The following is a 55,328-nucleotide window of genomic DNA, read 5'->3' as shown; positions in this document are numbered from 1 at the left end:
CAGCACGGGCGGTCGCGGGCCAGGTGGCGGAGCGTCGCAGCCCGATCCCATGAAGACCTCGTTCGGCTACATCGGGCAAGACGCCCTTCAACGCCGACGCGAGCAGGAAGCCGGCCGCGGCAGCGCACCCGGTGGCGCACGCCGCCGCGGTGGAGGCAACGGCAACGGCGGCGGTGGCCGCACCGGCAGCCGTTGAGCCCGCTCGGGTCGTGCCCGGGCGTCACCGTGGCGTGACACGGGCAATGTAGAATCATGGGCTTTTCGAGGTGCCCCAAACCTCGGCAAATTGACCCACAAAACTTCAGGATTTCCATGGCCATCGAACGCACCCTCTCCATCATCAAGCCCGACGCCGTTGCCAAAAACGTGATCGGCCAGATCTACGCCCGCTTTGAAGCTGCCGGCCTGAAGGTCGTGGCGGCCCGCATGGCCCACCTGTCGCGCGGCGAAGCTGAAGCGTTTTACGCTGTGCACAAGGCCCGTCCTTTCTTCAAGGACCTGGTCGACTTCATGATCTCCGGCCCCGTGATGATCCAGGCCCTTGAGGGTGAAGGCGCGATTGCCAAGAACCGCGACCTGATGGGCGCCACCGACCCGAAGAAGGCCGACGCCGGCACGATCCGCGCCGACTTCGCCGACAGCATCGACGCCAACGCCGTGCACGGCTCCGACGCGCCCGAGACCGCTGCCGCTGAAATCGCGTTCTTCTTCGCCGGCCTCAACGTCTACTCGCGCTGAGCCAGCGCGCTGACCATGCCATGACGGTCAACCTGCTCGACTTCGATCTTGAGGGTTTGGCCGCCTGGTGCGAGCAGCTGGGCGAAAAGCGCTTTCGCGCCGTTCAGCTGTTTCGCTGGATCCATCAAAAAGGGGCGTCGGACTTCACCGAGATGACCGACCTCGCGCGCAGCCTGCGCGAGAAGCTGCCGGGTGCCTGCTCCATCACCGGCCTGCCGGTGCTGTCGCGCCAGGACTCGGCCGACGGCACCATCAAGTGGCTGTTCGACGTGGGTGGCGGCAACGCGGTCGAGACCGTGTTCATCCCCGAAGAAGACCGAGGCACCTTGTGCATCTCGTCGCAGGCGGGTTGTGCCGTGGGTTGCCGCTTCTGTTCCACCGGCCACCAGGGTTTCTCGCGCAACCTCACCACCGGTGAGATCCTCGCCCAGCTGTGGCAGGCCGAGTTCTTTCTGCGCAAGCACCTCAAGCGCGACGAGCGCGTGATCACCAACGTGGTGATGATGGGCATGGGCGAACCTTTGCAGAACTACAACGCGCTGGTGCCGGCACTGCGCGTGATGCTCGACGACCACGGCTACGGCCTGTCGCGCCGCCGCGTCACCGTGTCCACCTCGGGCGTGGTGCCCATGATGGACCGCCTCGCTCAAGACTGTCCCGTGGCGCTGGCCGTGTCGCTGCACGCACCCGTTGATGCCTTGCGCAGCGACCTCGTGCCGCTCAACCTCAAGTACCCGATTGCCGAACTGCTCGACGCCTGCCTGCGCTACTTGCCCGCCGCGCCGCGCGACTTCATCACCTTCGAGTACTGCATGCTCGACGGTGTGAACGACCAGCCGCACCACGCGCAAGAGCTGCTGGCTCTGGTGCGGGGCCACGCGGGGCGTGGTGTGCCGTGCAAGATCAACCTGATTCCTTTCAACCCGTTTCCCGGCTCCGGGCTGCTCTGTTCGCCACGGCCGGTGGTGCAGCAGTTCGCCCGCATCCTCAGCGAGGGTGGTTTGGTGACAACGGTGCGCAAGACGCGGGGCGACGACATCGACGCGGCCTGTGGTCAACTGGCCGGCGACGTGCTCGACCGCACCAACGCCGCCAGCCGCCTGGCCAAGCGCCGCAGCGCCACCGAGCATCCCATCCGCATCGTCCACAAGGAAAGGCAGGCATGACTTCAGCCACTCGATTCCCAGCCCGGTTTTCAGGCGCCATGTGGGGGTTGCTGGCATTGCTGACGTGCTTGCTGTTGTTGTCGGCGGGATGTGCGCAACGCGGTGCTGCAGCCAGCACGCCCACCGCTGAGCCGATCACCGATTCCGACGAACCCGAGGCGCGCAAGCGCGCGCGCATCCGCATCGAGCTGGCCGCCGGCTACTTTGGTGAAGGTCAGAACACGGTGGCGCTGGACGAGATCAAGCTGGCGCTTCAGGCCGACCCGACCTACGCGCCGGCCTATGTGCTGCGCGGCCTGGTCTACATGGGCATGAACAACGACCCGCTGGCCGAAGAGAGCTTCCAGCGCGCCATGCAGCTCAATCCGCGCGACCCCGACGCCCTGCACAACTACGGCTGGTACGCCTGCCAGCGCGGTCGCTACGCCCAGTCCACCGAACTGTTCCAGCGCGCGTTGGTCAGCCCTGTTTACGGCGGTCAGGCCAGAACCTTGCTGGCCATGGGCATCTGTCAGATCCGGGCCGGGCAGTTCGTGGAGGCCGAAGCCAGCCTTGCGCGCTCTTACGAACTCGATCCGGCCAACCCCATCGTGGCCTACAACCTCGCCTCGCTGCAGTTCCGGCGGGGTGATGACGCCAAGGCCCAGTTCACCATTCGACGCCTCAACAACACCGACCTGGCCAATGCCGAGACGCTGTGGCTGGGCATCAAGGTGGAGCGGCGGCTTCGCAACCGCGAAGCCATGGCACAACTGGCCCAGCAACTGGGTCGCCGTTACCCGGATTCCGCCCAGTGGGCGCGTTTTCAGCGCGGAGAGTTTGATGAGTGAAGCGGTGGTGGATGGCAATGGCCTGTCGGGTGAGCCCGTTTCGCGGCCGATCCGGCTGAAGGAGGCCCGCGAAGCCGCGGGTCTGCACATCGCGGCCCTGGCCGCCGCCTTGAAGGTGCCGGTCAAGAAGCTGGAGGCGTTGGAGGCCGGGCGATACAGCGAACTGCCCGACCTCACCTTTGCGCGCGCGCTGGCGTCCAGCGCCTGCCGACAGCTCAAGGTCGATCCGGCTCCCATCCTCCAGCAGATTCCGCTCGGCAGCTCACCCAAGCTGGGTGACCACGGGCAGGCGCTCAACGCGCCTTTCAATTCGGGCCGCGACGAAGAGCCGATCAACCCGCTGAACTGGCTCTCCCGGCCTGCCTTGCTGGCGGCCATTGCCCTCTTGCTGGGTGCGCTGGTCATTGTGTTTCTGCCCCGGGCCGAAAGCCCTCCGGCCGTGGCAAGCGTGGCGGAGCCGGTCATGGCCGAACCTGTGGTGGTGGTCGAACCCGTGGCCGCTCAGGAGCCCGCTGGTGCTGCCTTGCAGGAAGGCGTTTTGCCCGTGAGCAACGACCAGGCATTGCCCGCCGTGGCGCCAGCGAACACGGACCCAGCGGCCGTGCCGACGGATACGGCGGCGCTGCCCGTTGCCACGCCGGTAGCTCCCGTCGCTGTCCCCGGTGCGGGCAGCTTGCTGAGCATTGCCGCCACGGGCGAGTCCTGGGTGGAAGTGGTCAACGGCAGCGGAACTGTGGTGGCCCAACGCCTGCTGCAGGCCGGCGACGTGATCGATTTTTCCGCAGCCCCACCCTACACCGTGGTTCTGGGCAAGGCCGATGCCGCGCAGGTGAGCGTTCGCGGCAAGCCCTTTGACACGACGCCCTTTGCGCGCAGCAACGTGGCTCGCTTCGAGGTGAAATGACCATGGACCTTGCATCTCAGCCCATCGCCTTGACCGCCGCACGAGCGCGCCGCACCCGCCAGGGCGTGGTGGCGTGGGGCAGCAACCGGGTGACGGTGGGTGGCGACGCGCCGGTGCGTGTGCAGTCCATGACCAACACCGACACAGCCGACGCGGTGGGCACGGCGATCCAGGTGAAAGAGCTGGCGCTGGCCGGCTCCGAGCTGGTGCGCATCACCGTGAACAACGACGAAGCCGCCAAGGCCGTTCCCTACATTCGTGAGCAGCTTGACCGCATGGGCGTTGATGTGCCCCTGGTCGGCGACTTCCACTACAACGGCCACCGCCTGCTCGCCGACCACCCGGCCTGCGCCGAAGCACTCTCCAAGTACCGCATCAACCCCGGCAACGTGGGCCGAGGTGACAAGGGTGACCGCCAGTTTGCCCAGATGGTGGAGATCGCCGCGCGCCACGACAAGGCCATCCGCATCGGCGTGAACTGGGGCAGCCTGGACCAGGACCTGCTGGCCCGTCTGATGGACGAGAACGCCGGCCGCCGCGAACCCTGGGAGGCCAAGCAGGTGATGTACGAGGCGCTGATCACCTCGGCGCTCGAGTCTGCCAAGAAGGCTGAAGAGATCGGCCTCAATGGCAACAACATCTTCCTGTCATGCAAGGTCAGCGCAGTGCAGGACCTGATCGCGGTGTATCAGGCGCTGGCGCAACGCTGCAACTACGCGCTGCACCTCGGCCTGACCGAAGCCGGCATGGGCACCAAAGGCGCGGTGGCATCGGCCGCGGCACTCTCGGTGCTGCTGCAACAAGGCATTGGTGACACCATCCGCGTCTCGCTCACGCCACAGCCGGGCGAAGCCCGCACGCAAGAGGTGGTGATCGCGCTGGAGATCCTGCAGGCGCTCGGCATGCGAGCGTTTGTGCCCTCGGTCACCGCCTGCCCGGGCTGCGGCCGCACCACCAGCACCACATTCCAGGAGCTGGCCAAGCAGATCGACGACTACCTGCGCGGCTCCATGCCGGTCTGGCGCGTGCGCTACCCCGGGGTGGAAAACCTCAAGGTGGCGGTGATGGGCTGCATCGTCAACGGCCCCGGCGAAAGCAAACATGCCGACATCGGCATCAGCCTGCCCGGCACCGGCGAAGCACCGGCCGCACCGGTCTTCATCGACGGACAGAAAGCACTGACCTTGCGCGGCGACGACATCGTGCGCGAGTTCCAGGTGATCGTGGACAACTACATCGAGAAAAAGTTTGGCGTCACCGCTTGAGGTTGGGCAATTGCCCGGCTTGCGCTGAACGCACCGACTTCCAGCACATGGCAGAAAAACTAACCGCCGTCAAAGGCATGAACGACATCGCCCCTCCCGCGTCCGCGCACTGGGAATGGCTCGAAGACACGCTGCGCACGCTGATGCGCCGCTACAGCTATCGCAACCTGCGCACGCCCATCGTGGAGCCGACCGCGTTGTTCGTGCGCGGCCTGGGCGAGGTGACCGACATCGTCGAGAAGGAGATGTACTCCTTTGAAGACCGGCTCAACGGCGAGCAGCTCACGCTGCGCCCCGAAAACACGGCGGGCGTGGTTCGCGCCGCGCTCGAACATTCGCTGCTGTACGACGGTGGCAAGCGCCTGTACTACATGGGGCCGATGTTCCGCCACGAGCGCCCGCAGCGCGGTCGCTACCGCCAGTTCCACCAGTTCGGTGCCGAGGCCCTGGGCTTTGCCGGGCCCGACGTGGACGCCGAGCTCATCGTGCTGGCTTGCGATCTCTGGGCCGAGCTCGGTCTCACCGGCATCGAACTCGAAATCAACAGCCTGGGCCAACCCACCGAGCGGCTGGCGCACCGCCAGGCCCTCATCGCCTACCTGGAAGCCCATGCGGACCAGCTCGACGAGGAGGCCAAACGCCGCTTGCACAGCAACCCGCTGCGGATCCTGGATACCAAGAATCCGGCCATGCAGGCCCTGGTGAACGCCGCGCCGCGCCTGATGGACCACCTGGGTGCCGAATCACTCGATCACTTCAACCGCCTGCGCGGCCTGCTCGATGCGCACGGCATTGCCTACCGCATCAACCCGCGCCTGGTGCGCGGCATGGACTACTACAACCTCTCGGTGTTCGAGTTCGTCACCACGCAACTGGGCTCACAAGGCACCGTGTGCGCCGGCGGCCGCTACGACGGTCTGTTCGAACAGATCGGCGGCAAAGCCGCGCCGGCCGTGGGCTGGGCGCTGGGCATGGAGCGCATTCTCGAGCTGCTGAAAGAGCAGGGCAAGTTGCCTGAACAACCTGTGCCCGACGCGTATGCCGTGGTGCCCGACGCGGCCCATGTGCCCCAGGTCATGCCGGTGTTGCGGGCTCTGCGACAGCACGGTGTGAACGTGCAGATGCACGCGGGCGGCGCCGATGGCATGGGCAGCATGAAGTCGCAGTTCAAGAAGGCCGACGCCAGCGGCGCCCGCTTTGCGCTGATCTTTGGCGAGCAAGAGCTGCAGCAAGGCAGTGTGGCTGTGAAGCCTTTGCGCGGCCCGCGGCCCGACACCGATGCACCCTCGCAGGAAACCGCGCAGCGCCTGCTGCCGATCGCGCAGGTGGCCGAATGGGCCGCCAGTCTGCGCAGCCACTGAACCCACCCGGCCTTCCCGGCTTGCAGAGGCGGGGAAGCCGCAGCCACCCGCCTACAATCGAGCGTTGCGCTCCCGGCGCCCGAACCCGAATCGAATTTGCAGCATGGCCAAACACCTCGACCTTGAAGAGCAGGAACAGCTCGATCAGATCAAACACTTCTGGAGCCAGTACGGCAACCTCATCAGCTGGGTGCTGATCGTGGTCTTCGGTTCGTTTGCCGCCTGGAACGGCTGGAACTACTGGCAGCGCAACCAGGCCGCGAAGGCTGCGGCCTTGTACGATGAAGTCGACCGCGCCGCACTCGCCAAAGACGCAGACCGCATGCAGCGTGCATTGGCCGACATGCAGGCCCAGTTCGCCAGCACTACCTTCGCCAGCCAAGCCGCTCTGCAGGCCGGCAAGACGCTGTTCGATGCGGGCAAGCTGCCCGAGGCACGCGCTGCGCTGGCCTGGGCTGCTGAAAAGTCGTCCGATGACGCTTACAAAGCCGTCGCCCGCTTGCGGCTCGCGGCGCTGGACATCGAGGCGCAAGCCTATGACCAGGCACTCAAGACCCTGGAAGCCCCGGTGCCCAAGTCGTTCGAGCCGCTGGTGGCCGATCGCCGCGGCGATGTGTTGATGGCGCAGGGCAAGGCCGATGAAGCCAAGGCCCAGTACCAGACCGCCTGGAAGGGCTTGACCAACCGCACCGAATACCGCCGCCTGGTCGAGGTGAAGCTGGCTTCGCTGGGCGTGGATGTTTCCACCCTGGCCCCCACAACCGAGGTCGCCCGTTGAACCCAGTTCTCAATTCCATCAAACCTTCTTCCACAGCTTGGATGGTGCGCGCCGCCTGCCTGGGTGTGCTGGCGCTGGCGGGTCTGTCGGCCTGCTCGTCGGGCGCCAAGAAGCCCCAGCCCACCGAGCTGCCCCCGGTTGCTGCCCTCATGGGCACGCGTGCAGCCTGGACCGCGCAGGTGGGCGCCACCACCGAGTCCCTGACTCCACTGGTCGCGGGCGGCCGCGTGTTCGCTGCCAGCACCGCCGGCACGGTGGTCGCGCTCAATGGTGCCACCGGTCAGGACGTGTGGCGCTTGAACCTGGGCACACCCATCGCCGCCGGCGTGGGCTCCGACGGGCAGACCGCTGCGGTGGTCACCCAGAGCAACCACCTCGTGGCGCTGGCCGATGGTCGCGAACTCTGGCGGGTGCGCCTGCCCGCGCGCGCCTTCACGGCGCCGCTGGTGGCCGGTGCCCGCGTGTTCGTGCTCACGGCCGACCGCACCGTCACCGCTTTTGACGCGCGCAACGGGGCCCGTTTGTGGGCCCAGTCGCGCACCGCCGAACCGCTGGTGCTCAGCCAGAGCGGCGCCTTGCTGGCGGTGGGCGACACCTTGGTGGCGGGCCTGTCGGGTCGATTGGTGGGTCTCAACCCGACCAACGGCTCGGTGCGCTGGGAAGCCCCGATCGCCACGCCGCGCGGCACCAACGAGGTGGAGCGTCTGGTGGACATCGTCGGCCCCGTGAGCCGGATTGGTGACAACGTCTGCGCGCGGGCCTACTCAGCCGCCGTGGGGTGCGTCGATGCTGCGCGTGGCAACGTGATCTGGTCCCGCGCCAACCAAGGCACCACTGGTGTGCACGGTGACGATCGCCTGGTGTTCGGCGCCGATGGCGAAGGCCGCTTCCAGGCCTGGCAACGCGCCTCCGGCGAGCCCGCCTGGAGCATTGACCGCTTGAAATACCGCGGCCTCAGCGCTCCGGTGGCATTGGGTCGCGTGGTCGCCGTGGGCGACAACACTGGCCTGGTGCACCTGGTCTCGCGCGAAGACGGCAGCGAAATGACACGACTGAGCACCGACGGTTCACCCATCCTGGTGGCACCTGTGCTCTCGGGCGACGCGCTCGTGGTACAGACGCGCAATGGCGGCCTGTACGCCTGGCGCCCCCAATAACGGCTGAGCCGAACCGCCTCTTGAACGAAAGCAGCTTTCCTTGAAACCCGTCATCGCCCTGGTGGGCCGCCCCAATGTGGGCAAGTCCACCCTGTTCAACCGCCTGACGAGTTCTCGCGACGCCATCGTGGCCGACTTTGCCGGCCTCACCCGTGATCGACACTACGGGAATGGCCGCCTCGGTGCACGTGAATACATCGTCATCGACACCGGCGGTTTCGAGCCCGATGCCACCGAGGGCATCTACAAGGAGATGGCCAAGCAGACGCGGCAGGCCGTGGCCGAGTCCGATGTGGTGCTGTTCGTGGTGGATGCACGCGCCGGCATCAGCGCGCAAGACCACGAGATCGCGGTTTACCTGCGCAGGCTGGGCAAACCTTGCGTGCTGGTGGCCAACAAGGCCGAGGGCATGACCCAGGGTTTGCAGCTGGTCGAGTTCTACGAGCTGGGACTGGGCGAAGTGCTGCCGGTCTCCGGCGCCCACGGGCAGGGCATTCGTTCCATGGTCGAGTTGGCCATGGAGCGCATTCCCGGCTTGCCGCCGGAAGATGAAGAGGAAGAACCCGCGCCGGCCGGCGTGATCCGCCTGGCGGTGGCAGGCCGGCCCAACGTGGGCAAGTCCACCCTGATCAACGCATGGCTGGGCGAAGAGCGCCTGGTCGCCTTCGATCTGCCCGGCACCACGCGCGACACCATCTCGGTGCCGTTCGAGCGCAACGGCCAGAAGTTCGAGTTGATCGACACGGCCGGCATTCGCCGCAAGGGACGGGTGTTCGAGGCAATCGAGAAGTTTTCGGTGGTCAAGACGCTGCAGGCCATTGAAAACGCGAATGTCGTGCTGCTGCTGCTGGACGCCACACAAGGCGTGACCGACCAGGACGCGCACATCGCAGGCTACATCCTGGAAAGCGGCCGCGCGGTGGTGGTGGCCATCAACAAATGGGACGCGGTGGATGCCTACCAGCGAGAACAGGTCGAGCGCCAGATCGAAACCCGGCTGGCCTTCCTGAAGTTTGCGTCCTTGCACCTGATCTCTGCGCAGAAGCGCCAGGGGTTGGCCCCGGTGTGGAAATCGATCATCCAGGCCCAGGCGTCGGCCACGCGCAAGATGTCGACCCCGGTGCTGACCCGGCTGCTGGCCGAGGCGGTGGCGTTCCAGGCGCCCACACGCGGTGGCATGTTCCGGCCCAAGATGCGCTACGCGCACCAAGGCGGCATGAATCCACCCGTGATCGTGATCCATGGCAATTCGCTGGAACACGTGCCCGATTCCTACAAGCGATTCCTCGAAGGGCGTTTCCGCAAGGCCTTCGATCTGGTCGGCACGCCGTTGCGGATCGAACTCAAAACCTCAACCAATCCCTTCAAGGAATAGGAATTGCCCGGCAGGCTTGAGCAGTACAAGCCCTGTGGTATGGTGCTTTCCTTATCCACTTTTTTCTGAACACGGAGCATATCGTGAGCAATAACAAAGGCCAACTCTTGCAAGACCCCTTTCTGAACCAGCTGCGCCGGGAGCACGTGCCCGTGTCGATTTACCTGGTCAATGGCATCAAGTTGCAGGGTCAGATCGAGTCGTTCGACCAGTACGTGGTTCTCTTGCGGAACACCGTCACGCAAATGGTCTACAAGCACGCCATTTCCACCATCGTTCCGGGCCGCCCCGTGCAGTTCTCCGCCGCACCTGCGGACGAGTCCGCCGCTCCTTGAACGTCTTTCCCCTTGAAACCGGCGCGGTGCCGATGCGCCGTCCGGTTCGCATCGCCCGGCGCATCACCGCTGAAGCGATTTGAAATCTCCCGAACACGCCGCCACGTCCACCCCATCGGTCATTCTGGTGGGGGTGGACTTTGGCACGCCCCATTTCGACGCTCCGTTGGAGGAACTCGGCTTGCTGGCCCAGACCGCGGGTTACAGCGTGGCCGACCGCGTCACCTGCAAACGCCGTGCGCCCGACCCGGCCCTGTTTGTCGGCTCCGGCAAGGCAGACGAGATCAAACTGCTGGCGCAGGCGACCGGTGCTGCGGAAGTCCTCTTCGATCAATCGCTCAGCCCTGCGCAGCAACGCAATCTTGAGCGGCATCTCGGGATGCCGGTCAACGACCGCACGCTGTTGATCCTGGAAATCTTTGCCCAGCGTGCGCGCAGCCACGAGGGCAAGCTCCAAGTCGAACTCGCGCGGCTCCAATACCTTTCCACCCGGCTTGTGCGGCGCTGGTCGCACCTGGAGCGGCAAAGTGGCGGCATCGGCATGCGCGGCGGTCCGGGTGAGACCCAGATCGAACTGGACCGCCGCATGATCGGCGAGTCGATCAAGCGGACCAAGGAGCGACTGGAAAAGGTGAAGAAGCAGCGCGCCACGCAGCGCCGCCAGCGGGAGCGCCGCGACACTTTTTCCATCTCGCTGGTCGGCTACACCAACGCGGGCAAATCGTCCCTGTTCAACGGCCTCGTCAAGGCGCGGGCCTACGCGGCCGATCAGCTGTTCGCCACGCTGGACACCACCACGCGGCAGCTCTACCTGGGCGAGGCGGGCCGCTCGGTGTCCTTGTCGGACACGGTGGGTTTCATTCGCGACCTCCCGCATGGCCTGGTCGACGCTTTTGCCGCCACCTTGCAGGAGGCGGCCGATGCCGACCTGCTGCTGCACATCGTGGACGCCTCGAACCCTTCGCATCCCGAACAGATGGCCTCGGTGATGGGCGTGCTCAAGGACATCGGGGCCGAGCATGTGCCTCAAATCCTGGTGTTCAACAAATTGGACGCGATCGACGAAGTCCACATTCCGCTCGTTCTCGCCGATCAAATGGAACTGGATGGGCAAACGGTGCCTCGAATTTACGTGAGTGCCCAAACGGGCGAGGGTTTGCCTGCCCTCAGGGCTCTGTTGGCGGCGCAGGTGTTGGCTGCCGGGGGCGGGCAAGGCCCCGAGAGCCCGGGGGCGTTCCCCGAAAATGAAAGTTCGCCCTGCTGATTGGGCACAATGTGATGGTTTTGAAATTGACAAAGAGTTGGCAACACATGGATGTGAATCTGCAAACCCCCGCCCGCCCTGCCGAGCATGGCTCACGCGCCGCCCCACGACGGGCCTGGCACAAGGTGTTGGGCATGTTCAATCTCAATGACCCGCGCTGGGGCCGGGGCGATGACGCTCCACGCAACGAAGGTTCCAAGGACGGCCAGGAACCCGAGCGCAACGACGACAACCGCACGCCGCAGCGTCCGCGGGGTCAAGGCCCCAACCAGGGTCCGCCGGATCTCGACGAACTGTGGCGCGACTTCAACCGCAAGCTCGGTGGTTTGCTGGGCAAGAAGGGTGGTGGCCAGGGTGGCGGCAACGGATCGGGCGGCGGCGGCATGCCGGGCTTCAACCCCAGCCCCAAGACCACCGGGATCGGTGCGGGCCTCATTGTCGGTGTAGCGGCGCTCATCTGGCTGGGCACCGGATTCTTCATCGTGCAAGAGGGCCAGCAGGCCGTCATCACGCAGTTCGGCAAGTACAACAGCACCGTGGGCGCTGGTTTCAACTGGCGCCTGCCGTACCCGATCCAGCGCCATGAAACCGTGTTCGTGACGCAGATCCGCTCGGTTGACGTGGGGCGCGACAACATCGTGCCCGCCACCGGCCTGCGCGAGTCGGCCATGCTCACCGAAGACGAGAACATCGTCGAGATCAAGTTTGCGGTGCAGTACCGTTTGAACGACGCGCGCGCCTTCCTGTTCGAGAGCCGCGACCCCGATGCGTCGGTGGTCAAGGTGGCCGAGACCGCAGTGCGTGAAGTGGTCGGCAAGATGAAGATGGACGCCGCCCTGGCCGAAGAGCGTGATCAGATTGCACCCCGCGTGCGCGCGCTCATGCAGACCATTCTGGACCGCTACAGCGTGGGCATCGAGGTGGTCGGCATCAACCTGCAACAAGGCGGCGTTCGTCCACCCGAGCAGGTGCAGGCCTCTTTTGACGACGTGCTCAAGGCTGGCCAGGAGCGCGAGCGCGCCAAGAACGAAGCCGAGGCCTACGCCAACGACGTGGTGCCGCGCGCCCGTGGTGCCGCCTCCCGCCTGACCGAAGAAGCCGAAGGCTACCGCGCCCGCATCGTGGCGCAGGCGCAAGGTGATTCGCAACGTTTCGCCTCGGTGCTGACCGAGTACCAGAAGGCGCCGCAGGTCACCCGCGAGCGCATGTACACGGACGCGATGCAGGAGATCTACAGCAACGTGACAAAGGTGCTGGTGGACTCCAAGGCCGGCAACAACCTGCTGTACCTGCCGCTGGACAAGATCATGCAGATGACGGCCCAGTCACCAACGACCAGCCCCTCGACCGTCACTCCACCGCCCAGCGCGGGCACGGCGTCCACGCCGGCCAGCCGCAGCCTCGACAACGCAGCCCGCTCGCGCGAACGCGAGAGCCGCTGAGCGCCGCAAACGAGACCAAAGAGCAACGCACATGAACAAATTGGGTTTCATCCTCACCAGCCTCGTCGTGGCGCTGGCCATCGCCAGTTCCATGCTGTTCGTGGTCGACCAGCGCCAGTTCGGCGTGGTCTTCCAGTTAGGCCAGATCAAGCAGGTCGTCACCGAGCCGGGCCTGAACTTCAAACTGCCCCCGCCGTTCCAGAACGTGTCCTACATCGACAAGCGCCTGCTCACGCTGGAGAGCACCGACACCGAACCGACGCTCACCGCCGAGAAGCAACGTGTTGTGATCGACTGGTACGTGCGCTGGCGCATCGCCGAGCCGCAGGAGTACATCCGCAACGTGGGTATCACCGAGCGCGCGGGCGCCTTGCAGCTCAACCGTGTGGTGCGCAACTCGTTTCAGCAGGAAGTGAACAAGCGCACCGTCAACGAGCTGCTGTCAACCCGTCGTGAAGAGCTGATGGCCGACGTCAAGCGCGAGGTGCTGGCCGCGGTGCGCAGCGCCGACAAGCCCTGGGGCATGGATGTGGTCGATGTCCGCATCACCCGCGTGGACTACGCCGAAAGCATCACCGCCTCGGTGTACCAGCGGATGGAAGCCGAGCGCAAACGCGTGGCCAACGAACTGCGCTCCACCGGTTTTGCCGAAGGCGAGAAGATCCGCGCCGATGCAGACCGCCAGCGCGAAGTGATCGTGTCCGAGGCCTACCGCGACGCTCAGCTCATCAAGGGTGAGGGCGATGCCAAAGCCGCTGCGTCGTTCTCCGAAGCGTTCGGTCGCGACCCGGCCTTTGCGCAGTTCTACCGCAGCCTGGAAGCCTACAAGTCGAGCTTCGCCAGCAAGTCCGACGTGCTGGTGGTCGATCCTTCGTCCGACTTCTTCAAGTCGCTGCGCAGCAGCAACCTGGCGCCGAGCAGGTGAGCCGTATGTCGCGCGGCGCTTGTTCCTTCCGCCAGCGCTGAGCGCGCGGCCCTTGTGGCGTGGAACCGATCTGGACCGCACTGGCCCTCGTGCTGGTGTTCGAAGGCATCCTTCCCTTGGTGGCACCGAAGTTGTGGCGCCGGGTGTTCTCTGAAATGCTCGGGCTGCGCGACGGACAGCTGCGTTTCTTCGGCCTGATCTGCGTGGCCATCGGCGTGCTGATGGTCTGGCTGCTCGGCTGAATTTCCCTCGCCAGGCGGGCGTTGGAATCGCCCGCTCCCGGCACCTTGCGCGATCACCCGGCGGATACCCTTCCGCACCCCGGTAAAATCGCGGTTTTAACAGCTCCTGAAAATGCCCATGTCTGCCTGGGTCCTCCCGGATCACATAGCCGATGTCTTGCCTTCCGAGGCCCGCCACATCGAAGAATTGCGCAGGAGCTTGCTCGATACCGCCCGTGGCTATGGCTACGAGCTGGTGATGCCGCCCTTGCTGGAGCATCTTGAATCGCTGCTCACCGGCACCGGTGAAGCGCTCGACCTGCAAACTTTCAAACTCGTCGACCAGTTGTCGGGCCGGACGCTGGGCCTGCGTGCCGACAGCACGCCGCAGGTGGCGCGCATCGACGCGCACCTGCTCAACCGCCAGGGCGTGGCGCGTCTGAGCTACTGCGGTCCGGTGGTGCACACGCGCATTGACCGCCCGCTGGCCAGTCGCGAACCGCTGCAGTTCGGCGCCGAGATCTACGGACATGCAGGGCTGGAGGCCGACCTCGAGGTGATCGAGCTGGCCCAGGCCTGCCTGCGCGTGGCCGGTGTGAAGGGTCTGCAGCTCGACATGGCCGACGTGCGCGTGATCGACGCCGTGCTCGCGCCGGTGACGTTGACCGCGCCGCAGGAGGCCCGTATCCATGCAGCCCTCAATGCGAAGGACGTGGCCGAACTCCAGGTGCTGGCGCGCGACCTGCCGGCCAACGTGCGCCGCGATCTGTGCGCGCTGCCGCGCCTCTTCGGCGATGTGGCGGTGCTCGATGAAGCGAAGCACACGCTGCAGGCGTCGCCCGCCTTGCACGCGGCCCTGGACAACCTGCGCTGGCTCGCTGCGCAAGCGCAAGACATGGCGGTGTCCATCGACCTCGCCGATCTGCGCGGCTACGCCTACTACACCGGCATGCGCTTCGCCTTGTTTGCCCAGGCGGGGCAGGGCAGTGCGGGGCAGTCGCTGGAGCTGGCCCGGGGTGGCCGCTACGACGAGGTGGGCGCCGTGTTCGGCCGCAACCGCCCGGCGGTGGGTTTCAGCCTGGACCTGAAAGAACTCGTGGCCGCCGTGGCGCCTCGGTCCCTGGTCGCCGCGATCCGTGCGCCCTGGGGCATGGACGCCAGCCTGCGCAGCGCCGTGGTCAACCTGCGGGCGCAGGGCCACACGGTGGTGTGCGTGCTGCCCGGCCATGAACACGAAGTCGACGAATTCCATTGCGACCGCGAACTGGTGCCCGACGCGGCCCAGGCAGGCGCATGGACAGTGAAGAACATTCAAACGGAAATCAGCCAATGACGAACAGCAGCAGCGCCGTGACACCCGGTCGCAACGTGGTGGTGGTGGGGACCCAGTGGGGCGACGAGGGCAAAGGCAAGCTGGTCGACTGGTTGACCGAGACCGCCACCGGTGTGGTGCGTTTCCAGGGGGGCCACAACGCGGGCCACACGCTGGTCATCAACGGCGTGAAGACCGCGCTGCATCTCATCCCCAGCGGCATCATGCGCGCGGGCGTCAAGTGCTACATCGGCAACGGCGTCGTGCTCTCGGTGGGCAAGTTGTTTGAAGAGATCACCGGGCTGGAAAAGGCCGGTGTCGAAGTGCGCTCGCGCCTGCGCGTGAGTGAAGGCTGCCCGCTGATCCTGCCGTTCCACGCTGCGATCGACATCGCGCGCGAAGCCGCCAAGGTCAAGGCCGGCACCGAGAAGATCGGTACCACCGGCCGCGGCATCGGCCCGGCCTACGAAGACAAGATCGCCCGCCGCGCGTTGCGCGTGCAGGACCTGCGATACCCCGAGCGCTTCGCCGCCAAGCTGCGCGAGCTGCTCGACCTGCACAACCACCTGCTCACCAGCTACCTGCATTCGGCCGACATGGTCTGGGACGAAAAGATCGCCGCCTACATGAAAGACGGCGCGATCCAGTTCGAGCCGGTGTATGCCGAAGCCATGCAACAGGCCGAGCTGCTCAAGCCCATGATCGCCGACGTGTCGCGCGAGCTCAACGAGGCCCACAAGGCCGGCGCCAACCTGCTGTTTGAAGGCGCGCAGGGCACGCTGCTCGACATCGACCACGGCACCTACCCCTTCGTCACGTCGAGCAACTGCGTGGCGGGCAACGCTGCTGCAGGCTCCGGCGTGGGCCCGGGCCTGCTGCATTACGTGCTGGGCATCACCAAGGCCTACTGCACCCGCGTGGGTGGTGGCCCGTTCCCGACCGAACTCGACTGGGAAAAAGAAGGCACACCGGGCTGGCACATGGCCACCGTGGGCGCCGAGAAGGGCGTGACCACCGGTCGCAGCCGCCGCTGTGGCTGGTTCGACGCGGCGCTGCTCAAGCGCTCGGCGCAGGTCAATGGCCTCACCGGTCTGTGCATCACCAAGCTCGACGTGCTCGACGGCTTGACCGAACTCAAGCTCTGCACCGGCTACGAGCTCGACGGCGAAACCATCGACATCCTGCCCCTGGGCGCCGAAGACATCGCGCGTTGCACGCCAATCTACGAAACCCTGCCGGGCTGGAGCGATTCGTCGGTGGGTGTGACGCAGTACGACAAGTTGCCCGAGAACGCGCGCCGTTATCTGCAGCGCATTCAGGAAACCACCGGCGTGCCGATCCACGTGGTGTCGACCAGCCCCGACCGCGACCACACCATCCTGCTGCACCACCCCTATCACGGCTAAGCACGGCTGAGCGGTGCATCTGCGGCCCACCCGGCCGCGCACCGTGCAAGAATCCCGACCGATACCCCCACCCGGAGTCCGCATGCTCACCGAAGACGGCAAACACCTCTACGTCTCCTACGACGAGTACCACAACCTGATCGAGAAGCTCGCGCTCAGGGTTCACCAGTCCGGCTGGGAATTCGACACCATCCTGTGCCTGGCGCGAGGCGGCATGCGCCCCGGCGACATCCTCTCGCGGATCTTCGACAAGCCGCTGGCCATCATGTCGACCAGCTCCTACCGCGCCGCCGCCGGTACCCAGCAGGGCAACCTGGACATCGCGCGCTACATCACCACGCCCAAAGGCGAGATCGCCGGCAAGGTGCTGCTGGTCGACGATCTGGCCGACTCCGGTCACACGCTCAAGGCGGTGATCGACATGCTCAAGAACAACTACGCGCCCATCACCGAGATGCGCAGCGCGGTGATCTGGACCAAACAGCTCTCGGCCTTCACGCCCGACTATTCGGTGGAGTTCCTGCCGACCAATCCGTGGATCCACCAGCCCTTTGAGGGCTACGACAGCATGCGGCCTGCACAACTGCTGGAGAAGTGGAAGCTGTGAAAGACCTGTCCACCCGCCTGATTCACCACCCCTACAAACCCCCCGAGGGTTTCGAGGCGGTGGCGCCGGGTGTGCACAAAGCGTCCACCGTCTTTTTCCCCAACGTCCAGGCGCTGCGCACCTACGACTGGAAAGACAAGAGCGGCTACACCTACGGCCTGCACGGCACGCCGACCACCTTCACGCTGGAAGAGCGCATCGCCACCATCGAAGGTGGCAAACATTGCGTGCTGGTGCCCAGCGGTCTGTCGGCCGTGACGCTGGTCGACATGGCCTTCTTGCGCAGTGGCGACGAGGTGCTGATCCCCGACAACGCCTACGGCCCCGGCAAGTCGTTTGCTGCGGTTGAACTCGCTGCCTGGGGCATCACCCACCGCTACTTCGACGCCATGGACCCCGACGATCTGGCGCGGCAGCTCTCGCCCGCCACACGACTGGTCTGGCTGGAAGCGCCGGGTTCCATCACGCTGGAGTTTCCCGACATTCCCGCACTGGTGGCCCGAGTGCAGCAGGCCAACCAAGCTCGCGCCGGACAACGGCCCATCGTCACCGTGCTCGACAACACCTGGGGCGCGGGTGTCGCCTTCAACGCATTTGATCTGGGCGTGGACATCTCCATGCAGGCGCTCACCAAGTACCCCAGCGGTGGTGCCGATGTGTTGATGGGCTCGGTGGTCACGCGCGACGAGTCCTTGCACCGCCAGGTGCTGCTCACCCACATGCGCCTGGGCCTGGCCGTGGCCGCCAACGACGCCGAACTGGTGCTGCGCAACCTGCCGACCATGGCCCTGCGCTATGAAGCGCAGGACACCGCCGCCCGCGAGCTGGCGCAGTGGATGCAGGCTCAGCCCGGCGTGGTCAAGGTGCTGCACCCGGCTTTGCCCGACTCTCCTGGTCACGCCACCTGGAAACGCGACGCCACAGCCGCGGCCTGCCTGTTCAGCGCCGTGTTCGACCCCTCGATTCCTCAGTCGCGCATCGACGCGTTTTGCGACAGCCTGAAGCTCTTCCGCCTGGGCTGGAGCTGGGCCGGGCCGATCAGCCTGTGTGCCCCGTACGACATGGCCTCCATTCGCACCCGGGCCTGGCCACACACCGGTGGTCTGGTACGCTTTGCGGTCGGTCTGGAATCCGTGCACGATCTGCGTGCCGACCTTGCACAGGCCCTGGGCGCCTTGCAAGCCTGACCCCTTCGTTTCAACAGACCTGAAAGACTGATTTGGCTACTCCCAACTACGGATACGAAAAACGCCAGCGCGAGCTTGCCAAGAAGAAAAAGAAAGAGGAAAAGCTCAAGGCCAAAGCCGAAGGCCGCCGCCATGACGACACGGATGCGCCGCAAGAGCCGGGCACCGATGCACCGGACAGCGCGGCGGGCGGCGACGGCGCTGGCGCCGGCAACTGACCCCAGGGGTCTTGCCAGCGGCCTGGGCCCAGCGCTCAGGCCGTGTTTTCGCTGGCGATCAAGGATCGCGCAGCCTCGTTCAGCGACCCGGCTGAACGGTCCCGCAGCTCACAGGGCAGGGCCTGCGCAAATTGTTTGAAGTTGCGCCCGATGGACTGGGCGTACATGGGGTCGTAGTGGCTGGTCAGCAGCTCCAGCACCACCGCCGGTGTCTGACCATTCTTCACCTTGTCCGTCCAGCCCGACACCACCTCCTTGCCACGCAGTTCGGTCAGCGCTTCCAGGCGTGAACAGAACGACGCCGGGTCTTCCACGAAGAAGTCGTAGTCCTCCAGCAGCAGCGCCACACGCTCCTCATCCGACAGGCGCAGGTCGATGCAGGGGCTGGCCCGCATGGCGTCGATCAGCGCATCGGGCACGCGCACATTGCCCACCTTCTTGCTCTCGCTCTCCACGTACACCACGCGCGTCGGGTCAAAGCCCCGCAGGGCAGACCACACCATCGAATCAAAGCGCTTCTGGCTCGGTTGCGGCTGGCCGGGAATGTGACCCAGCACCGAGCTGCGGTGGCTGGCCAAGGCTTCCAGATCGAGCACCTGCGCGCCTTGTGCAGCCAGGGCCTGCAGCAGGCGCGTCTTGCCGCTGCCGGTGGGGCCGCAGACGACGCGGTAGTGCAGGCGCTCGGCCAGCGCCGGCAGCGACTCCACCAGCGCTGCGCGCCAGGCCTTGTACCCGCCTTCGATGAGGGTGACGTGGAAGCCGATGGCGCCCAGGATGGTGGCCAGCGCTCCGCTGCGGTTGCCGCCGCGCCAGCAGTACACCAGCGGCTTCCAGGTGCGCGGTTTGTCGATCACTTCGCGTTCGATGTGGGCCGCGATGTTGCGCGCCGACAGGGCCGCGCCGCGCTTCTTGGCCTCGAACGGGTTGACCTGCTTGTACATCGTGCCGATGGTGATGCGCTCTTCGTTGTTGAGCGTGGGCCAGTTCACCGCGCCAGGCACGTGGTCGAGCGCGTGCTCGTCTTCGGTGCGGGCGTCGATGATCAGGTCGAATTCGGCCAGGCGGCTCAGCGCCTCGGTGGCATTCAGGGTGTGGACGGGCATGCCCGATTATCGACGGGCAATCAGTTTTCGCAGTTCGGGCCACACGTTGTCGCGCATGGTGGGCTGGGCCGCTTCGTTGGGGTGGATGCGATCGTTCTGGAACAGCGCCGTGGGGTCCTTGGTGTCGGCCACGTCCTTCAGGAAAAACGGCACCAGCGCGGTTTTCTCGGCCTTGGCCACGGCGGTGAACACCTCGCGGAATTCCTGTGCGTATTTCGCGCCGTAGTTGGGCGGCATCTCCATGCCCAACAGCAGCACCTGCGCGCCCGCTTCACGAGACAGCCGCGCCATGGTGGCGAGGTTGTCGCGTGTCATGTTGAGTGGCAGGCCGCGAAGCGCGTCGTTGCCGCCCAGTTCGATCACCACCCACTTGGGTTGGTGCTGCTTGAGCAGGGCCGCGATGCGCGAGCGCCCGCCCGAGGTGGTGTCGCCGCTGATGCTGGCGTTGACCACGCGCGCCTTCACTTTCTCTTTGGCCATGGTTTCGCTCAAGAGGGCCACCCAGCCGGTGCCGCGCTTGAGGCCGTATTCGGCGCTGAGCGAGTCGCCCACCACCAGAACCACCGGCGGGTGGCTGCTGGCGGCCTGTGCGGGTGCCTGTGCCAGTGCGGTGCCCAAAGACCCTGCGGCGGCGAGCGCGCACACGCTGCAGACCAGCGCGTTAAAGTGACGGCGTTTCAACTTGAGAAGTCCTTCCATGTCCGATGTGATGATTGCGGTCCAGCATGTGTTCAAGTCGGTCACCGACTCCACCGGGTCGCTGACCATTCTGCGCGACATCGATTTCACCCTGAACAAAGGGGAAACCGCTGCGATCGTGGGTGCGTCCGGGTCGGGCAAGAGCACGCTGCTGTCCATCGTGGCCGGGTTGGACACACCCACCAGCGGCACAGTTCACATCGATGGCGTCGATTTGTTCGCCATGGACGAAGACCAGCGCGCCGCGCTGCGTTCGCAAAAGGTCGGCTTTGTGTTCCAGAGCTTCCAGCTGCTGGGCAACCTCACCGCGCTGGAAAACGTGATGCTGCCGCTGGAGTTGGCCGGCCGGCGCGATGCCCGCGCCACCGCCACCCACATGTTGAAACGCGTGGGCCTGGGCGAACGTCTCTCCAGCTACCCCAAGGTGCTCTCGGGCGGCGAACAGCAGCGCGTGGCGCTGGCGCGTGCCTTCGTGGTGCAGCCCGCCGTGCTGTTGGCCGACGAGCCCACCGGCAGCCTCGACTTCGCCACCGGCGGCAAGATCATGGAGCTCATGTTCGACCTGAACCGCGAGCAGGGCACCACGCTTGTGCTGGTCACGCACGACCGCGGCATCGCACAACGCTGCGTGCGCCGCATCACCATCGAGGCCGGGCAGGTGGTGCCCGAAGTGAAAGAGACCGCGGCCGTCGCCTGAGGCTGCCCGCGCCCGGAGGGGATAATCCGGGCATGTCTTCCCCCAAAGTGCTTTTCGGCTTTCACGCCGTGGGCGTGCGCCTGAAAACCGCGCCCCAATCCATCATCGAGATCTACTACGAGCCCACGCGTCGCGACGCGCGCATGCGCCAGTTTCTCGACAAGGCCCGCGAGGCCAACGCCCGCCTGATCGAGGCCGATGGCCTGCGCATCGCCAAACTCGCCGGCAGCCACGGCCACCAGGGTGTGGCCGCGCGCGTGGAAGAGATCAAGCAGGTGCACTCGCTCGACGAGTTGCTGGAACAACTCGAGGCTACCGGCGTGCCGCCCTTGCTGCTGGTGCTCGACGGCATCACCGACCCGCACAACCTGGGCGCCTGCCTGCGGGTGGCCGACGGTGCCGGCGCACACGCCGTGATCGCGCCCAAGGACCACGCCGCCGGCATCAACGCCACCGTGGCCAAGGTGGCCAGTGGTGCGGCCGAGACCATGCCTTACTTCATGGTGACCAACCTGGCGCGCACCCTGGGCGAACTCAAGGAACGCAACATCTGGATCATCGGCACCAGCGACGACGCACCCAAGACGCTGTACCAAGTGGACCTCAAGGGCCCGGTGGCGCTGGTGCTCGGTGCCGAAGGCGCGGGCATGCGCCAGCTCACCCGCAAGACCTGCGACGAACTGGTGCGCATCCCCATGCATGGCGCGGTGGAGAGCTTGAACGTGTCGGTGGCCAGCGGTGTGTGTCTGTACGAGGCGCTGCGACAGCGCAGTTGAAGCCAATGTACGAGACGGTGCGTGGCTGGATTCGTGAGGCGCGCCACATCGCTGTGCTCACGGGCGCTGGCATGAGCGCCGAATCCGGCGTGCCGACGTTTCGCGATACGCAGACGGGTTTGTGGTCAAAATTCAACCCTCAATACCTGGCGACCGAAACCGCGTTTCGCGCCCATCCCCAGCGAGTGTGGGATTGGTATGTCCATCGCAGAGAGATGATCGCTGCCGTGCAACCCAATGCAGGCCACAGGGCGCTCGCCAGTTTCGCGGAAGGGCACCCCGGCCGCTTGACCCTCATCACCCAGAACGTGGATGGATTGCACCAGCGTGCCGGGCAGACCGATGCCTTGGCCCTGCATGGCAACATCGCAGAAGACCAGTGGCTGAACGCGGCACGCAGCTGCTGCAGCAAGCAAAGCATCGAGGCCGGTCGTCCACCGCGTTGCCCGGTGTGCGGCAACCTGCGCCGTCCTGGGGTGGTGTGGTTTGGGGAAAGCCTGCCGGCCGCTGCACTCGAGGCCGCTGAGCTCGCTGCCCGTCATTGCGATCTGATGCTGGTCATCGGCACCTCGGGTGAGGTCTATCCCGCAGCGGGTCTGGCCTTCACGGCACACCAGAGTGGTGCCCGCGTGGTGGTCATCAATCCCGAGGCCACACCGCTCGATGTGGTGGCTCAGTTGTGTCTCCATGAGCCAGCGGCTGTGTGCCTTCCAGCCTTGTTGGCCTGACTTCATTGACCTGGCTGGTCAAACGAAGCCCAACGCCCCCAACACCGCCCCCACCCCGATCATCCACAGCAGGTGGATCTTCGTTCGCCACACCAGCAGCGTGGCCACCGCCGTCAGCAACCACAGAGGCCAGTCGCGTGCTGGGTGGTCATGGGAGCCGGTGAGGAGCCAGCCGGTGGCGATCAGCAGGGCGATCACGATCGGGGCCATGCCGGTCTTGAAGGCGCGCACGGCGCGCAGTTCCCGGTTCTTGTGGGCCCAGCGGGTGGCGGTGTAGGTGAGCACCGACGAGGGCAGCATGATGGCCACCATGGTGACCACCACACCCAGCAGCGCGAGCGCCCAGGCGGTCCAGCCGGCGCCGGGGCCGCCGCCTGCGTTGAGGCCCACGTTCCAGCCGAGCAGGGCGACAAACAGCACATTGGGGCCTGGTGCTGCTTGCGAGAGCGCGATCGACGAGGTGAACTGCGCGTCGCTGAGCCAGGCGTTCTGGTAGACCAGGTAGCGGTGCATGTCGGGCGCGGTGGTGATGGCGCCGCCCACACCCAGCAACGACAGCGACGCGAAGTGCGTGAACAGGTTGAGCCAGCTTGCCGCGTCGGGCGTCATGGCGGTCATGCGCGGGGCTCCTCAAGGCGATCGAGCACGCGGTACGCCCAAACGCACGCCACGCCGCCAATGCCCAGCAACACCCAGAGCAGGGGCCAGCGCAGAAGACCGATGGCGATGAAGGTGAGCACGGCCAGACCGATGCACACGGCCATGCCCATGGCATTTTTGTCGAGGGCTGCAATCAGCTTGATGCCGGTGGCGGTGATCAGGCCGGCGGCCACGGCGCCCATGCCGCGCAGGGCGTTTTGTGCCATGGGGTTGTCGGCCACGCTGCCGTATGCCACGGCCAGCAACAGCACCACCACCATCGGCGCGGCCAGCATGCCGGCCAGTGCGGCGAGTGCGCCCGGCAGGCCGAAATAACGCCCGCCGATCATCATGGACAGGTTGACGACGTTGGGGCCCGGCATGATCTGCGCGACGGCCCAGTCTTCGACGAACTGTTCGCGTGTCATCCAGCGCTTCTTCTCCACCAACTCGCGCTGGACCACCGCCAGCACGCCGCCAAAACCTTGCAGGGCCAGCCAGGTGAAGGCGAGGAAGAGGTCGGTTTTGGACTGGGGTTGAGCGGGGGTTTCTTCAGCCACGCTGCAGCATGTCGCGAACCGCGTCCACCAGCAAGGGTTTGGTGACGAATCCCTGGATGACGGGAATCTCGCCCACCCGTTCGCGGTCCTTGGGTGATCCCGACGAGGTGAGCATCACCAGCATGACCGTGGGTTTTCCCTTCAGCAGGGGCGTGGCTTCCAGCGCGAATTCGAAGCCATCCATCAGCGGCATGTTGATGTCGAGGTAGATGCAGGTGGGGATGGTGAGGGGATCGGTCTTGAGGTAGGCCAGTGCCTCAATACCGCTTTCGAAGACCAGGATTTCACCCTTGAAACCGGCACGCCGGATCATGATCTCGTGGAAGACGTTGTCGGCCTCGTTGTCGTCGATCAGGATGAAACGCTCGGGTGCGGTCATGGTCATTCCAGGTGGGGCGCTGCGGGGGCCGCAGGCAGGTGCAGGGTGAAACGGCTGCCTTCATCGGGAGTGGACTGCACGGAGATGCTGCCCCCGTGCAGCTGCGCGATGCGGCGGCACACCGACAGACCCAGGCCCGTGCCTTCGTAATGTTTGCGCGTGTGCAGGCGCTTGAACATGTCGAAGATGTCGTGCAGGTGCTCGGTTGCGATGCCAATGCCGTTGTCGCTCACGTGAATCTGGTGGCCGCCATCGGCCTCTTCCACCGTGATGCGCACCACGGGCGGCACACCCCGGCGCGAGAACTTCAGGCCGTTGGAAGCCAGGTTTTTCAGCACGATGCGCAGCAGCGACTCGTCGGCGATCACCATGGGCTGGGTGCCGCATTCCATGCGGCCATCGGTGCGGGAGAGCAGGGGGCCGAGATCGCTTTCGATCTGCTGCATCAGACGGCCAATCTCGACCGGGCGCAGCTTCACGGAGCGGTTGTCCAGCCGCACGAAATGCAGCAAATCGTCGAGCAGAAAGCTCATGCGTTGCCCGCCCGATTGCACGAACGAGAGGTACTGCTGCGCTGAAGGCGACAGCTCGTCCTGGTGGTCGGCGACCAGCAGGGATGTGAAGTTGTTGACGGTGTTGATGGGTTCGCGCAGGTCGTGCGAAATGATGTGGATGAAGCGTTCCTGCTCCATCGTGCGTTGTTCCAGCAACGCCACCGTCTGCTGCAGTTGCGCTTCCCGGGCCCGGGTCTCCTGCACGTCCTGCGCTCGCATCACGGCCCCGGCGATGTCCCCCCGCGCGTTGCGCACGGGCAGCAAGGCCACTTCCACATAGCGGGTGCCGCGCGCGGGAAAGTCGGTCTTGCGGGTGTACGACACGGTCTCGCCCGCGAGGGCGCGGTCGAGCTGGGGCTGGATGATGTGACGAAAAGCGTCCTCGCCCACGAGTGAGGCGATGTTGTGCCCGATGACTTCTTTTCGTGTACCGCCCCAATAGGCGAGGAAGGTGTCGTTGACGTGCTGGATGAGGTAGTTGGGGTCGATGTAGACCTGCAAGTCCAGACCGGCAATGGCCATGGCCGTGAGCTCTTCGTGCTGCAGGCGCCAGGCCTCGCTGTTGCGCGTGGCTTCTTCGATGCGCACCGATTCGTGTTCCAGCAAGTTGACAACGAGGCTGGCCAGACGGCGCAGGGCGTCGAGCTGGTCCGCGTTGAGCGAGCGGGCTTTCATGTCGACCACACACACCGTGCCCAATGCAAGCCCATCGTGGGTGACGATGGGGGCGCCAGCGTAAAAGCGGGCGTCGGGTGCGTTGGCCACCAACGGGTTGTCGCTGAAACGGGGGTCCAGGCTGAGGTCTTCAACCACCATCACGTGATCCGGATCGAGGATGGCGTGAGAACAAAAGGCCACTTCCCGCGGCGTTTCCCGCTCTTCAACACCAATGCGTGACTTGAACCACTGGCGGTCCTGATCGATGAGCGTGATGAGCGCCACCGGTGTGCCGCAGATCATTTGCGCGAGGGCAGAAATGTCGTCGAACGCCTTTTGCGGCAAGGTGTCGAGGATGCCCAACTCCTGGAGTCTGACCAGTCGTTGGGCTTCGTTGGCGGGAATCGGAGAAGTCTGCATGGTGCGCGTATCAAGGGTCGGCAAGTTGTAACACAGCCCCTTGTTTTGCATACGTTCTGCGGATGGATATACCCCACCCTGTCCACTTCGACACATCCTCCGCGCTGGCCGCTGTGACGCCGCTCACGGCCGCCAAAGTGACCGATGTTGGTCTGGTGCAGGCCTCAGACCGACATGCCGCCCGAGACCTCGATCACCGCACCGTTGATGTAGCTGGCCTCGTCGCTCGCCAGGAACGCATAGACGTTCGCGATCTCCTCGGGCTGGCCCAGGCGGCGCAGGGGCACGCGGTGCTCCATCTCGGTGATCACTTTCTCGGGAATGGTGGAGAGGATGGGCGTGGCAATGAAGCCGGGTGCCACCGCGTTGACGCGGATGCCTTTGGGCCCGAGTTCGCGGCTCCAGGTCTTGGTGAAGCCGATGACACCGAACTTGCTCGCGGCGTAGTTGGTCTGGCCAAAGTTGCCGTAGATGCCCACCACCGACGATGCGTTGAGGATCGCGCCGCTGCCCTGCGCGGTCATGTGTTCGGCCACGGCCTGGGCGCAGTGGAAGACACCGCGCAGGTTGACGTCGATCACGCGGTCGAATTGCTCCAGCGTCATCTTCTGCAGCCGTGCGTCCTGCGTGATGCCGGCGTTGTTCACCAACACGTCGATGCGGCCAAAGCGCTCCATCACACGCGCCACCACGGCGTCGACCATCTCGCGCTGCGTCACGTCCATCACAAAGCCCACGGCCTGGGCGCCCAGCGCAACGCACTGCTGCACCGCCGCGTCCACGGCGGACTGCTTCACGTCGCAGACGATGACGACAGCGCCTTCCTGGGCAAACTTGATGGCGGAGGCCAGGCCTATGCCCTGGGCGGCGCCGGTGATGAGGCTGATCTTTCCTTCGAGGCGTTTCATGTTCAGTAGACGGGTTGGTGGTGGCGGATGGTGCGTTTCACGACTTCGCTGAGCGCAAACCCGGGACCGAACTTGTGAGCCAGCTGGGCGCAGCGCGCTTCGAACGCGTCGATGCCCATGCCGTAGATGAACTGCAGCGCGCCCCCGGTCCAGGCCGGAAAGCCGATGCCGAAGATGGAGCCGATGTTGCCGTCGTGCACGCTGGTGAGCACGCCTTCGGCCAGGCAGCGCGCGGTCTCCACCGCCTGGCGGTAGAGCAGGCGGTCTTTCACCTCCTGCAGCTCCCAGGCGTGTCCGGGTTTCTCAAACAGGGGTTTGAGCTCGGGCCACAGCGCTTTCTTCTGCCCGGCCGGGTAGTCGTAAAAGCCCCCGCCGGCCGCCCGGCCAGCGCGGTGGAGCTCCTTCACCATGCGCTCGACCAGCAGCTCGCCTGGCGTGGCCTCATAGGTCTTGCCCTCGGACTGGAAGTCATCGCGGGTCTGGTCCAGCACGTGGACCGAGAGCGACAGCGCGGTTTCGTCCAGCACGGCCAGCGGTCCCACCGGCATGCCGGCCTGCATGGAGGCGTTTTCGATCACGGGAGCGGGGATGCCTTCGCCCAGCATCGCCGCGCCTTCCATCACGAAGGTGCCAAACGTGCGGCTGGTGTAGAAACCGCGCGAGTCGTTCACCACAATCGGCAGCTTGCCAAGCGCCTGCACGTAGTCGTACGCGCGAGCCACCGTTTCGTCGTCCGTTTCCTTGCCGCGGATGATCTCCACCAGCTTCATCTTGTCCACCGGGCTGAAGAAGTGGATGCCGATGAACTTGGCCGGGTGGGTGCTGGCCTGCGCCAGGCCGGAGATGGGCAGGGTGGACGTGTTGCTGGCAAAGAAGCCGCCTTCGGCCAGCATGGGCTCGGCCTCGCGCGTCACCGCAGCCTTGAGCTCGCGGTTCTCGAACACGGCCTCGATGATCAGGTCGCAGCCTTGCAGATCGGCCGGGTGCGCGGTGGGCGTGATGCGCTCCAGCAGCGCCTGCTGGTCGTGCGGACTCATGCGCGCTTTGTCGACGCGTGGCTGGGTGAGCTTGGCGCTGTAGGCCTTGCCGCGCTGCGCGTTCTCCAGGCTCACGTCTTCCAGCACGGTCTCGATGCCGCGGCTGGCCTGGACGTAGGCGATGCCCGCGCCCATCATGCCGGCGCCGAGGATGCCGACCTTTTTCGGCTTGTAGCGCGGCACGTCTTTCGGGCGCGACTGCCCGCTTTTGATCGCGTTCATGTTGAAGAAGAACGTGTTGATCATGTTGCGCGCCACCGGGCTCACGATGAGCTTGGCGAGGTAGCGGCTTTCGATCCGCGTGGCTGTGTCGTAGTCCACCATCGCGCCCTCGGCCATGGCCGCCAGCGCGGCTTCGGGGGCAGGGTACAGGCCGCGCGTTTTCTGCTTGAGCATGGCCGGCGCCACGGTCAACATGCCGGCGATCTTGGGGTTGGCCGGTGTGCCGCCCGGGATCTTGTAGTCCTTGGCGTCCCAGGGGTGCTGGGCTTGGGGGTTGGCCGCGATCCACAACAACGCCGCGGTGCGCAACGAGGCCGCCACGTCGTCGCCATTGGCCGGCACCAGCGCGTGCACCAGGCCGAGGTCGAGTGCCTCGCGCGGGTTGAACAGCTTGCTCTCCAGGATGTAGGGCTGCGCGCCCATCAATCCCAGAAGACGCGTCATCTTGGTGATGCCGGTGGCGCCGGGGATCAACCCCAGCGTGATTTCGGGCAGGCCCAGCTGGATCTTGGGGTTGTCCACCGCGACGCGGTGGTGACCCACCAGCGCCACTTCCCAGCCGCCGCCCAGAGCTGCGCCGTTGATGCAGCTCACCACGGGCACACCCAGGGTTTCCAGCGTGCGGAAGTTTTTCTTGGTCTGCTCGATCTCGGCGAAAACGCGCGGCGCATCGGCCGGCGTGAGGCGCATGGTGCTCTTGAGGTCGGCGCCGGCGAAGAAGGTGCTCTTGGCTGAGGCCAGGACGATGCCCTCGATCAAACCTTTGTCGCGCACCACCAGGCCGGTGGCAGTGCTCAGGTCGCGCTGCCAGTCGGCGCACATGGTGTTCACCGGGGAGCCGGGCTCGTCGAAGGTGAGGGTGGCAATGCCGTCGTGCAGTTCGTAGCGGATGGTTTTCATGGGGTTTCGGATTCCAGTTCAGACGCGCTCAACGATGGTTGCGATGCCCATGCCGCCGCCCACACACAGCGTGGCCAGGCCGTAGCGCAACTGGCGGCGGTGCAACTCATCCACCAAGGTGCCGAGGATCATCGCGCCCGTGGCGCCGAGTGGATGCCCCATGGCGATCGCGCCGCCGTTCACGTTCACCTTTTCGTGCGGCACGCCCAGCTCTTTCATGAACTTCATGGGCACGGCGGCAAAGGCCTCGTTAACCTCGAACAGGTCGATCTGGTCAATGGTGAGTCCCGCCTTGGCCAGCGCCTTGCGCGCCGCCGGCATGGGCCCGGTGAGCATGATGGTGGGGTCGGCGCCCGAGAGCGCCACCGAGACGATGCGCGCGCGCGGCGTGAGGCCGTGCGTCTTGCCCGCAACCTCGCTGCCGATCAGCACCGCGGTGGCGCCGTCGACGATGCCGGACGAGTTGCCCGCGTGGTGCACGTGGTGGATGCGCTCGACCTGCGGGTAACGCTGCAGCGCCACCGCGTCAAAGCCCATGCCGCCGAGTTGTTCGAAGGCGGGCTTGAGCGCGGCGAGGCCTTCCAGGGTGGTGTGTGGCTTGATGAACTCGTCCTCGTCCAGGATGGTCTGGCCGAGGAAGTCGGTGACGGGCACGATCGAGCCCTTGAAGTAACCCGCGGCGCGCGCGGCCGCCGCGCGCCTCTGCGATTCGAGGGCGAAGGCGTCCACGTCGTCGCGGGTGAAGCCATCGAGCGTGGCGATCAGGTCCGCACCAATGCCTTGCGGTACGAACAGGGTGTCGCTGTTGGTGGCCGGATCCTGCGCCCAGGCGCCGCCGTCGGAGCCGATGGGCACGCGGCTCATGCTTTCCACGCCGCCGGCGACCACCAGGTCTTCCCAGCCGCTTTTGACCTTCATGGCCGCCATGTTCACCGCCTCGAGGCCCGAGGCACAAAAGCGGTTGAGCTGCACGCCGGAGCAGCGCCAGTCCCAGCCGGCCTTGAGCGCGGCCACCTTGGCAATCACCGAGCCTTGTTCGCCAATGGGCGAGACCACGCCCATCACCACGTCGTCCACCGCCGCGGTGTCGAAGCCGTTGCGCTGCTGCAGATGGGTCAACACGCCTGCGAGCAGGTCGATCGGCTTGACCTCGTGCAGGCTGCCGTCTTTCTTGCCCTTGCCGCGCGGTGTGCGCACGGCATCAAAAAGAAATGCTTCGCTCATGGTGTCTCCTGGGGGAAGGCGGATGCCGCGAATCAGTATAGACTTTTGCCAAGCATTTGCTTTGTCAAATTCCTGCCCTCAGTCTGATAGGTGACACCATGATCGAACGCACCCTCTTCAACGCCGACCACGAAGCCTTTCGCGACAGCTTCCGCAAGTTCGTCGACAAGGAAATCGCACCGCACCACGAGGCCTGGGAAGAGCAGGGCTATGTGGACCGCGCGGTGTGGAGCAAGGCGGGTGAGAACGGTTTCCTGTGCATGACGCTGCCCGAGGCATACGGCGGTTCGGAGGCCGACAAGCTGTATTCGGTGGTGCAGATGGAGGAGATCGCGCGCACCGGTTTCACCGGCATCGGCTTCGGTCTGCACAGCGAGATCGTGGCGCCGTACATCCTGCACTACGGCACCGAAGAACAGAAGAAAAAGTACCTGCCCAGGCTCGCCAGCGGCGAGCTGGTGGGTGCCATCGCCATGAGCGAGCCTGCGGCCGGCAGCGACCTGCAAGGTGTGAAGAGCACAGCCATCAAACAGGCCGACGGCAGTTATCTGCTCAACGGCAGCAAGACCTTCATCACCAACGGCTGGCACGCCGATCTGGTGATCGTGGTCGCCAAGACCGACCCGGGTGCGGGCGCCAAGGGCACCAGCTTGTTGCTCGTGGAGCGCGGCATGCCGGGCTTCGAAAAAGGCAAACGCCTGAAGAAGCTCGGCATGAAGGCGCAGGACACCTCCGAGCTGTTTTTCGACAACGTGAAGGTGCCGGCGGAGAACCTGCTGGGCGGCGAAGGCAAGGGCTTCATCTGTCTGATGGAGCAGTTGCCCTGGGAGCGGCTGCAGATTGCCATCGGAGCCGTGGCCGCAGCGCAGGCCGCGATCGACTGGACGGTCGAATACACCAAGGACCGCAAGGTGTTCGGCCAGGCCGTGGCGGCGTTCCAGAACACGCGATACAAGCTCGCCGAGTTGCAGACCGAGGTGCAGGTGGCGCGCGTGTTTGTGGACAAGTGCTGCGAGCTGGTGAACATCGACAAACTGGACACCGCCACCGCCAGCATGGCCAAGTACTGGTGCTCCGACCTGCAGTGCAAGGTGATGGACGAGTGCGTGCAGCTCTTCGGCGGCTACGGCTACATGTGGGAATACCCGATCACAAGGGCCTATGCCGACGCGCGTGTGCAGCGCATCTACGGCGGCACCAACGAGATCATGAAAGAGGTGATCTCGCGCGCCATGGGACTGGGCGGGCGCTGAACACCCGCCCACCTTTGACCCGTCTTACTTCTTCGCGGCCTCGCCCAGGCGGCGGCCGAGCGAAATCGCGTAGGGCGCGGCCCGTGCATTCAGCACCGGGTCGGCCGACGGTTTGATGCCGGCGGGCAGCACCAGCGGGTTGAAGGTCATGGTGTCGCAGGCGCCGCCCATGCCCTCGCTCACCTTGTCGATCACCAGCTTGCCGGCCGAGACCACCGGGCGTGCGTCGGGCCAGGTCAGCGTGGGGTCGGTCAGGTTGTCGCCGGCTTCGGCCAGTTGCAGCCGGAAGTCAAACGACACCGGGGCCTTGCCCACGCGCTCGCGCAGCTCGCCGGCCAGGAACTCGTCGCCCATGGATTTCAGCTGGTCTTCGCTGAGCCCGAGCACACCTGCCTCAGGCACGAACTGCCAGCGCGCGAAGCGGCTCTTGCCGGGCGCGGCTTCGAATTCAAACGCGTTCACACCCCAGTAGTTCACCGTGCCGTAACTGGCCGGCACCGGCGCTTGCGCGAGATAGGCGCCCTGGCGCGTGGTGTCGGGGTTGGCCGCACTGAAGGCCTTGATCTTTTCCGGGTCGGCCTTGCCGGTGGCCGGGTCTGCGGTGCGGGCCTGCACAAAAGGCGCGAACTGCTCGGGCTTGCTCACGAAGAACACCGGCGCCGAGATGTTCGCCATCTGCCACTGCTCGCCGCCGGGCAACTGGAACTGCAGCGCCAGGCCGCGCACCGATTTGGCCTTGTCGCTCGCCTTGGGGCTGCCGCCACCGACCGAGAAACGTGCCACCACGGGAATTTTGTCGCCCTTGAAGACCGACGCGCGCGAGAGTTCGCGTCCGGCGGCGTTGCCGATGAAGTGGCCGCTGGCGCAAATGCCTTTGGCGCCCGAGCGGCGCGAGCCCGGCTGTGGGCCGGCCAGGCCTTCGAGCGCGTTGACCTGGCTTTCAGCGAGCGACGTTTGTGCGAATGCGGTGGGAATCAGCAGGGAACTGCCCAGGGCAGCGGACGCTGCGGCAGCAAGCAACAGAGGTTTCATGGGAGGAGGCCTTTCGGTGGGTGTGACAGCGGTGGTGCACCGTGCAACCACCTGTGCGGTAGTCGACGGTTGCGCCCGCTCCTTACACCACCGAACGTATTTATTTGGCCGCGTGTCCCGCACCTATGTTGACCTCCAGTAGTTAAAAAGTATGATCCGCCCCTGTTTCGCAACGGGAGGGTGGATTCATGAAAAACGTCGACATCAAACAGCTGGCCTTGTTCTGCGAACTGATCGAGAGCCAGAGCCTGACCGAAGCGGCATCGCGCATGAACATCACGCCCTCGGCCGCCAGCCAGGCGCTCACCCGCTTGCGCAACGTGCTCAACGACGACCTGTGCGTGCGCGAGAAAAACCGCTACCAACTCACCCCCTACGCCGACGGCGCTTACGGCGTGTTTCAGCAGATGGTCGAGCTGTGGAAAGACGTGAGCAACAACGCCTGGATGTTCAATCCGCTGGAGTGCGACTCGCACATCATCATGTCGTGCTACGACGCGTTTGGTGAGACCGAACTCGCCGAGCTCTACCGCAGCATCACCCGCAAGGCGCCCAAGCTGGGACTGGACATCCACGCGCCCGCCAATGGGCCGGCCGATGTGGACGCGCTGCGCGCAGGCGCGGTCGATGTGGTGTGCAGCCACTACGAGCCGCCCGCCGATGCGCGCGATCTGTACCGCGAGACCGTCAAACATTTCCACATCACCCACTGCTGCGTGGCCGTGGACCATCCCCGCATCGGAGACACGCTCTCACTGGCGCAGTACCAGGCCGAGGAGCATTTGCTGATCACCTTCCTCAAGCGCCATGGGGGACGCCGCAGCCCCATCGACCTGGAACTGGAAGCGCGCGGTTTCCCCCCGCGCAAGACCACCATCGTGAATTCCTGGCACCTGTGTTCGGAGCTGCTCGCCCGCACCGACCGGCTGGTGACCACCAGCCGCCAGCAGGCCAGACAGCTGGAGCGCAGCAATCCGCGCATCCGCTCGGTGCCCCTGCCCACCGACTTTGAATGGCCCACGATGCCGGTCAACATGATCTGGCACCAACGAACCCACAACAGCAAGCCGCACCGGTGGCTGCGTTTGCAACTGCGGGAATTTCTTTCGGCGGTGGCCGAAGAGCCGGTGGCCAGTGGCGCTGCGCACAGTCCGCTGGGCGCTGTGGGGCAGGGCACCCGCTGAGGCGGGCCGCCTTGCGCCACAGGCGATCAGGTTGTCCAGCTGCTGCAGCTGGCGCACAGCCACCTGCTCGCTGATCTTGCGGCACATCAGGTCAAAACACTCAAAGCGCACCTCGCGAACACTGTCGATTTGCGAGGCCAGCACGATCCGCAGGTAGACCCTGAGGTCGCGAGCCGACATGTCGGACACGTGCGCCCCGAGCAGGTCACCGATCATCTTTTTCACCTGTTCCAGCCGGAGCTGTTCACAGGCCAATCTGGTGGCGTCATCCGTGGTGGACGTGATCTTGCGCAGCCATTCGCGAAAGCCGGTGTTGAAAGCGCTGTTGGGGGCTTTGGTTGAATGGAATGTGTGTGCGGGCGAGGGCAGCGCGTTGGTGCGCCAGGGGTTGCGAGCGGGTTGTTTGGGTGACATGGACTTCCTCCGTTGACCGTTTTGTCGATGGAGAAAAATTTAAAAGTTCAGCGGGCTGGCGTCCATGTCGAGTTTGGCGATACCCATGTCGTAGAACTGAATAGGGAAAATCAATCGGGCGCAGGCAGAACCAGTTGTGTCCTCAGCACAAGCCCCTCGGGCGGCGCGTGATCGGCCAGCACCCAGGCGCGGTCGCGATGGCTGGACGCTTCCTCCAGCAGGCCGTTCAGAAAGCGGATGGAGACCATGTCCAGCGCAGCAAAAGGTTCGTCGATCAAGGTGAGGGGGGTGCCGGCGGCAAAGGCCGCACACAGCCAGACCTTGCGTTTGCTGCCGGCAGAGAGCATGTACATCGGCTTTTCGATGTGAGGCTCCAGCGCAAAGCCGTGAGCCAGCTCACGTGCCTGGCGCACATTGAAGTTCGGGTAGCGCGCTGGCAGGCCGTCCCACCAGGTCTGGGCACTGATCGCATCGAGCGCGTCGCTGCGCGGCTCGGTGCGAAACACCTGCGTGCCCGGCGGTTGATCATCAGAGCCGTTCAACTCGATGGATCCGCTGTCGGGAGACAGATCGCCTGCGAGCAGGCGCAAGAGCGTGGTCTTTCCGCAGCTTTCTTCGCCAGAGACCACCGACAGGCCGGCGGGCAGCACCAGGTTCAGGTGGTCAAACAGCGGCACGCCGGGCCAGCTGAAGCACAGCGCTCGAACCTCCAGCACGGTGCCCTGGGTGAGATGTCCCATGCCTCAATAACCGATGCTGTAGCGAAGGCCCTGGTGGTTGAGCACCGCGCTGCGGGGGCCGATGGTTTCCAGCCGCAGACCGGGCGCGATGTCCTGGCCCTCCTGCACCACCTTGCCGTTGGCGATCAGCATGCGCAGCGCCGGGTTCTGCGAGTAGGTGGAGCCACTCAGGTTGACGGCTGGCAACTGCGCGCGCGCTTCGGCGCTGAGTTCGCCAAAGCTGGGCACTGCGGTGCTGGCTGGCGGTGAGGCGGGCGGCGTGGTGCCTTTTGCTGCCACCGCGGGCGCCGGGGACGCAGCCGGCGCTGCAGCGCTGGAGGCCGCTGCTGCAGGCGCTGCAGGCGGCGAAGGTGCGGGACGCGGCGGCGCCAGGATGGGCTGCACCGGTTGGGGGGGCGGGGTGATGCGCTCCGGGGTGCTGGTGGGTGCCGGGGGCTGAACGGGCGCGGCTGGTGCAGGTGCTGCAACGATCGCGGTGTCGGGCTGCGCAGCGATCGGCGCGCTGGCGGCCGGGGTCATCTCCTCATTGCCCGCCCACCACCAGGCGCCCAGCGCAACCAGTGCCAGCAAGAACACCAGGAGGCCCACCAGCGCGTGCCAAGGGCGAAAGCGCGCGCCGTTCGCGCGGCCGCGCCCGGCGGGGGGCACGAGCTGGCTCTTCAGACCGGGCACACGCCCGCGCTCTCGCTCGGCTTCGGCCCGTTGCAGTGCGTCAAGGATGTAGGACATGCGGTTTGGGGCGTCTCAGGGCTTGGGTGCGAAGAGCCGGGGCTCATCGACACCGCTGGCGAGGTTGACCTGCATGAAGGTCACAGGCCCGGCCACCCCGGCGGCGTCCACACCTTGTGATCGTTGAAACGCCTTGACACGCGCATCCAGGCCGCTGGCCGAGGCTGGCACGCGGCCTTGGGCCTGCAGGCTGGCGATGCGTTCGCCCAACCACAAGGCTGCCGGGCCTTCCAGACCGTCGACCAGTCGTCCACTGTGTCCGGGGGGCGTGCGCCAGAGGGTGGCAAATTCGCCGCGCCACAGGTCCGCCAGCGCGCTCAGGGACAGGCGCCAGCGTTGTTCGCCGGCCTGCAGGATCACGCTGTCGCCAGCCATGCCGGTGATCAGTGCGCGTCCGGCGGGCTGGCCGGCGGCGCGCAGCATCAGGATGCCGGGACGGTTGAGCTGGCGCAGTCCATTGAGCGTCATGCGGTTCGTGCGGTAGCACTGCAGCTGGTGCTCCAGCGCGTTGGCGCAGGCGTCGCTGTCGCTCAGCGACTGCCCCCAGAGCGGGCCGAGTTCGCGCCACGCGGCGGTCTCGTTGTTGATGAGGGCCCCCGATGGCGGCGCACCTTCCGTCACGGGGCGGGTCGTGTCGGGTGGCGGATCGGCCGGGGCCGGGGCTGGAGCGGGTGTGCTGGCAACCGCGGGGGTGTTCGCTTCGGGTGGGGCTGCGGTTGGCGCGGCAACGGGTGGGGTGTTCATCGTCGCAGCGCCCGTCTCCAGCGGCAGGGCAACAGGCTGCGATGTGCTCCACCACCAGAACATGGCGCCGGCCACCAGCGCGCCGCCCAGCGCTCCGGCGCCCAGCGTGCCCAACCAGGCGGGCAGGGCCTGCAGGCGGTTGGGTGACTTCCGCGGGGTGGTGCCGGGCAGCTCGCCTTCGAACACTTCGCGCGCGGCCTTGTCGACCACCGCGACCACCACCTGCGGCACGCCACCGGCGTAGGCACCGAGCAGCGCGCGGTCGCACAGCAGGTTGATGCGCCGGGGCACGCCGCGGGCCAGGTCGTGGATGCGCGCCACCGCCTGTTTGGAGAAAGGCAGCGGCCCGCGAAGGCCGGCCACCTGCATGCGGTGCTGGATGTACTGCAGGGTTTCGGCCTTGTCGAGCGTGCCGAGGTGAAAACGCGCGATCACCCGTTGGGCAAGTTGTTCGAGTTCGGGTTTGGCGAGGATGGTGCGCAGCTCGGGCTGGCCGATCAGGATGATCTGCAGCAGCTTGCGCTCGCTGGTCTCCAGGTTGGTCAGCAGGCGCAGCTGCTCCAACACATAGGGGGTGAGGTTCTGGGCCTCGTCGATGATGAGCACATTGCGCTCGCCCCGGGCGTGGCTGGCCAGCAGGTAGGCGTTGAGCGGGTCGAGATGGTCCTTGATGGTGGCCGGGCCGATGCCCTCGTGCTTCACCTCGATGTGAAACTCGCTGCAGATCGTCTTGAGCAGGTCGCTGACGGTCAGCTTGGGGTTGAAGATGTAGGCCACCCGGCAGTTCTCGGGCAGCTGTTCGAGGAAGCAGCGGCACACCGTGGTCTTGCCGGCGCCGATTTCGCCGCTCAGCAACACGAAACCACCACCGCCCCGGATGCCGTAGAGCAAATGCGCCAGTGCTTCCCGGTGACGCTCGCTCATGAAGAGGTAGCGGGGGTCCGGTGCAATGGAAAACGGGCTCTGTTTGAGCCCGAAAAACTCGGCGTACATGCACCCGAGCATACCGCCGCCCTCCTGCGCCGGCAAAGGCGCAGGACCAGACACCGGGCCATGGTGGCCCAGCGCTGGATGCGAGAGTGCGATCAGGCTGCCAAGGCCATGGCGTGTTTGCTGCCCACCTTGCTGCCGGCATTCACCGAGCACTCGATGTCGCCGGAGAGCTGGCCGCCTTCTTCGATGACCACTTTGCCGTAGCGAATGCGTCCGGTCACCTTGCCGGTGGAATAGATCACCAGCTTGTTGCGCACGGTCAGGTTGCCGTCGAACACGCCGCGAATCTCGGCAATGTCGATCTCGGCCGAGCCCTTGAATTCACCCTGCTGGGCGATCTGGATCACGCGCGAGTCCATCGTGGCTTCCACCATGCCTTCGACCACCAGCGTGTCGCAATCGGTGATCTCCACGCCCTTGAGCTTGATGTTCGGTCCCACGGTCAGCTTGCTGCCGCCTTCGGGAGCGCCGGAGGAAGCCGACTGGGCCATGGAAGGGGTGGAGGGCAACTCGACGTCGGGGGTGGTCGGGGTGGCTGCGGACGGCTGCGATGGCGTCGCAGTGCCGCCCGTGCTCTGTCCGTAGCGAGGTGTGGCCATGCCCTGGTTCAGGGTTTTGGGTTGATCGATGTCGCGTTTGCCAAAGTGCAGTGCCATGCCAGCTCCTTCAAAAAGTGAAGCAGTCATGCTAAGTGCGGCGGTGCTTACATTCGGGGTAGTTCGGTAAGAGGGGTAACGAGATGAACCGTACACGCTGTTTCAATTCTTCGGGTTGCCTTGTCGGTGCTTCTCTCGCGGGCGCATCTGGCATATAGTTGCGCACGCAACCAAATTGAAGCCGATGCCCATGACCGTGCCTGCCCATGTCCCTGTGTTGATTGCCGGCGGGGGCCCTGTTGGCCTCACGCTCTCGGCCTTGCTCTCGGCCCAGGGCATTGCCAACCTCGTGATCGAGGCCGACGAGAGTTACTGCACGGGCAGTCGAGCCATCTGCATGTCGCGCCGCTCGCAGGAGATCCTGGCGTGGGTCGGCGCTGACAAGCCACTCATTGACAAAGGCCTGAGCTGGGTGGGCGGGCGCAGTTACTGGCGCCACACCGAGGTGCTGCACTTCCAGATGCCGAGCGAACCCACGCAGCGCTTCGCACCCATGGTCAACATCCAGCAGTTTCATGTGGAGGCGTTTGCTCACCGCGCGGCGCAATCGGCTGGCTCCTCGCAGGTGCAATGGAGCAGTCGTGTGAGCACCGTGAAGCCTGGGTCTGACGGAGTCGAGGTCGAGGTGAACATGCCCGAGGGCGTTCAGACCGTGCACGCCGACTGGCTGGTGGCCTGCGACGGCGGCCGCAGCACCGTGCGCGAGCAACTTGGCCTGCAGCTCGAAGGCACGCAGTACGACGGCAAGTATGTGATCGTCGACGTTGTGCAGAAAACGCGGCGCGCGGTGGAGCGACTGGCCTGGTTCGACCCGCCGTCCAACCCGGGGTCCACCATCCTCATGCACCGCCAGCCCGACGACGTATGGCGCATCGATTACCAGATCCGCGACGACGAGGACCCGCTGGAGGCGGTCAAGCCTGAGAACGTGTTGCCGCGCGTGCAGAGCCACCTGGCCATGATTGGCGAGACCGAGCCCTGGGAGCCGCTGTGGATCTCGATCTACAACGCCAAATGCCTCACCTTGCCGAGCTACCGGCACGGGCCTGTGATGTTCGCCGGCGATGCTGCGCACCTGGTGCCCATCTTCGGCGTGCGCGGCCTCAACTCCGGACTGGACGACGCGGGCAATCTCGCGTGGAAGCTGGCGCGGGTGGTGCGCGGCCAGTCGCCGCACACGCTGCTGGATTCGTATTCCACCGAACGGGTGCACGCCACGCGCGAGAACATTGCGTACGGAGCCAAGAGCACCGAATTCATGGCACCGCCCAACTTTGCCTATCGGCTCATGCGCGAGGCCACGCTGCGCCTGGCGCAGGGCGATGCGCAGGTGAGGTCGCTCATCAACCCGCGCCAGTCCACCCCCATCACCTACGTGGGTTCGCCTCTGAATGCCGACGCCACCGGCGGCTGGAGCAACGATCTGGCCGCGTCCGGGGCCCCCGCACCCGAAGCACAGTTGCAGGACGGGCAGGGCGCTTTTCACCTCAGCAGCCGCTTCGGGCGGGGCTTTCTGGTGCTTGCCTTTGGGCCTGGGGGTCGGTGTTTGCCGACCGTTCCTGAAGCGGAGATGCTGGCCATCGATCCCGCCATGGATGTGCATGGCCAGGCATGGCAACGCTACGGCCTGTCCGGTCCGGAGGACAAGGCCCTCGTGCTCGTGCGGCCCGACGGCTACGTGATGGGCCGCTGGCACAGCCACGACCCGGCGCCCGTGCTCCAGACCCTCCACACCACCGGAGTGCTCGCATGACCGACGCCGACCTGGACCGCAGCTACAGCGCCCTGTGCGAAGCCCTCACCCGCGTGGGCGAAGACAAGGCACCGCTCTTCCTCTCCATGCTCTGCCTGTCGCTCATCAGCCGCCTGCAGCAGGCTGACGAGGTGTTGCCCCTGATGGCACATGCCGAGCGCCAGTGCGCCGAGGGAGCCGGCGATGTCTGTTGAAACCTCCCCGCCTGCACTGCAGGATTTCCTGACCTGGCGGCTGCACCGGCTGGCCAAACTCACCGACCGCCGGTCCACCGACGCTTACGCCAACGTCTTCGGGCTGGGCGTGGGCGAAGCGCGGTGTCTGGCCGCCATCGGGCAGTTCGCGCCGCTGTCGGTGAAAGACCTCGCGGCGCAGGCCAACCTGGACAAGGCCCAGGCCAGCCGGGCCGCGCAGATGCTGGTGGACCGCAATCTGGTGCTCAAATCCGCCAGCGAAACCGACGCGCGCGGCGTGGTGCTCACGCTCACCCGCACCGGCCGGCCGTTGTGGAAGCGGGTGATGCACCTGATCGAGCAGCGCAACGCGGACATCTTTGGCTGCCTCTCGAAGGCCGAACGGCGCCAGTTGCAGGCCATGTTCGACCGGCTCATTGCCCATGCAGAGGCCCAAGCTGAGGGCAGTAGCCCTGCCAGCCCCTGAAATCAGGGGTAACCCGTAAAATCACGGGTTTTCCACCCACCCGCGCTCCGGGTCCGTGTCACCCCATGAACGCTCCCGTCGACGTCTCCTTTTTCGCTCGCGCCGCCAAGCCGATCACCAGCTACCGCCCGTACTGGGCCAAGCGGTTCGGCGTGGCGCCCCTGCTGCCCATGAGCCGTGCCGAGATGGAGAAGCTCGGCTGGGACAGCTGCGACATCATCCTGGTGACGGGTGACGCCTATGTGGACCACCCCAGCTTCGGCATGGCGGTGGTGGGGCGTGTGCTGGAAGCACAGGGCTTTCGCGTGGGCATCATTGCCCAACCCGACTGGACCAGCGCCGAGGCCTTCAAGGCCCTGGGCAAGCCCAACCTGTTCTGGGGCGTGACGGCCGGGAACATGGATTCCATGATCAACCGCTACACGGCGGACCGCAAGATCCGCAGCGACGACGCCTACACACCGGGCGACGTGGGCGGCAAACGGCCCGACCGCGCAGCCATCGTCTACAGCCAGCGCTGCCGCGAAGCCTTCAAGGACGTGCCCATCGTGCTCGGCGGCATTGAAGGCAGCCTGCGCCGGATCGCGCACTACGACTACTGGAGCGACAAGGTGCGCCGCAGCATCGTGGTGGACAGCAAGTGCGACCTGCTGCTCTACGGCAATGCCGAACGAGCGCTGGTCGAAGTGGCTCACCGCATCGCGGCGCGCGAGCCGATCGAGCGCATCACCGATGTGCGCGGCACCGCCTTCGTGCGCCGCCCGGGAGACCCCACTGCCGAGGGCTGGATCGAGATCGACTCCACCGAGGTCGACATGCCGGGCCGCGTGGAAGACCACATCAATCCCTACCTGACGACCAGCGAGCAGGCGCAGGCGCAGGGCGAGACCTGCTCGAAAGACGATGGCAATGCCGAGCCCGCAGTGGCCAACCCGGCCATCCAGCCACTGAAGTTCGTGCCCAACCCCGCCCTGCAAAGCAAACGCAAGCCTCCCGCGCGCGACCGCAGCGTGATCCGCCTGCCCAGCTACGAGCGGGTCAAGAGCGATGCCGTGCTCTACGCCCACGCCAACCGCGTGCTGCACCTGGAAACCAATCCCGGCAATGCCCGCGCGCTGGTGCAGGCGCACGGTGAAGGCAGCACGGCGCGCGACGTGTGGATCAACCCACCGCCGATTCCGCTGACCACGGCCGAGATGGACTTTGTCTTCGACCTGCCGTACGCCCGCAGCCCGCACCCGGCCTACGCCGACGAACACGGCAAGCACGATGGCGCGACCAAGATCCCGGCCTGGGAAATGATCCGCTTCAGCGTGAACATCATGCGCGGCTGTTTCGGCGGCTGCACCTTCTGCTCGATCACCGAGCACGAGGGCCGCATCATCCAGAGCCGCTCGGAAGAATCGATCATCAAGGAAGTGGAAGACATCCGCGACAAGGTGGAGGGCTTCACCGGCGTGGTGTCCGACCTCGGCGGCCCCACGGCCAACATGTACCGCCTGGGCTGCAAGACGCCCGAGATCGAAGCGGCCTGCCGCAAGCCCAGCTGCGTCTACCCCGGCATCTGCTCCAACCTCACCACCGACCACGGCCCGCTGATCAAGATCTACAAGCGGGCGCGCGAACTGCGCGGCATCAAGAAGGTGCTGATCGGCTCCGGCCTGCGTTACGACCTGGCCATCAAGAGCCCGGAGTACGTGAAGGAACTGGTGCAGCACCACGTGGGCGGCTACCTCAAGATCGCGCCCGAGCACACCGAGGGTGGTCCGCTGTCCAAGATGATGAAGCCGGGCATCGGCAGCTACGACAAGTTCAAGCAGCTGTTCGAGAGGTTCAGCGAAGAGGCGGGCAAGAAGCAGTACCTCATCCCTTACTTCATCGCCGCCCACCCGGGCACCAGCGACGAAGACATGATGAACCTCGCGGTCTGGTTGAAGAAGAACGGATTCCGCGCCGACCAGGTGCAGACCTTCTACCCCAGCCCCATGGCCACGGCCACGGCCATGTACCACACCAACCTGAACCCGCTCAAGGGCATCAGCCGCGATGCGCAACGCGCAGAGCGGGTGGACATCGTGCGCGGCGACAAGCGCCGCCGCCTGCACAAGGCGTTCCTGCGGTACCACGATTCGAACAACTGGCCGCTGCTGCGCGAAGCGCTGAAAACCATGGGCCGTGCGGATCTGATCGGCAACGGCAAGCACCACCTGATCCCCACCTTCCAGCCCGTGACGGATGGCAGCTACCAGAGCGCACGGCGCAAGAACAGCACGCCGGTGGGCAAGGCGGTGCAGCCAGCCGCCGGCCGCCTGCTCACGCAGCACACCGGTTTGCCGCCGCGCGTGACGGGTGCCGGGCGACCGGGCTCGCCCGTGGGTGCGGGCAAGCGCAAGGCCCGCTGAGTTTCAGGTCGACGGCGGCGGCGGGGGAGCGTCGGTGAAGGCCGGCCACACGATCCAGGCCAGCAGCGCCAGCGTGTTCACAGCGACCGTCATCCAGTAATACAGCCTGAACGGCTGCTTGCTCGTCTTGTGGCGCAGGATCTGCTGCGCAAACCACGCCCCCGGCCAACCCCCCGCGAGTGCCAGCGCGTGCAGCTGGTCTTCGGGCGTGCGCTGGGTCTCGTTGCTGGCGGCGTCCTTGTCGCGCCAGTACATGTAGAACGTGCCCAGGTTGATCAGCACCACCGCCGTGAGGATCACCCACGGAAAGCGGCCCAGGCCGATGCCCACCAGCAACAGCAGCAGCCAGAACGCAATCAGCCCCAGGCCGATCCACAGCGGCAGTTCTTCGCGGCGCCTCTCGCGCGGCAAGGGGGATCGCCTGGCGGGTGCTGCGCGGGGCAGCAATTCGGCCTCGGGAGGGGTCAAGGGCTTGGGCGTTTCAAACGGCGCCTTCACCTCGTTGCGCAAAGGCTCCACCGACAAGGCACGTGGCCCTTTGCCGCCCACGTGGATTTCCTGGAACGTGACCGGCAGGCCCTCGCTGGGCGGCTGGTGACCACTGAAATCCCGCACGTGGAAAAAGATGTCGGCGGCGGTCTGCTCGCTGCGGATGAAGCCGAACGCCTTGGCTGGATCCCAGCGCACCACGGTTCCCTGTTTTCGCATGATGTTGAGTGATGGGTCGAAGGAGGGCGGTGGCTTGTCCGATTCTCCGGAATGGCGCAAAATGCGCCAAACAGGAGATGTTTCATGTCCACCACCGGTTCCGCATTTTCCTCTGTCAAGTTGCCCTCCGGGCTGGTTCAGCAGGCACGTGAGGCGGCGCAGCCACAACGGCGCTCGATCGCCGGGCAAATCGAGTACTGGGCCACGCTGGGACGCATTGCCGAAGAGACCGGCCTCACGGTGCAGGAGGCGCGCGAGGCCATCGCCCGTTACGACGCTGCTGCGCGGCACGCGGTGCCGGCCGATCCGATGGACGCGATCGAGGCGCGCTTTCTGGCGGCTGAATCCAGCGGCCGCCTGGCGCAGGCGGTTCGTCAGACCGTGCAGGACAACCGCAGCAAGGCCCCCGCCGCCCGCCGCGCTGCGTGACGCCCCCGGTTTTCTACTTGCTTGCGGGGCCCAACGGGGCCGGCAAATCCACGTTGTACCGCGCTGCCGTGGCCGAGGGCCTGATCCCGGCCGACATCGAGTTTGTCAACGCCGATCTGTTCGAGGCGGCCGAGTTGACGCAGGTGGTCGATCCGAAGGCGCGCTCCGAGCAGGCGCGGCTTTGGGCGGACCGGCGCCGCGCCACGCTGCTGGCTGCGGGCAGATCGTTCGTGAGCGAAACCGTGTTCTCCCATCCCTCCAAACTGCAACTCCTGGCCGATGCGCAGGCGGCGCGGTTTCGCACCGTGCTGCTGGTGGTGTGCGTGGACGATGCGCAGCAACTCGTGCGCCGGGTGGCGCAGCGGGTGCGAGAAGGTGGTCATGCGGTGCCGCCCGACCGCATCCTCGCGCGCTACCCGCGCACCCTTGAGCACCTGAAAGGCGCCGTGCGCCTGGCCGATCTGGCATTGCTCTACGACACCTCGGGCACCGCCATCCAGCCGCCGCGGCTGGTGGCTCACTGTCGGCGTGGCCTGCCTCCGGTGGTTGCAGGCAAGTTGCCCGCCTGGGCTGCTGGTGTGCTGGCTGGCTGACGCTCAGGCCAGTGTGTGCAGCGGGATGTCCTTGGCCACCGCAAGTTGATCCAGCTGCTTGCGCGTCATCCCCTTCAGGAAAGCGGCGATGGCGGCGTGCGTCTCTGGCTTGAACAGCGTGCGCATGTCGCTCACGGCCAGGCCCGCCGCCGTGCACAGGGCCGCGGCGAAATGCGGCTCCAGCGCGGCCACGGCCACGCGGCCGTCCTTGCAGGGGTACACCCGGTAGCCCGCGTGCGCGCCGCCCACGGCGCCGGTGGGCATGGTCAGCCCCCAGCTGCGCGGCAGGGCGAGCCAGTTGGCGGCGTCCGACAAGGCGACTTCCTGAAACACGCCCTTGCCGGTGGATTTCTGAACCATCACCGCTTTGAGCGCGGCTTCGCTGGCCATGAGCGCACCGCCCATGTCGGCAAACAGGGTGGCGGGCAGTTCCAGTCCGGGCACCAGGCCGGCGTCCGCCAGGTAGGTGAGGTCGTGGCCGGGTTCTTCGGCGCGCGCACCCGGCGCACCCACGATGGCGACCACGCTGAGCGCGGGGTGCTGTTTGTGCAGCGTCTTCCAACCCAGGTTCAGTTTGGTGAGTGCCGACGGGCGGAACGAGGTGAGCAGCAGGTCGCTACGCGCCAGCGCCTTGTGCAGCGCGGCCTGGCCTTTGTCGGTCTTGAGGTCGACGCTCACGATCTTGATGCCGTCGTGCAGGGTGGCGTAGGCCTTGGGGTTGTACTGGCCCATGGGGTCGCCGCTGGCTGCGCTCTTGGGCGCGGGCGGCTCGGCCTTGAGGCAGGTGGCGCCCAGGGCTTTGAGGCGCATGAGCGCGGCTGGCCCCGGCAGGTTGAGCGCGAGGCTGAGCACGCGCACGCCGCGCAGGGGTTTGAGGGTTGGGGCAGGGCGGGTGGTGGCGGTCATGGGCGCTCGGGTGGGTGCGGTCGCTGCACTGTACTGCCGCGCTTGCCGCCTGAAGCGCAAACGGGCGACAGCGTCGCCCGTTTGAACCCCGTCGCAGGACCTCAGCGGCGACCGAAGTCCAGCGGCAGCCCCACGTAGTTCTCGGCGAGTGAACGCGACAGCGCCTCGGAATTCACCAGATAGTCGAGCTCGGCTTCCTGCACCTTCTGGCCGAAGCCGGCCGTGTCGGGGAACTGGTGCATGAGCGAGGTCAGCCACCAGCTGAAACGCTCGGCGCGCCAGACGCGGGCCAGGGCCTGCTGCGAGTAGTTGTCGATGCCCGCGCTGGACTTTTCGATGTAGTGGTCGATGAAGGCGCTGGAGAGGTACTTCACGTCGCTGGCCGCCAGGTTCAGACCCTTGGCGCCCGTGGGCGGCACGATGTGCGCCGCGTCGCCCGCGAGGAACATCCGTCCGAAGCGCATGGGCTCGGCCACGAAGCTGCGCAGCGGCGCGATGCTCTTTTCGATGCTGGGGCCGGTGATCATGCGCTCGGCCATTTCGGGGTCCAGGCGGCGGCGCAGTTCGTCCCAGAAACGGTCGTCGCTCCAGGCCTCGACCTTGTCGTCGATGGGGCACTGCACGTAGTAGCGGCTGCGCGTGAGGCTGCGCATGGAACACAGGCCGAATCCGCGCTCGCTGTTGGCGTAGACGATGGCGTGGGTGGACACCGGCGGCACATCGGCCAGCACACCGAGCCAGCCGAAGGGGTAGACCTTCTCGTACTCGGTGATGGCGCCCTTGGGCACGCTGGCGCGGCACACGCCGTGAAAACCATCGCAGCCGGCGATGAAGTCGCAACTCACCTCGTGCGTCTGGCCATCCTTCTCGTATCGCACCACCGGATGGTCGGTGTCGAAGTCGTTCACCGTCACGTTGGCCGCGCTGTAGACGGTGGTCAGGCCGGCGGCGCTGCGCGCGTCCATCAGGTCGCGGGTCACCTCGGTCTGGCCGTAGGCCGTGACCACCTTGCCGCCGGTGAGGCCGTGCACGTCGATGGCGTGGCGCTGATTGGCAAACACCAGCTCGATGCTGTGGTGCACCGTGCCCTCGGCCTTGACGCGCTCGCCCACGCCGGCCTCGGCCAGCAAGTCCACCGTGATCTGCTCCAGGATGCCGGCGCGGATGCGGCTCAACACGTAGTCACCGCTCTGGCGCTCGATGATGATGTTGTCGATGCCGGCCTTGTGCAGCAACTGGCCGAGCAGCAGGCCCGACGGGCCGGCGCCGATGATGGCGACCTGGGTTCTCATGTCTTGTCTCCTGATGGGAATGGACAAGCGTAAAAACCTCGCGCCTTGAACACAACCGTGTCCGTTCGACCTTGCGCGATGATCGGACGGCTTGTGCGATCACCGCGCAATATGGGGTGCACGGCGCATAATCCGGCCATGAACGCACCCGAACACGCCATCGCCAAGGCCGATTTCATCGAAGGCATGGCCAAGGGCATGGCGGTGCTGGAGAGTTTTGACACCCAGCGTCAGCGGCTCAACGCGACCCAGGCCGCCGAGCGGGCCGGCCTCACGCGCGCAGCCGCCCGGCGCCACCTGCTCACACTGGCGCACCTGGGCTATCTGGACACCGACGGCAGCCACTACTGGCTTTCAGCGAAGGTGCTGCGCTTCTCAGGGAGCTATCTGGCCTCGGCGCGCCTGCCGCGCCTGTTGCAGCCCACACTCAACCGACTCGCCGCGCTCACGCGGGACTCGTTTTCAGCGGCTGTGCTGGATGGCGACGAGGTGGTGATCATCGCGCGCAACGTGTCCATGGGCGGGCAGCGCCTCATGGCCTATGGGCTGCATCTGGGCGCCAGGCTGCCCGCTCACGCCACCTCCACCGGGCGTGTCCTGCTGGCCGCCATGCCCCGCGCGGAATTCACCACCTGGCTCAAGGGGCGCGAGCTGCCCCGGCTGACGCCACACACCGCGGTCGATCACAAGGCGTTCAGAGCCCTCATTGCCGAGGTGCGCAGCCAGGACGTGTCGATCGCGCGCGAAGAGCACGAGCTGGGCGTGTTCGCGCTCGCGGTGCCGCTGCGCAACATGCAGGGCAAGGCGGTGGCGGCGCTGAACGTGGTGTCCTCCGCCGAGCGCATGGATTCGCCACAGTTCCAGCGCGACATGCTGCCGCTGCTGCAAGACGCCGCGCGCGAACTGCGTCCCCTGCTCTGACGGCAGCGCCTGGCTCCAGACGGCTCCAGTCAAGTTCCCCGTCGGTGGCAGCACAGCGCAGGCGCCTTGCGCTGACTAAGGTTGGGATGCAGTGGCGCCGCAGTCCGCGGCTTCGCGCAGCAACCTCTCTGAAAGGAACATGCCGTGGCCTTCTACACCGAACCCCAACGCAAGATTCAGGAACAGTTCGAGAGCCGTCGCCTGGCCGATGCCGTGGAGAGAGCGATCGTGACCGACGAACTGGACGATCGTCACATTGCGTTCATCGCGTCCCGCGACTTCTTTTTTCTCAGCACGGTCAATGCGGCGGGCGAGCCCACCGTGTCCTACAAGGGCGGCAACGTCGGCACGGTCAAGGTGATCGACAACAAGACGCTGGCGTTTCCCGCTTATGACGGCAACGGCATGATGCTGTCGTGGGGCAACATCAGCGACACGGCCAAGGTCGGTTTGCTGTTCATCGACTTCGAAACACCCAACCGCATCCGCGCACAGGCCACCGCCACGCTGCACACCGACGATCCGCTGCTGGCCGAGTACCCGGGTGCTTTCATGGTGGTTCGCGCCCACATCGACAAGGTGTTCCTGAACTGCGCGCGCTACATCCACCCCCACCGGCGCCTGGGCACATCAAGGTACGTACCCGCCGACGACGGCAGCCAGCCGTTCCCGGCGTGGAAACGCATCGAGGATCTGCAAGGGTCGCTCAAACCCGTGGACGAGGGCCAGGCCATGCACCACGGAGGCCTCATCACCGAAGCGCAGTACGGCGAGGCGCTGATGAAGGGCGAATCCTGAGGTGGAGCGCTGTCACACGCCCAGGTACTGCTCCAGCAGTTCGGGCTTCGACAGGAGCTCCCCGGAGCTGCCCTCGAACACCACTTCACCTTTGACCAGGATCACGTTGCGGTCGGTGATCGGGGTGACGTGTTTCCAGTTCTTGTCCACGATGATGCTGCTGATGCCGCTCTCGCGGATCAGGCCGCAGATGCGCCATATCTCGCGCGCGATCAAAGGCGCCAATCCCTCGGTGGCTTCGTCCAGGATCAGCAGGTCGGGGTTGGTCATGAGCGCGCGGCCGATGGTGAGCATTTGTTGCTCGCCGCCGCTGAGCTGCTGCCCGCCGTGGTTCAGGCGTTCGGCCAGGCGCGGGAAAGTCTCCAGCACCCGTTCGTACGTCCAGTCGCGCTGACCCTTGGTGCCGGCGCGCGCCGACATCACCAGGTTCTCGCGCACGCTCAGATTGCCGAAGATGCCGCGGCCTTCGGGCACGTAGGCCAGGCCCTGGCGGGCAATCTCGAAGGTGGGCGCGCCGGTCATGTCGCGGCCCTTCACATGCACCTTGCCACCACTGGGCTTGACGATGCCCATGATGGATTTGAGCAGCGTGGATTTGCCCATGCCGTTGCGTCCCATCAGACCGATCGTCTGGCCCGCGCCGACGGTGAAGTCGATGCCGCGCAGGATGTGGCTCGCGCCGTAGTGGGTGTTCAGGCCCTTGGCCTCAACCAGTGCGTTCGTCAAGGCGCTCATCAGTGTTCCTCACCCAGATAGGCCGCTTGCACCGATGCGTCGGCGCGCACCTGCGCCGGCGTGCCGCTGGCGATCACCTGGCCGTTCACCATCACGGTGAGCTGGTCGGCCAGCGTGAAGACGGCGTCCATGTCGTGCTCCACCAGCATGATGGCGTGGTCCTTTTTCAAACGCAGCAGCAGCGCCACCATGCTTTCGGCTTCGGCCTGTCCCATGCCGGCCAGGGGCTCGTCGAGCAGCAGCACGGTGGGCTCGGTGGCCAGCGTCATGGCGATCTCCAGCTGGCGCTGCTCGCCGTGGCTGGTGGTGCCGGCCACCACGCCGATGCGGCCGGTGAGGCCGGCGAGTTCCAGAGCTCGTTCACAGCGTTGGTTCACAGCACCCATGGCGGCGGCGGAAGACACCCAGCGCAGCGGGTTCCAGGGGGCGTGCCGCTCGCGCGACTGCGCGGCCAGTCGCACGTTGTCCCACACGGTGAAGGGCAGGAAGATGTTGGTCTTCTGGTAGCTGCGGCCCAGGCCCAGACGCGAGATTTTTTCGGGGCTCTTGCCGGCGGTCTCGACGCCGTTGAGCGTGATGCGGCCCGAGGTGGGCGGCAGGTCGCCCGAAAGCAGGTTGGTCAGCGTGGACTTGCCCGCGCCGTTGGGCCCGATGACCGCGTGGATGCGGTCGCGGTGCAGGTCGACCGACACGTCGTTGACGGCGGCCAGACCGCCGAAGCGCTTGGTGAGGTTGCGCGCAGAAAGCAGGAGTTCGCTCATGGCGCACCTCGCTTCTTCGTCATTTGACCGACCAGGCCCAGCAGGCCGCGCGGCGCCAACACCACCACCAGCACGATGAACGTGCCCATGAGCAGCTGCCAGTGTTTGGTGAGGTCCTTGAAGAAGTGCATCACGTATTCAAACGCGAAGGCGCCCACGATGGCCCCGGCGAAGTTGCCCATGCCGCCCAGGATGACCATCATGATCGCGTGTGCGCTCATGTGGAAACCCATCAGCTCCGGGTTCACATAGCCGGTTTGCGCGGCCCACAGGAAGCCCGCCACACCGGCGAGCGCACCGGCCAGGGTGAAGGCCGCGAGTTTGTAGCCAAAGGTGCCATAGCCCACCGCGCGCATGCGGTGTTCGTTCACGCGAATGCCGGCGAGCACGCGGCCAAACGGCGAGAACAACAGCCGGCGCAGGAAGGCATAGACCAGCACCAGCAGCAACAGCGTGAAGTAGTAGAACGTGGTCTTGTTCTCGAGGTCGATGCCGGTCCAGCCGAACACCGAAGCGTCGGGGCGGAAGTTCACGTACACACCGTCCGAGCCGCCGAGAGCCTTGTTGTCGAAGAACAGGAAAAACACCATCTGCGCGAACGCCATGGTGACCATGATGAAGTAGATGCCGTGGGTGCGCACCACGAAGAAACCGATGATCAGTGCGGCCAGACCCGCGCCCAGCGCCGAGACGGGCAGGGCCCACCACAGGCTGATGGGGGTGTCGGCCGGCGTGAGGAAAGCCAGCGCATAGCCGGCGAGGCCGAAGTAGGCCGCGTGACCGAGCGACACCAGACCGCTCACGCCCTGCAACAGATCGAGGCTCATGGCAAAGATCGCCAGGATCATCATCTGCGAGAGCATCTGCAGGTAGAACTCGCCACCCGTGACCGGGATGAGCGGAAACGCAGCGAGCGCGATGGCGCCCAGCACCAGGATGGCCTGGATGCTGCGCGGCAGCTTCTCGAGTTGGGCTTTCGGAGAACTCATTGTTTGAACAGCCCTTCGGGCTTGTAGAGCAGCACGAGTGCCATCAACATGTAGACCGCCATGCCGGCGATCTGCGGCACCAGCACCTTGCCGAAGGTGTCGACCAGGCCCACCAGCAGTGCAGCCACCAGGGCACCGCGCACCGAGCCGATGCCGCCAATGACCACCACCACAAAACACATGATCAGCACCGAGCTGCCCATGCCGGGGTAGACGCTGGCAATGGGCGAGGCGATCATGCCGGCGATGGCGGCCAGCGCCACACCCAGCGCGAACACCACGCCATGGATGAGGCGGATGTTGATGCCGAGCGACTCGGTCATCTCGCGGTTGAAAGCTCCGGCGCGGATCTTCATGCCCAGGCGGGTCCTGGAGATCAGCAGGTACAGGCCGAGGGCGAGCGCAATGCACACGCCCGACATCACGAGGCGGTACACCGGGTACGAGAGGTTCTCGGTCAGCGGGATCGACCAGTTCAGCACCTCGGGCACCTGCACCGCGTGCACATCGTCGCCCCAGAGGATGGAGCGCACTTCTTCAAAGATGTAGATCAGGCCGAAGGTGAGCAGCACCTGGTCGAGGTGGTCGCGGTGGTAGAAGTGCCGGAACAGCGACCACTCCAGCAACCAGCCCAGCGCCACGGCGATCACCGTCCCAAGCACGATGGCCAGCACCAGGCTGTCCAGTTGCCCGACCAGGAACCAGGCGAGGTAGGCGCCCAGCATGTAGAAGCTGCCGTGCGCCAGGTTGACCACACCCATGATCCCGAAGATCAGCGTGAGGCCGGCGGCCAGCATGAACAGCAACAGGCCGTATTGCAGGCTGTTGAGCAACTGGATGAGGAAGTTGGCGAAATCCATGGGCGGGCAGATGGGTGGACGGAGCCGGGTAGCGTGCAAAAAACAGGCCAGCGCCCGTAAGACGCCGGCCTGCGGATCGACGGGCCCGGTCGGGGTGCGATCGTTTTGTGAACCTTATGCCATGCGGCAGCCGGTGGCCGGATCGGCCACGGCTTTCTGCGCAATGCCGATCACCTTGTTTTCCTTGTTCTCGACCTTGCGCAGGTACATGTCCTGGATCGGGTTGTGGGCCGCGCTCATCTTCCACTTGCCGCGCGGGCTGTCGATCTCGGCGCTGTTCATGGCCGCGTACAACGCCTGCTTGTTGTTCAGGTCGCCCTTGACCGCGTTGGCGCCCTTGATGAGCAGCAGACCCGTGTCGTAGCCCTGCACCGCATACACGTCAGGCTGCATGCGGAAGGTCTTGGCGTACTCGAGGCGGAATTTCTTGTTGCGCGGCGTGTCCAGCGAGTCGCTGTAGTGCATGGTGGTCAGCACGCCGTTGGCGGCATCACCGGCGGCATCGAGCACGCCCTCGGTCAGGAAGCCCGAGCCGTAGAGCTGGATGTTCTTGTTCAGGCCAGCGGCTGCGAAGTCGCGCAGGAACTTGGCCGCGCCGCCACCGGCAAAGAAGCAGGCCACGGCATCGGGGTTGAGCGAGGCAATCTCGGTCAGCAGGGCCTGGAATTCCACGTTGGGGAAGGGCAGGCCCAGCTTCTTGATGATGGTGCCGCCGGCTTCGGTGTAGCTCTTCTCGAAGCCTTCAAAGGCCTCTTCGCCGGCCGCGTAGTTCCAGGTGATCCACACGGCCTTCTTGTGGCCGCGCTCCATCATGGCCTTGCCCAGCGCCAGCGTGGGTTGGGAGTTGGTGAACGAGGTGCGGAAGACGTTGGGCGAGCACTGCGCACGGGTGGCCACGTGCACGCCGGCGTTGGGGATCAGGCTGAGCACGCCGCTGTCGCGTGCCACCTTGTGGATGCCCATCTGCACGCCGGAGTGGACCGTGCCCACGAGCACGTCGACCTTGTCGCGCTGCACCAGGCGGGTGGCGTTCTCGATGCCCTTGGCCGGGTTCGACTCGTCGTCGACCTTGAAGAACTCGACCTCTCGGCCGCCGAGCTTGCCGCCCTGTTCGTTGAGTGCCATGCGGAAGCCGTTTTCAATCGCCACGCCCAGCTGGGCGAAGGTGCCGGTGTAGGGCAGCATGAAACCCACGCGGACCTTGTCCGACTGTGCGCGCGCGAATTCGGGCAACAACAGGCCGGTGGACGCGGCGCCGATCACGGCAGCGCTTCGGGTCAGGACAAGTCGGCGAGTGGTCATTGGGGATCTCCAGGTGGGTTGGCGGAAAGCGATGAGGTGCAGGGGGAATGTAGACGGCGGGGTATCGATTGGCGATACAGAATAACCCGTACTTGAGGCTTGAACTATTTATATATGAATCGGCGAACGCCGGGTCAGGCGGTTGCGGGCAGTGCCAGTGCCAGCCAATCGCGCGCCCAGGCCGTGCACACCACCTCGGGTTCGGTGCCGGCGGAAGCGTCGTGGCGGAACACCTCGCCGATGCGCACCGCGCCCAGGTCGGCCAGGCGTTCATCGAAGCGCAGGCCGCCGTTGCAGAAGGTCTGGGGGTAGACGCTGTCGCCCAGCGCGATCACGCCATAACGCACGCTGCCCAGGAATTTGGGTTGGCTGGCCAGGGATTCGTAGAGATGGCGGGCGTTGTCGGGCACGTCGCCCGCGCCGTAGGTGGAGGAACAGATGACGTAAAGTGCATCTTCGTCAAACACCGAGATGTCCAGCCCATCCATCATGCGGACCTCGATGGACGGGACGAGATCCACGCAATCCATCTCGATGGCCTGTGCCACGTACTCGGCCGTGTTGGTCATGGTGCCGACCAGGATGAGGAGTTTTGAAGGGGTGCTCATAGGGGGTACAGGCAATATACTTCATGTTTTTCCGCCGGCCATCCGGGAAAACCCTTCGCTTTGGGTGGCTGGCCCGGCGCTACCCGTGCGGGTTGGTTGGGACGTTTCAGTGGGTTGTACATGCGTTTTCCAGAGTCAAGTTGCTGGTGGCCTCGTCACCACAGCTTCCCAAATCCGGGTCGGATGAACAGCCTGCTGAAAGTTCACATCCAGTGCCAACCATCCGGTACCCGCGAGAACCCACACCGCAGAGGTCATTCCATGCCGGGACAAACGTCCGCGCAACCAGGTGCGTCGGCATTGAGCGCGCTCAAGCGGGTTGTTTGCCGCACCGCACAGACTGCTGGTCAAGTGAATCCGCCGTTGGAAAGGAGCACCGTCGTGAGCCGCATCCTCGTGGTTTATTACTCCCTCAGCGGTCATACCGAATTCGTGGCCCGGCAGATCGCGGCCCGCTGCCACGAAGACCTGGAGCGCATCCAGGACCGCAACCCGCGACAGGGCGTTCTCGGGTACGTACGGTCCTCGTTCACGACTGGCCCTGACCGAACGCGCGGTGCCGCAATGCCAGCGCGATCCGGCCCTGCTGCGTTTCCTGCAGGACATCCAGCGCCAGCCGTCCTCGTCCGTCTCGCTGCCGCCCGCTTCTTGCACCCAACCTGTTTCCAACCGGAACCGATTCGTGTTGTGTGACATCGGGCGCGTTGGCGTCGGGTGCCGGGTGCAGCGGGGCCAGGCGCCACAGCGCTCCATGAACCGGGCAGCTCGGTCACCCCAAGGCCGCCACAGGCACCGCCAAGCCTGAGCGCATGCGTTCCCACTGCGCCACATGCTCGCCGAGCTGGTGCGCCGTGATGGCCGAGAGTGTCCAGCCCAGGTGGCCATGGCCGGTGTTGTAGAACACGTTGGCCTGTCTGCCCGCGCCCACGCGCGGCATCATGTCGGGCATCATGGGCCGCAGGCCGGCCCAGGGTTCCACCCTGCGGGTGCTCACACCCGGGAAACACTGGTTCACCCAGTTCACCAGCGGCCGGATGCGGTCGGCGCGGATGTCGAGGTTGATGCCGTTGAACTCGGCCGTGCCGGCCACACGGAATCGGTCCACACCGAGGCGGCTGGTCACCAGCTTGGTCTCGTCGTCCAGCAAGCTCACCTGCGGCGCGGCGGCCTGACTCTGTTCGTCGTTCAGCATCACGGTGATGGAGTAGCCCTTGACCGGATACACGTTGAGCCGGTCGCCGAGCTGGGCGCCGAGCGCGCGGCTGTGCACGCCGGCACTGATCACCACGGCGTCGGCATTCACCACCTGCCCGTCGGACAGCGTCACCTTCGCGTTGGTGCCGGTGCTGCGCACGCGGGCCACCGTCTGGCCGGTCATGAGATGCACGCCCATCCGTGCACAGGCCTTGCTCAGGCCGTGGGTGAACTTGTGGATGTCGCCGGTGCTGTCGCTCTCGGTGTAGTAGCCGCCGAAGTAGTCGCCTTGCAGGGTGGGCTCGATGGCGCGCATCTCGTCGGGCGTGACGGCGCGGCGCGGCAGGCCGCCTTCGGCCAGCAGCCTGGAGACTTCGCCCGCGTGCTCGAAGCCGGCGCGGTCGCGGTAGATGTGCAGGATGCCTTGGCGCTTCAGGTCGAAGTCGATGCCCTCGGCCCGTGCCCAGCCGAACAGGTGCTCGCGTGCCGCGATGGCCAGGCGCGTGGTGGCCACGGTGTTGCTGCGGTACTTGGGGATGGACGCGACGAACTCGGCGAACCAGCTGAGCTTGTGCCAGCTCGGGGTGGGGTTGACGAGCAGCGGTGCGTCGGCCTTGAACATCCACTTCAGGCCCTTGAGCAGGGTGGAAGGATGGGTCCAGACCTCGGCGTTGGAGG

The 55,328-nt window shown here is 65.8% G+C and carries 57 protein-coding genes (2 of these 57 only partly in view); 33 read left to right on the top strand and 24 right to left on the bottom strand.

Annotated elements, in window-relative coordinates:
• The 20 genes from BSY239_RS09455 to BSY239_RS09360 form a co-directional block, all read left to right on the top strand.
• Positions 1-196, top strand: partial view of a pseudouridine synthase gene (locus tag BSY239_RS09455; protein ID WP_069046631.1) — the 3' portion only. The gene continues 1,151 nt to the left of window position 1, outside the view; the window shows 196 of its 1,347 coding nt (coding positions 1,152-1,347); its start codon lies beyond the left edge, outside the window; the stop codon is at positions 194-196.
• Between the two features lie 116 nt (positions 197-312).
• Positions 313-738, top strand: a complete 426-nt coding sequence (ndk, locus tag BSY239_RS09450; RefSeq protein WP_056277714.1) for a nucleoside-diphosphate kinase — start codon at positions 313-315, stop codon at positions 736-738.
• A 20-nt stretch (positions 739-758) separates the two neighbouring features.
• Positions 759-1,904 (top strand): 23S rRNA (adenine(2503)-C(2))-methyltransferase RlmN, encoded by a 1,146-nt coding sequence (gene rlmN / locus BSY239_RS09445; RefSeq protein ID WP_069046630.1) that lies wholly within the window; start codon positions 759-761, stop codon positions 1,902-1,904.
• A complete protein-coding gene (pilW, locus tag BSY239_RS09440; RefSeq protein WP_083239900.1) occupies positions 1,901-2,734 on the top strand; it encodes a type IV pilus biogenesis/stability protein PilW in 834 nt (277 codons plus the stop codon). The genes rlmN and pilW overlap by 4 nt, the downstream gene beginning before the upstream one ends.
• On the top strand, positions 2,727-3,638 hold the full coding sequence (locus BSY239_RS09435) for a RodZ domain-containing protein (RefSeq protein ID WP_069046628.1): 912 nt from the start codon (positions 2,727-2,729) through the stop codon (positions 3,636-3,638). The genes pilW and BSY239_RS09435 overlap by 8 nt, the downstream gene beginning before the upstream one ends.
• 2 nt (positions 3,639-3,640) lie before the next feature.
• Positions 3,641-4,903: a flavodoxin-dependent (E)-4-hydroxy-3-methylbut-2-enyl-diphosphate synthase gene (gene ispG / locus BSY239_RS09430; protein ID WP_442905785.1), complete on the top strand. Its 1,263-nt coding sequence runs from the start codon at positions 3,641-3,643 to the stop codon at positions 4,901-4,903.
• A gap of 47 nt (positions 4,904-4,950) precedes the next feature.
• Positions 4,951-6,264: a histidine--tRNA ligase gene (hisS, locus tag BSY239_RS09425; protein ID WP_069046626.1), complete on the top strand. Its 1,314-nt coding sequence runs from the start codon at positions 4,951-4,953 to the stop codon at positions 6,262-6,264.
• Positions 6,265-6,367: 103 nt separating this feature from the next.
• Positions 6,368-7,042 carry a YfgM family protein gene (locus BSY239_RS09420; RefSeq protein ID WP_069046625.1) on the top strand — a complete coding sequence of 225 codons (675 nt, stop codon included), beginning with the start codon at positions 6,368-6,370 and terminating at the stop codon, positions 7,040-7,042.
• Positions 7,043-7,083: 41 nt separating this feature from the next.
• On the top strand, positions 7,084-8,199 hold the full coding sequence (gene bamB, locus BSY239_RS09415) for an outer membrane protein assembly factor BamB (RefSeq protein ID WP_069046624.1): 1,116 nt from the start codon (positions 7,084-7,086) through the stop codon (positions 8,197-8,199).
• A gap of 40 nt (positions 8,200-8,239) precedes the next feature.
• Positions 8,240-9,574, top strand: a complete 1,335-nt coding sequence (gene der / locus BSY239_RS09410; protein WP_069046623.1) for a ribosome biogenesis GTPase Der — start codon at positions 8,240-8,242, stop codon at positions 9,572-9,574.
• Positions 9,575-9,639: 65 nt separating this feature from the next.
• Positions 9,640-9,909 (top strand): RNA chaperone Hfq, encoded by a 270-nt coding sequence (hfq, locus tag BSY239_RS09405; RefSeq protein ID WP_083239899.1) that lies wholly within the window; start codon positions 9,640-9,642, stop codon positions 9,907-9,909.
• Between the two features lie 79 nt (positions 9,910-9,988).
• Positions 9,989-11,173, top strand: coding sequence for a GTPase HflX (gene hflX / locus BSY239_RS09400; protein WP_069046621.1), 1,185 nt, complete (start codon positions 9,989-9,991; stop codon positions 11,171-11,173).
• A 134-nt stretch (positions 11,174-11,307) separates the two neighbouring features.
• A complete protein-coding gene (hflK, locus tag BSY239_RS09395; protein WP_069048892.1) occupies positions 11,308-12,615 on the top strand; it encodes an FtsH protease activity modulator HflK in 1,308 nt (435 codons plus the stop codon).
• A gap of 31 nt (positions 12,616-12,646) precedes the next feature.
• On the top strand, positions 12,647-13,540 hold the full coding sequence (gene hflC, locus BSY239_RS09390; protein WP_069046620.1) for a protease modulator HflC: 894 nt from the start codon (positions 12,647-12,649) through the stop codon (positions 13,538-13,540).
• Positions 13,541-13,599: 59 nt separating this feature from the next.
• Positions 13,600-13,782, top strand: a complete 183-nt coding sequence (locus tag BSY239_RS09385) for a DUF2065 domain-containing protein (protein ID WP_069046619.1) — start codon at positions 13,600-13,602, stop codon at positions 13,780-13,782.
• 118 nt (positions 13,783-13,900) lie between these two features.
• The gene (locus BSY239_RS09380; protein WP_069046618.1) at positions 13,901-15,094 is read left to right on the top strand and encodes an ATP phosphoribosyltransferase regulatory subunit; all 1,194 of its coding nucleotides are present in this window, start codon (positions 13,901-13,903) and stop codon (positions 15,092-15,094) included.
• Entirely contained in the window at positions 15,091-16,479 is a 1,389-nt protein-coding gene (locus tag BSY239_RS09375; RefSeq protein ID WP_069046617.1) for an adenylosuccinate synthase, read from the top strand. The genes BSY239_RS09380 and BSY239_RS09375 overlap by 4 nt, the downstream gene beginning before the upstream one ends.
• An 82-nt stretch (positions 16,480-16,561) precedes the next feature.
• Positions 16,562-17,086, top strand: coding sequence for a phosphoribosyltransferase (locus BSY239_RS09370; RefSeq protein ID WP_069046616.1), 525 nt, complete (start codon positions 16,562-16,564; stop codon positions 17,084-17,086).
• Positions 17,083-18,273 carry a PLP-dependent transferase gene (locus BSY239_RS09365; RefSeq protein WP_069046615.1) on the top strand — a complete coding sequence of 397 codons (1,191 nt, stop codon included), beginning with the start codon at positions 17,083-17,085 and terminating at the stop codon, positions 18,271-18,273. Before BSY239_RS09370 ends, BSY239_RS09365 begins: the two co-directional genes overlap by 4 nt.
• A 32-nt stretch (positions 18,274-18,305) precedes the next feature.
• The gene (locus BSY239_RS09360) at positions 18,306-18,491 is read left to right on the top strand and encodes a hypothetical protein (protein ID WP_069046614.1); all 186 of its coding nucleotides are present in this window, start codon (positions 18,306-18,308) and stop codon (positions 18,489-18,491) included.
• Between the two features lie 35 nt (positions 18,492-18,526).
• Here the strand turns inward: BSY239_RS09360 and mnmH are convergent, their stop codons facing one another.
• On the bottom strand, positions 18,527-19,594 hold the full coding sequence (gene mnmH, locus BSY239_RS09355; protein WP_069046613.1) for a tRNA 2-selenouridine(34) synthase MnmH: 1,068 nt from the start codon (positions 19,592-19,594) through the stop codon (positions 18,527-18,529).
• Positions 19,595-19,600: 6 nt separating this feature from the next.
• The gene (locus tag BSY239_RS09350; RefSeq protein WP_069046612.1) at positions 19,601-20,293 is read right to left on the bottom strand and encodes an arylesterase; all 693 of its coding nucleotides are present in this window, start codon (positions 20,291-20,293) and stop codon (positions 19,601-19,603) included.
• Between BSY239_RS09350 and BSY239_RS09345 the strand changes: the two genes are divergently transcribed.
• The 3 genes from BSY239_RS09345 to BSY239_RS09335 are packed head-to-tail and all read left to right on the top strand — an operon-like array spanning position 20,292 to position 22,494.
• Positions 20,292-20,990, top strand: coding sequence for an ABC transporter ATP-binding protein (locus BSY239_RS09345; protein ID WP_069046611.1), 699 nt, complete (start codon positions 20,292-20,294; stop codon positions 20,988-20,990). The two genes, BSY239_RS09350 and BSY239_RS09345, sit on opposite strands and share 2 nt — an antisense overlap.
• 32 nt (positions 20,991-21,022) lie before the next feature.
• The gene (gene rlmB / locus BSY239_RS09340) at positions 21,023-21,766 is read left to right on the top strand and encodes a 23S rRNA (guanosine(2251)-2'-O)-methyltransferase RlmB (protein ID WP_069046610.1); all 744 of its coding nucleotides are present in this window, start codon (positions 21,023-21,025) and stop codon (positions 21,764-21,766) included.
• A gap of 5 nt (positions 21,767-21,771) precedes the next feature.
• The gene (locus BSY239_RS09335) at positions 21,772-22,494 is read left to right on the top strand and encodes an SIR2 family NAD-dependent protein deacylase (RefSeq protein ID WP_069046609.1); all 723 of its coding nucleotides are present in this window, start codon (positions 21,772-21,774) and stop codon (positions 22,492-22,494) included.
• Positions 22,495-22,512: 18 nt separating this feature from the next.
• Here BSY239_RS09335 and BSY239_RS09330 read toward each other — a convergent pair whose 3' ends face one another.
• From BSY239_RS09330 to BSY239_RS09300, 7 genes are all read right to left on the bottom strand, one after another.
• The gene (locus BSY239_RS09330) at positions 22,513-23,112 is read right to left on the bottom strand and encodes a chromate transporter (RefSeq protein ID WP_236944167.1); all 600 of its coding nucleotides are present in this window, start codon (positions 23,110-23,112) and stop codon (positions 22,513-22,515) included.
• On the bottom strand, positions 23,109-23,693 hold the full coding sequence (locus BSY239_RS09325) for a chromate transporter (protein ID WP_069046608.1): 585 nt from the start codon (positions 23,691-23,693) through the stop codon (positions 23,109-23,111). Before BSY239_RS09325 ends, BSY239_RS09330 begins: the two co-directional genes overlap by 4 nt.
• Entirely contained in the window at positions 23,686-24,072 is a 387-nt protein-coding gene (locus tag BSY239_RS09320) for a response regulator (protein WP_069046607.1), read from the bottom strand. The genes BSY239_RS09325 and BSY239_RS09320 overlap by 8 nt, the downstream gene beginning before the upstream one ends.
• Before the next feature lie 2 nt (positions 24,073-24,074).
• Positions 24,075-25,703, bottom strand: coding sequence for a sensor histidine kinase (locus BSY239_RS09315; RefSeq protein WP_172823092.1), 1,629 nt, complete (start codon positions 25,701-25,703; stop codon positions 24,075-24,077).
• Positions 25,704-25,867: 164 nt separating this feature from the next.
• Positions 25,868-26,611 (bottom strand): 3-oxoacyl-ACP reductase FabG, encoded by a 744-nt coding sequence (fabG, locus tag BSY239_RS09310; RefSeq protein WP_069046605.1) that lies wholly within the window; start codon positions 26,609-26,611, stop codon positions 25,868-25,870.
• A gap of 2 nt (positions 26,612-26,613) precedes the next feature.
• Positions 26,614-28,770 carry a 3-hydroxyacyl-CoA dehydrogenase NAD-binding domain-containing protein gene (locus BSY239_RS09305; protein ID WP_069046604.1) on the bottom strand — a complete coding sequence of 719 codons (2,157 nt, stop codon included), beginning with the start codon at positions 28,768-28,770 and terminating at the stop codon, positions 26,614-26,616.
• Between the two features lie 18 nt (positions 28,771-28,788).
• Entirely contained in the window at positions 28,789-29,994 is a 1,206-nt protein-coding gene (locus tag BSY239_RS09300; RefSeq protein ID WP_069046603.1) for an acetyl-CoA C-acetyltransferase, read from the bottom strand.
• Positions 29,995-30,092: 98 nt separating this feature from the next.
• Between BSY239_RS09300 and BSY239_RS09295 the strand changes: the two genes are divergently transcribed.
• On the top strand, positions 30,093-31,247 hold the full coding sequence (locus BSY239_RS09295) for an acyl-CoA dehydrogenase family protein (RefSeq protein WP_069046602.1): 1,155 nt from the start codon (positions 30,093-30,095) through the stop codon (positions 31,245-31,247).
• Positions 31,248-31,271: 24 nt separating this feature from the next.
• On the opposite strand, the gene BSY239_RS09290 is transcribed toward BSY239_RS09295, so the two are convergent.
• Positions 31,272-32,279: a catalase family peroxidase gene (locus BSY239_RS09290; protein ID WP_069046601.1), complete on the bottom strand. Its 1,008-nt coding sequence runs from the start codon at positions 32,277-32,279 to the stop codon at positions 31,272-31,274.
• 188 nt (positions 32,280-32,467) lie between these two features.
• Between BSY239_RS09290 and BSY239_RS09285 the strand changes: the two genes are divergently transcribed.
• Positions 32,468-33,463, top strand: coding sequence for a LysR family transcriptional regulator (locus tag BSY239_RS09285; RefSeq protein ID WP_069046600.1), 996 nt, complete (start codon positions 32,468-32,470; stop codon positions 33,461-33,463).
• A 524-nt stretch (positions 33,464-33,987) separates the two neighbouring features.
• On the opposite strand, the gene BSY239_RS09280 is transcribed toward BSY239_RS09285, so the two are convergent.
• From BSY239_RS09280 to BSY239_RS09265, 4 genes are all read right to left on the bottom strand, one after another.
• Entirely contained in the window at positions 33,988-34,617 is a 630-nt protein-coding gene (locus tag BSY239_RS09280) for an ABC transporter ATP-binding protein (protein ID WP_069046599.1), read from the bottom strand.
• A 3-nt stretch (positions 34,618-34,620) separates the two neighbouring features.
• Positions 34,621-35,346 (bottom strand): general secretion pathway protein GspB, encoded by a 726-nt coding sequence (locus BSY239_RS09275; protein WP_069046598.1) that lies wholly within the window; start codon positions 35,344-35,346, stop codon positions 34,621-34,623.
• A gap of 15 nt (positions 35,347-35,361) precedes the next feature.
• Positions 35,362-37,095 (bottom strand): ExeA family protein, encoded by a 1,734-nt coding sequence (locus BSY239_RS09270; RefSeq protein ID WP_236944166.1) that lies wholly within the window; start codon positions 37,093-37,095, stop codon positions 35,362-35,364.
• A gap of 80 nt (positions 37,096-37,175) precedes the next feature.
• Positions 37,176-37,682 (bottom strand): bactofilin family protein, encoded by a 507-nt coding sequence (locus tag BSY239_RS09265; RefSeq protein WP_442905799.1) that lies wholly within the window; start codon positions 37,680-37,682, stop codon positions 37,176-37,178.
• A gap of 247 nt (positions 37,683-37,929) precedes the next feature.
• On the opposite strand from BSY239_RS09265, the gene BSY239_RS09260 reads away from it, so the two are divergent.
• From BSY239_RS09260 to BSY239_RS09245, 4 genes are all read left to right on the top strand, one after another.
• Positions 37,930-39,492 carry an FAD-dependent monooxygenase gene (locus tag BSY239_RS09260; protein ID WP_083240180.1) on the top strand — a complete coding sequence of 521 codons (1,563 nt, stop codon included), beginning with the start codon at positions 37,930-37,932 and terminating at the stop codon, positions 39,490-39,492.
• Complete coding sequence (locus BSY239_RS09255) at positions 39,489-39,686, top strand: hypothetical protein (protein WP_069046594.1); 198 nt, start codon at positions 39,489-39,491, stop codon at positions 39,684-39,686. The genes BSY239_RS09260 and BSY239_RS09255 overlap by 4 nt, the downstream gene beginning before the upstream one ends.
• Positions 39,676-40,152 (top strand): MarR family winged helix-turn-helix transcriptional regulator, encoded by a 477-nt coding sequence (locus BSY239_RS09250; RefSeq protein WP_069046593.1) that lies wholly within the window; start codon positions 39,676-39,678, stop codon positions 40,150-40,152. Before BSY239_RS09255 ends, BSY239_RS09250 begins: the two co-directional genes overlap by 11 nt.
• A 65-nt stretch (positions 40,153-40,217) precedes the next feature.
• Complete coding sequence (locus tag BSY239_RS09245) at positions 40,218-42,554, top strand: YgiQ family radical SAM protein (protein WP_069046592.1); 2,337 nt, start codon at positions 40,218-40,220, stop codon at positions 42,552-42,554.
• 3 nt (positions 42,555-42,557) lie between these two features.
• Here the strand turns inward: BSY239_RS09245 and BSY239_RS09240 are convergent, their stop codons facing one another.
• Positions 42,558-43,262 carry a cold shock and DUF1294 domain-containing protein gene (locus BSY239_RS09240; RefSeq protein WP_069048890.1) on the bottom strand — a complete coding sequence of 235 codons (705 nt, stop codon included), beginning with the start codon at positions 43,260-43,262 and terminating at the stop codon, positions 42,558-42,560.
• Positions 43,263-43,346: 84 nt separating this feature from the next.
• Between BSY239_RS09240 and BSY239_RS09235 the strand changes: the two genes are divergently transcribed.
• Together BSY239_RS09235 and BSY239_RS09230 are read left to right on the top strand one after the other, a co-directional pair.
• A complete protein-coding gene (locus BSY239_RS09235; RefSeq protein ID WP_069046591.1) occupies positions 43,347-43,691 on the top strand; it encodes a TA system antitoxin ParD family protein in 345 nt (114 codons plus the stop codon).
• The gene (locus BSY239_RS09230) at positions 43,688-44,284 is read left to right on the top strand and encodes an AAA family ATPase (RefSeq protein ID WP_069046590.1); all 597 of its coding nucleotides are present in this window, start codon (positions 43,688-43,690) and stop codon (positions 44,282-44,284) included. Before BSY239_RS09235 ends, BSY239_RS09230 begins: the two co-directional genes overlap by 4 nt.
• Before the next feature lie 3 nt (positions 44,285-44,287).
• Here the strand turns inward: BSY239_RS09230 and BSY239_RS09225 are convergent, their stop codons facing one another.
• Together BSY239_RS09225 and pobA are read right to left on the bottom strand one after the other, a co-directional pair.
• On the bottom strand, positions 44,288-45,190 hold the full coding sequence (locus BSY239_RS09225; protein ID WP_069046589.1) for a CoA transferase: 903 nt from the start codon (positions 45,188-45,190) through the stop codon (positions 44,288-44,290).
• 101 nt (positions 45,191-45,291) lie between these two features.
• Positions 45,292-46,482 carry a 4-hydroxybenzoate 3-monooxygenase gene (pobA, locus tag BSY239_RS09220; RefSeq protein WP_069046588.1) on the bottom strand — a complete coding sequence of 397 codons (1,191 nt, stop codon included), beginning with the start codon at positions 46,480-46,482 and terminating at the stop codon, positions 45,292-45,294.
• Between the two features lie 138 nt (positions 46,483-46,620).
• Here pobA and BSY239_RS09215 point away from each other — a divergent pair, with 138 nt between their 5' ends.
• Positions 46,621-47,403, top strand: coding sequence for an IclR family transcriptional regulator domain-containing protein (locus BSY239_RS09215; RefSeq protein WP_069046587.1), 783 nt, complete (start codon positions 46,621-46,623; stop codon positions 47,401-47,403).
• 144 nt (positions 47,404-47,547) lie between these two features.
• A complete protein-coding gene (locus tag BSY239_RS09210; RefSeq protein WP_069046586.1) occupies positions 47,548-48,201 on the top strand; it encodes a pyridoxamine 5'-phosphate oxidase family protein in 654 nt (217 codons plus the stop codon).
• Positions 48,202-48,213: 12 nt separating this feature from the next.
• Here BSY239_RS09210 and BSY239_RS09205 read toward each other — a convergent pair whose 3' ends face one another.
• From BSY239_RS09205 to BSY239_RS09175, 7 genes are all read right to left on the bottom strand, one after another.
• Entirely contained in the window at positions 48,214-48,936 is a 723-nt protein-coding gene (locus BSY239_RS09205) for an ABC transporter ATP-binding protein (RefSeq protein WP_442905784.1), read from the bottom strand.
• Entirely contained in the window at positions 48,936-49,697 is a 762-nt protein-coding gene (locus BSY239_RS09200; RefSeq protein WP_069046585.1) for an ABC transporter ATP-binding protein, read from the bottom strand. Before BSY239_RS09200 ends, BSY239_RS09205 begins: the two co-directional genes overlap by 1 nt.
• Positions 49,694-50,686 (bottom strand): branched-chain amino acid ABC transporter permease, encoded by a 993-nt coding sequence (locus BSY239_RS09195; RefSeq protein ID WP_069046584.1) that lies wholly within the window; start codon positions 50,684-50,686, stop codon positions 49,694-49,696. The genes BSY239_RS09200 and BSY239_RS09195 overlap by 4 nt, the downstream gene beginning before the upstream one ends.
• Positions 50,683-51,546, bottom strand: a complete 864-nt coding sequence (locus BSY239_RS09190; RefSeq protein ID WP_069046583.1) for a branched-chain amino acid ABC transporter permease — start codon at positions 51,544-51,546, stop codon at positions 50,683-50,685. Before BSY239_RS09190 ends, BSY239_RS09195 begins: the two co-directional genes overlap by 4 nt.
• Before the next feature lie 114 nt (positions 51,547-51,660).
• Positions 51,661-52,848 (bottom strand): ABC transporter substrate-binding protein, encoded by a 1,188-nt coding sequence (locus BSY239_RS09185; RefSeq protein WP_069046582.1) that lies wholly within the window; start codon positions 52,846-52,848, stop codon positions 51,661-51,663.
• Positions 52,849-52,982: 134 nt separating this feature from the next.
• Positions 52,983-53,456 (bottom strand): flavodoxin domain-containing protein, encoded by a 474-nt coding sequence (locus tag BSY239_RS09180; RefSeq protein ID WP_069046581.1) that lies wholly within the window; start codon positions 53,454-53,456, stop codon positions 52,983-52,985.
• Positions 53,457-54,225: 769 nt separating this feature from the next.
• Positions 54,226-55,328, bottom strand: partial view of a D-amino acid dehydrogenase gene (locus BSY239_RS09175; protein WP_069046580.1) — the 3' portion only. It continues 148 nt past the right edge of the window; only the last 1,103 of its 1,251 coding nucleotides appear in the window; the start codon falls outside the window, past its right edge — the gene reads right to left on this strand; its stop codon occupies positions 54,226-54,228.

The organism is Hydrogenophaga sp. RAC07 (assembly GCF_001713375.1).
Lineage (GTDB): Bacteria > Pseudomonadota > Gammaproteobacteria > Burkholderiales > Burkholderiaceae_C > Hydrogenophaga.
Note: the sequence above shows the minus strand (reverse complement) of the source record. Positions and strands in the feature narration are given on the sequence as shown.

What these genes read in the sequence shown, in the direction of transcription:
- ispG (WP_442905785.1), top strand. Translation starts at nt 3,641, where the DNA reads ATGGACCTTGCATCTCAGCCCATCGCCTTGACCGCCGCACGAGCGCGC.
- BSY239_RS09190 (WP_069046583.1), bottom strand. Translation starts at nt 51,546, where the DNA reads ATGGATTTCGCCAACTTCCTCATCCAGTTGCTCAACAGCCTGCAATAC.
- BSY239_RS09200 (WP_069046585.1), bottom strand. Translation starts at nt 49,697, where the DNA reads ATGAGCGAACTCCTGCTTTCTGCGCGCAACCTCACCAAGCGCTTCGGC.
- hflC (WP_069046620.1), top strand. Translation starts at nt 12,647, where the DNA reads ATGAACAAATTGGGTTTCATCCTCACCAGCCTCGTCGTGGCGCTGGCC.
- ndk (WP_056277714.1), top strand. Translation starts at nt 313, where the DNA reads ATGGCCATCGAACGCACCCTCTCCATCATCAAGCCCGACGCCGTTGCC.
- BSY239_RS09315 (WP_172823092.1), bottom strand. Translation starts at nt 25,703, where the DNA reads ATGCAGACTTCTCCGATTCCCGCCAACGAAGCCCAACGACTGGTCAGA.
- BSY239_RS09380 (WP_069046618.1), top strand. Translation starts at nt 13,901, where the DNA reads ATGTCTGCCTGGGTCCTCCCGGATCACATAGCCGATGTCTTGCCTTCC.
- hflK (WP_069048892.1), top strand. Translation starts at nt 11,308, where the DNA reads ATGTTCAATCTCAATGACCCGCGCTGGGGCCGGGGCGATGACGCTCCA.
- BSY239_RS09235 (WP_069046591.1), top strand. Translation starts at nt 43,347, where the DNA reads ATGTCCACCACCGGTTCCGCATTTTCCTCTGTCAAGTTGCCCTCCGGG.
- BSY239_RS09255 (WP_069046594.1), top strand. Translation starts at nt 39,489, where the DNA reads ATGACCGACGCCGACCTGGACCGCAGCTACAGCGCCCTGTGCGAAGCC.
- BSY239_RS09370 (WP_069046616.1), top strand. Translation starts at nt 16,562, where the DNA reads ATGCTCACCGAAGACGGCAAACACCTCTACGTCTCCTACGACGAGTAC.
- BSY239_RS09240 (WP_069048890.1), bottom strand. Translation starts at nt 43,262, where the DNA reads ATGCGAAAACAGGGAACCGTGGTGCGCTGGGATCCAGCCAAGGCGTTC.
- BSY239_RS09320 (WP_069046607.1), bottom strand. Translation starts at nt 24,072, where the DNA reads ATGACCGCACCCGAGCGTTTCATCCTGATCGACGACAACGAGGCCGAC.
- BSY239_RS09285 (WP_069046600.1), top strand. Translation starts at nt 32,468, where the DNA reads ATGAAAAACGTCGACATCAAACAGCTGGCCTTGTTCTGCGAACTGATC.
- BSY239_RS09205 (WP_442905784.1), bottom strand. Translation starts at nt 48,936, where the DNA reads ATGAGCGCCTTGACGAACGCACTGGTTGAGGCCAAGGGCCTGAACACC.
- BSY239_RS09265 (WP_442905799.1), bottom strand. Translation starts at nt 37,682, where the DNA reads ATGGCCACACCTCGCTACGGACAGAGCACGGGCGGCACTGCGACGCCA.
- bamB (WP_069046624.1), top strand. Translation starts at nt 7,084, where the DNA reads ATGGTGCGCGCCGCCTGCCTGGGTGTGCTGGCGCTGGCGGGTCTGTCG.
- BSY239_RS09250 (WP_069046593.1), top strand. Translation starts at nt 39,676, where the DNA reads ATGTCTGTTGAAACCTCCCCGCCTGCACTGCAGGATTTCCTGACCTGG.
- BSY239_RS09305 (WP_069046604.1), bottom strand. Translation starts at nt 28,770, where the DNA reads ATGAAAACCATCCGCTACGAACTGCACGACGGCATTGCCACCCTCACC.
- BSY239_RS09335 (WP_069046609.1), top strand. Translation starts at nt 21,772, where the DNA reads ATGTACGAGACGGTGCGTGGCTGGATTCGTGAGGCGCGCCACATCGCT.
- BSY239_RS09260 (WP_083240180.1), top strand. Translation starts at nt 37,930, where the DNA reads ATGACCGTGCCTGCCCATGTCCCTGTGTTGATTGCCGGCGGGGGCCCT.
- BSY239_RS09435 (WP_069046628.1), top strand. Translation starts at nt 2,727, where the DNA reads ATGAGTGAAGCGGTGGTGGATGGCAATGGCCTGTCGGGTGAGCCCGTT.
- BSY239_RS09300 (WP_069046603.1), bottom strand. Translation starts at nt 29,994, where the DNA reads ATGAGCGAAGCATTTCTTTTTGATGCCGTGCGCACACCGCGCGGCAAG.
- BSY239_RS09290 (WP_069046601.1), bottom strand. Translation starts at nt 32,279, where the DNA reads ATGAAACCTCTGTTGCTTGCTGCCGCAGCGTCCGCTGCCCTGGGCAGT.
- BSY239_RS09350 (WP_069046612.1), bottom strand. Translation starts at nt 20,293, where the DNA reads ATGGAAGGACTTCTCAAGTTGAAACGCCGTCACTTTAACGCGCTGGTC.
- fabG (WP_069046605.1), bottom strand. Translation starts at nt 26,611, where the DNA reads ATGAAACGCCTCGAAGGAAAGATCAGCCTCATCACCGGCGCCGCCCAG.
- BSY239_RS09375 (WP_069046617.1), top strand. Translation starts at nt 15,091, where the DNA reads ATGACGAACAGCAGCAGCGCCGTGACACCCGGTCGCAACGTGGTGGTG.
- mnmH (WP_069046613.1), bottom strand. Translation starts at nt 19,594, where the DNA reads ATGCCCGTCCACACCCTGAATGCCACCGAGGCGCTGAGCCGCCTGGCC.
- hisS (WP_069046626.1), top strand. Translation starts at nt 4,951, where the DNA reads ATGGCAGAAAAACTAACCGCCGTCAAAGGCATGAACGACATCGCCCCT.
- BSY239_RS09270 (WP_236944166.1), bottom strand. Translation starts at nt 37,095, where the DNA reads ATGCTCGGGTGCATGTACGCCGAGTTTTTCGGGCTCAAACAGAGCCCG.
- rlmB (WP_069046610.1), top strand. Translation starts at nt 21,023, where the DNA reads ATGTCTTCCCCCAAAGTGCTTTTCGGCTTTCACGCCGTGGGCGTGCGC.
- BSY239_RS09275 (WP_069046598.1), bottom strand. Translation starts at nt 35,346, where the DNA reads ATGTCCTACATCCTTGACGCACTGCAACGGGCCGAAGCCGAGCGAGAG.
- BSY239_RS09280 (WP_069046599.1), bottom strand. Translation starts at nt 34,617, where the DNA reads ATGGGACATCTCACCCAGGGCACCGTGCTGGAGGTTCGAGCGCTGTGC.
- pilW (WP_083239900.1), top strand. Translation starts at nt 1,901, where the DNA reads ATGACTTCAGCCACTCGATTCCCAGCCCGGTTTTCAGGCGCCATGTGG.
- BSY239_RS09330 (WP_236944167.1), bottom strand. Translation starts at nt 23,112, where the DNA reads ATGACCGCCATGACGCCCGACGCGGCAAGCTGGCTCAACCTGTTCACG.
- BSY239_RS09185 (WP_069046582.1), bottom strand. Translation starts at nt 52,848, where the DNA reads ATGACCACTCGCCGACTTGTCCTGACCCGAAGCGCTGCCGTGATCGGC.
- BSY239_RS09180 (WP_069046581.1), bottom strand. Translation starts at nt 53,456, where the DNA reads ATGAGCACCCCTTCAAAACTCCTCATCCTGGTCGGCACCATGACCAAC.
- BSY239_RS09215 (WP_069046587.1), top strand. Translation starts at nt 46,621, where the DNA reads ATGAACGCACCCGAACACGCCATCGCCAAGGCCGATTTCATCGAAGGC.
- rlmN (WP_069046630.1), top strand. Translation starts at nt 759, where the DNA reads ATGACGGTCAACCTGCTCGACTTCGATCTTGAGGGTTTGGCCGCCTGG.
- BSY239_RS09295 (WP_069046602.1), top strand. Translation starts at nt 30,093, where the DNA reads ATGATCGAACGCACCCTCTTCAACGCCGACCACGAAGCCTTTCGCGAC.
- pobA (WP_069046588.1), bottom strand. Translation starts at nt 46,482, where the DNA reads ATGAGAACCCAGGTCGCCATCATCGGCGCCGGCCCGTCGGGCCTGCTG.
- BSY239_RS09345 (WP_069046611.1), top strand. Translation starts at nt 20,292, where the DNA reads ATGTCCGATGTGATGATTGCGGTCCAGCATGTGTTCAAGTCGGTCACC.
- BSY239_RS09420 (WP_069046625.1), top strand. Translation starts at nt 6,368, where the DNA reads ATGGCCAAACACCTCGACCTTGAAGAGCAGGAACAGCTCGATCAGATC.
- BSY239_RS09225 (WP_069046589.1), bottom strand. Translation starts at nt 45,190, where the DNA reads ATGACCGCCACCACCCGCCCTGCCCCAACCCTCAAACCCCTGCGCGGC.
- BSY239_RS09245 (WP_069046592.1), top strand. Translation starts at nt 40,218, where the DNA reads ATGAACGCTCCCGTCGACGTCTCCTTTTTCGCTCGCGCCGCCAAGCCG.
- BSY239_RS09195 (WP_069046584.1), bottom strand. Translation starts at nt 50,686, where the DNA reads ATGAGTTCTCCGAAAGCCCAACTCGAGAAGCTGCCGCGCAGCATCCAG.